Origin of the sequence: Paenibacillus vulneris (assembly GCF_039543185.1) — a bacterium.
Classification (GTDB): Bacteria; Bacillota; Bacilli; order Paenibacillales; family NBRC-103111; genus Paenibacillus_S; species Paenibacillus_S vulneris.
The window spans coordinates 1-57,671 of the sequence record NZ_BAABJG010000024.1 but is presented as its reverse complement, the minus strand read 5'-3'; the positions used below and the strand labels follow the sequence as shown (position 1 = coordinate 57,671).

49 protein-coding genes (1 of these 49 running past the window's edge) are annotated in these 57,671 nt (G+C 50.3%); 40 read left to right on the top strand and 9 right to left on the bottom strand.

The features are described 5' to 3' along the window. The 10 genes from ABEA66_RS21950 to ilvN form a co-directional block, all read left to right on the top strand. Nucleotides 1–818 carry the 3' portion of a HEAT repeat domain-containing protein gene (locus ABEA66_RS21950; RefSeq protein ID WP_345590785.1) on the top strand. It extends 598 nt beyond the left edge of the window, so 818 of the gene's 1,416 nt are visible here — the last part of the coding sequence; the start codon falls outside the window, past its left edge; it ends in the stop codon at nt 816–818. A 411-nt stretch (nt 819–1,229) separates the two neighbouring features. Continuing rightward, on the top strand, nt 1,230–3,320 hold the full coding sequence (locus ABEA66_RS21945) for a right-handed parallel beta-helix repeat-containing protein (protein ID WP_345590783.1): 2,091 nt from the start codon (nt 1,230–1,232) through the stop codon (nt 3,318–3,320). A 121-nt stretch (nt 3,321–3,441) separates the two neighbouring features. Beyond that, nucleotides 3,442–4,056, top strand: a complete 615-nt coding sequence (locus tag ABEA66_RS21940) for a nitroreductase family protein (protein WP_345590781.1) — start codon at nt 3,442–3,444, stop codon at nt 4,054–4,056. Nucleotides 4,057–4,251: 195 nt separating this feature from the next. Further along, nucleotides 4,252–5,286: a metallophosphoesterase family protein gene (locus tag ABEA66_RS21935; RefSeq protein ID WP_079908926.1), complete on the top strand. Its 1,035-nt coding sequence runs from the start codon at nt 4,252–4,254 to the stop codon at nt 5,284–5,286. Nucleotides 5,287–5,666: 380 nt separating this feature from the next. Further along, nucleotides 5,667–6,572 carry a carbohydrate ABC transporter permease gene (locus ABEA66_RS21930; protein WP_079908927.1) on the top strand — a complete coding sequence of 302 codons (906 nt, stop codon included), beginning with the start codon at nt 5,667–5,669 and terminating at the stop codon, nt 6,570–6,572. Further along, nucleotides 6,569–7,393: a carbohydrate ABC transporter permease gene (locus tag ABEA66_RS21925; RefSeq protein ID WP_079908928.1), complete on the top strand. Its 825-nt coding sequence runs from the start codon at nt 6,569–6,571 to the stop codon at nt 7,391–7,393. The genes ABEA66_RS21930 and ABEA66_RS21925 overlap by 4 nt, the downstream gene beginning before the upstream one ends. Before the next feature lie 76 nt (nt 7,394–7,469). Then, the gene (locus tag ABEA66_RS21920; RefSeq protein ID WP_345590778.1) at nt 7,470–8,831 is read left to right on the top strand and encodes an ABC transporter substrate-binding protein; all 1,362 of its coding nucleotides are present in this window, start codon (nt 7,470–7,472) and stop codon (nt 8,829–8,831) included. Nucleotides 8,832–9,059: 228 nt separating this feature from the next. After that, nucleotides 9,060–10,325, top strand: coding sequence for a M48 family metallopeptidase (locus ABEA66_RS21915; RefSeq protein WP_345590776.1), 1,266 nt, complete (start codon nt 9,060–9,062; stop codon nt 10,323–10,325). 1,261 nt (nt 10,326–11,586) lie between these two features. Beyond that, nucleotides 11,587–13,266, top strand: coding sequence for a biosynthetic-type acetolactate synthase large subunit (gene ilvB, locus ABEA66_RS21910; protein WP_345590896.1), 1,680 nt, complete (start codon nt 11,587–11,589; stop codon nt 13,264–13,266). Further along, nucleotides 13,263–13,745, top strand: a complete 483-nt coding sequence (gene ilvN, locus ABEA66_RS21905; RefSeq protein WP_079912870.1) for an acetolactate synthase small subunit — start codon at nt 13,263–13,265, stop codon at nt 13,743–13,745. Before ilvB ends, ilvN begins: the two co-directional genes overlap by 4 nt. Before the next feature lie 121 nt (nt 13,746–13,866). Here the strand turns inward: ilvN and ABEA66_RS21900 are convergent, their stop codons facing one another. Next, nucleotides 13,867–14,181, bottom strand: a complete 315-nt coding sequence (locus ABEA66_RS21900) for a metal-sulfur cluster assembly factor (RefSeq protein ID WP_079912871.1) — start codon at nt 14,179–14,181, stop codon at nt 13,867–13,869. 274 nt (nt 14,182–14,455) lie between these two features. On the opposite strand from ABEA66_RS21900, the gene ABEA66_RS21895 reads away from it, so the two are divergent. Further along, complete coding sequence (locus tag ABEA66_RS21895; RefSeq protein WP_345590773.1) at nt 14,456–15,751, top strand: stalk domain-containing protein; 1,296 nt, start codon at nt 14,456–14,458, stop codon at nt 15,749–15,751. 168 nt (nt 15,752–15,919) lie between these two features. Beyond that, on the top strand, nt 15,920–16,282 hold the full coding sequence (locus ABEA66_RS21890) for a DUF2500 domain-containing protein (protein WP_079912873.1): 363 nt from the start codon (nt 15,920–15,922) through the stop codon (nt 16,280–16,282). Between the two features lie 117 nt (nt 16,283–16,399). On the opposite strand, the gene ABEA66_RS21885 is transcribed toward ABEA66_RS21890, so the two are convergent. After that, nucleotides 16,400–18,265, bottom strand: coding sequence for a DUF2264 domain-containing protein (locus ABEA66_RS21885; RefSeq protein ID WP_345590769.1), 1,866 nt, complete (start codon nt 18,263–18,265; stop codon nt 16,400–16,402). 241 nt (nt 18,266–18,506) lie between these two features. Here ABEA66_RS21885 and ABEA66_RS21880 point away from each other — a divergent pair, with 241 nt between their 5' ends. The 8 genes from ABEA66_RS21880 (at nt 18,507) to yidC (ending at nt 27,912) form a co-directional block, all read left to right on the top strand. After that, nucleotides 18,507–19,544, top strand: coding sequence for a dienelactone hydrolase family protein (locus ABEA66_RS21880; RefSeq protein WP_345590767.1), 1,038 nt, complete (start codon nt 18,507–18,509; stop codon nt 19,542–19,544). Between the two features lie 139 nt (nt 19,545–19,683). Further along, nucleotides 19,684–21,102, top strand: a complete 1,419-nt coding sequence (locus ABEA66_RS21875; RefSeq protein WP_345590764.1) for an extracellular solute-binding protein — start codon at nt 19,684–19,686, stop codon at nt 21,100–21,102. Between the two features lie 302 nt (nt 21,103–21,404). After that, on the top strand, nt 21,405–22,727 hold the full coding sequence (locus ABEA66_RS21870; protein ID WP_345590762.1) for an ABC transporter substrate-binding protein: 1,323 nt from the start codon (nt 21,405–21,407) through the stop codon (nt 22,725–22,727). Between the two features lie 32 nt (nt 22,728–22,759). After that, nucleotides 22,760–23,818 (top strand): SGNH/GDSL hydrolase family protein, encoded by a 1,059-nt coding sequence (locus ABEA66_RS21865; protein ID WP_345590760.1) that lies wholly within the window; start codon nt 22,760–22,762, stop codon nt 23,816–23,818. Next, nucleotides 23,818–24,585 (top strand): SDR family NAD(P)-dependent oxidoreductase, encoded by a 768-nt coding sequence (locus ABEA66_RS21860; protein ID WP_345590893.1) that lies wholly within the window; start codon nt 23,818–23,820, stop codon nt 24,583–24,585. The genes ABEA66_RS21865 and ABEA66_RS21860 overlap by 1 nt, the downstream gene beginning before the upstream one ends. Beyond that, nucleotides 24,582–26,606 carry a heparinase II/III domain-containing protein gene (locus ABEA66_RS21855; RefSeq protein ID WP_345590758.1) on the top strand — a complete coding sequence of 675 codons (2,025 nt, stop codon included), beginning with the start codon at nt 24,582–24,584 and terminating at the stop codon, nt 26,604–26,606. Before ABEA66_RS21860 ends, ABEA66_RS21855 begins: the two co-directional genes overlap by 4 nt. 188 nt (nt 26,607–26,794) lie before the next feature. Then, a complete protein-coding gene (locus tag ABEA66_RS21850; RefSeq protein WP_345590756.1) occupies nt 26,795–27,160 on the top strand; it encodes a hypothetical protein in 366 nt (121 codons plus the stop codon). Beyond that, on the top strand, nt 27,097–27,912 hold the full coding sequence (gene yidC / locus ABEA66_RS21845; RefSeq protein WP_345590754.1) for a membrane protein insertase YidC: 816 nt from the start codon (nt 27,097–27,099) through the stop codon (nt 27,910–27,912). The genes ABEA66_RS21850 and yidC overlap by 64 nt, the downstream gene beginning before the upstream one ends. 113 nt (nt 27,913–28,025) lie before the next feature. Here yidC and ABEA66_RS21840 read toward each other — a convergent pair whose 3' ends face one another. Then, entirely contained in the window at nt 28,026–28,931 is a 906-nt protein-coding gene (locus tag ABEA66_RS21840; RefSeq protein ID WP_345590752.1) for an SDR family oxidoreductase, read from the bottom strand. Between the two features lie 405 nt (nt 28,932–29,336). On the opposite strand from ABEA66_RS21840, the gene ABEA66_RS21835 reads away from it, so the two are divergent. Further along, nucleotides 29,337–30,230 carry a DUF2167 domain-containing protein gene (locus tag ABEA66_RS21835; protein ID WP_079912882.1) on the top strand — a complete coding sequence of 298 codons (894 nt, stop codon included), beginning with the start codon at nt 29,337–29,339 and terminating at the stop codon, nt 30,228–30,230. Between the two features lie 36 nt (nt 30,231–30,266). Then, complete coding sequence (locus ABEA66_RS21830) at nt 30,267–30,806, top strand: hypothetical protein (RefSeq protein WP_345590746.1); 540 nt, start codon at nt 30,267–30,269, stop codon at nt 30,804–30,806. A gap of 162 nt (nt 30,807–30,968) precedes the next feature. Here the strand turns inward: ABEA66_RS21830 and aroC are convergent, their stop codons facing one another. Continuing rightward, on the bottom strand, nt 30,969–32,024 hold the full coding sequence (aroC, locus tag ABEA66_RS21825; protein WP_345590744.1) for a chorismate synthase: 1,056 nt from the start codon (nt 32,022–32,024) through the stop codon (nt 30,969–30,971). 412 nt (nt 32,025–32,436) lie between these two features. Between aroC and nirB the strand changes: the two genes are divergently transcribed. The 4 genes from nirB (at nt 32,437) to cobA (ending at nt 36,942) form a co-directional block, all read left to right on the top strand. Next, entirely contained in the window at nt 32,437–34,872 is a 2,436-nt protein-coding gene (nirB, locus tag ABEA66_RS21820; protein ID WP_345590742.1) for a nitrite reductase large subunit NirB, read from the top strand. 28 nt (nt 34,873–34,900) lie between these two features. Next, nucleotides 34,901–35,236 carry a nitrite reductase small subunit NirD gene (nirD, locus tag ABEA66_RS21815; RefSeq protein WP_345590740.1) on the top strand — a complete coding sequence of 112 codons (336 nt, stop codon included), beginning with the start codon at nt 34,901–34,903 and terminating at the stop codon, nt 35,234–35,236. 33 nt (nt 35,237–35,269) lie between these two features. Then, the gene (locus ABEA66_RS21810; protein ID WP_192700727.1) at nt 35,270–36,091 is read left to right on the top strand and encodes a formate/nitrite transporter family protein; all 822 of its coding nucleotides are present in this window, start codon (nt 35,270–35,272) and stop codon (nt 36,089–36,091) included. Nucleotides 36,092–36,183: 92 nt separating this feature from the next. Then, nucleotides 36,184–36,942, top strand: coding sequence for a uroporphyrinogen-III C-methyltransferase (gene cobA / locus ABEA66_RS21805; protein ID WP_345590891.1), 759 nt, complete (start codon nt 36,184–36,186; stop codon nt 36,940–36,942). Nucleotides 36,943–37,081: 139 nt separating this feature from the next. On the opposite strand, the gene ABEA66_RS21800 is transcribed toward cobA, so the two are convergent. Next, nucleotides 37,082–38,806: an ATP-binding cassette domain-containing protein gene (locus ABEA66_RS21800; protein WP_345590738.1), complete on the bottom strand. Its 1,725-nt coding sequence runs from the start codon at nt 38,804–38,806 to the stop codon at nt 37,082–37,084. Then, the gene (locus tag ABEA66_RS21795) at nt 38,803–39,624 is read right to left on the bottom strand and encodes an ATP-binding cassette domain-containing protein (protein ID WP_345590736.1); all 822 of its coding nucleotides are present in this window, start codon (nt 39,622–39,624) and stop codon (nt 38,803–38,805) included. The genes ABEA66_RS21800 and ABEA66_RS21795 overlap by 4 nt, the downstream gene beginning before the upstream one ends. Before the next feature lie 96 nt (nt 39,625–39,720). Between ABEA66_RS21795 and ABEA66_RS21790 the strand changes: the two genes are divergently transcribed. Continuing rightward, complete coding sequence (locus ABEA66_RS21790; RefSeq protein ID WP_079912891.1) at nt 39,721–40,311, top strand: biotin transporter BioY; 591 nt, start codon at nt 39,721–39,723, stop codon at nt 40,309–40,311. A 110-nt stretch (nt 40,312–40,421) separates the two neighbouring features. Here the strand turns inward: ABEA66_RS21790 and ABEA66_RS21785 are convergent, their stop codons facing one another. Next, complete coding sequence (locus ABEA66_RS21785) at nt 40,422–41,183, bottom strand: DeoR/GlpR family DNA-binding transcription regulator (RefSeq protein WP_079912892.1); 762 nt, start codon at nt 41,181–41,183, stop codon at nt 40,422–40,424. A gap of 424 nt (nt 41,184–41,607) precedes the next feature. Between ABEA66_RS21785 and ABEA66_RS21780 the strand changes: the two genes are divergently transcribed. From ABEA66_RS21780 to ABEA66_RS21755, 6 genes are all read left to right on the top strand, one after another. Then, nucleotides 41,608–42,951 (top strand): ABC transporter substrate-binding protein, encoded by a 1,344-nt coding sequence (locus ABEA66_RS21780; protein ID WP_345590734.1) that lies wholly within the window; start codon nt 41,608–41,610, stop codon nt 42,949–42,951. A gap of 329 nt (nt 42,952–43,280) precedes the next feature. Further along, nucleotides 43,281–43,916 carry a VC0807 family protein gene (locus tag ABEA66_RS21775; protein ID WP_345590732.1) on the top strand — a complete coding sequence of 212 codons (636 nt, stop codon included), beginning with the start codon at nt 43,281–43,283 and terminating at the stop codon, nt 43,914–43,916. 22 nt (nt 43,917–43,938) lie between these two features. Continuing rightward, a complete protein-coding gene (locus tag ABEA66_RS21770) occupies nt 43,939–44,478 on the top strand; it encodes a GNAT family N-acetyltransferase (RefSeq protein ID WP_079912895.1) in 540 nt (179 codons plus the stop codon). 179 nt (nt 44,479–44,657) lie between these two features. After that, nucleotides 44,658–45,374, top strand: coding sequence for a DUF2238 domain-containing protein (locus ABEA66_RS21765; protein WP_345590729.1), 717 nt, complete (start codon nt 44,658–44,660; stop codon nt 45,372–45,374). A gap of 173 nt (nt 45,375–45,547) precedes the next feature. Beyond that, complete coding sequence (locus ABEA66_RS21760; protein WP_345590727.1) at nt 45,548–47,755, top strand: alpha-galactosidase; 2,208 nt, start codon at nt 45,548–45,550, stop codon at nt 47,753–47,755. Between the two features lie 26 nt (nt 47,756–47,781). Continuing rightward, nucleotides 47,782–48,156, top strand: a complete 375-nt coding sequence (locus ABEA66_RS21755; protein ID WP_192700717.1) for a cupin domain-containing protein — start codon at nt 47,782–47,784, stop codon at nt 48,154–48,156. 85 nt (nt 48,157–48,241) lie between these two features. Here the strand turns inward: ABEA66_RS21755 and ABEA66_RS21750 are convergent, their stop codons facing one another. Next, a complete protein-coding gene (locus ABEA66_RS21750) occupies nt 48,242–48,709 on the bottom strand; it encodes a DinB family protein (RefSeq protein WP_345590724.1) in 468 nt (155 codons plus the stop codon). Between the two features lie 102 nt (nt 48,710–48,811). Next, nucleotides 48,812–49,699 carry an AraC family transcriptional regulator gene (locus tag ABEA66_RS21745; RefSeq protein WP_345590722.1) on the bottom strand — a complete coding sequence of 296 codons (888 nt, stop codon included), beginning with the start codon at nt 49,697–49,699 and terminating at the stop codon, nt 48,812–48,814. Nucleotides 49,700–49,953: 254 nt separating this feature from the next. Here ABEA66_RS21745 and ABEA66_RS21740 point away from each other — a divergent pair, with 254 nt between their 5' ends. From ABEA66_RS21740 to pckA, 7 genes are all read left to right on the top strand, one after another. Beyond that, complete coding sequence (locus ABEA66_RS21740; RefSeq protein WP_345590720.1) at nt 49,954–51,750, top strand: glycoside hydrolase family 36 protein; 1,797 nt, start codon at nt 49,954–49,956, stop codon at nt 51,748–51,750. An 80-nt stretch (nt 51,751–51,830) separates the two neighbouring features. Continuing rightward, complete coding sequence (locus ABEA66_RS21735) at nt 51,831–52,610, top strand: sugar phosphate isomerase/epimerase family protein (RefSeq protein ID WP_079913120.1); 780 nt, start codon at nt 51,831–51,833, stop codon at nt 52,608–52,610. Between the two features lie 150 nt (nt 52,611–52,760). Beyond that, entirely contained in the window at nt 52,761–53,219 is a 459-nt protein-coding gene (locus ABEA66_RS21730) for a MarR family winged helix-turn-helix transcriptional regulator (RefSeq protein WP_225947848.1), read from the top strand. Between the two features lie 47 nt (nt 53,220–53,266). Further along, the gene (locus ABEA66_RS21725) at nt 53,267–54,484 is read left to right on the top strand and encodes an MFS transporter (RefSeq protein ID WP_345590716.1); all 1,218 of its coding nucleotides are present in this window, start codon (nt 53,267–53,269) and stop codon (nt 54,482–54,484) included. Between the two features lie 217 nt (nt 54,485–54,701). Continuing rightward, nucleotides 54,702–55,742 (top strand): type I glyceraldehyde-3-phosphate dehydrogenase, encoded by a 1,041-nt coding sequence (gene gap, locus ABEA66_RS21720; protein WP_345590714.1) that lies wholly within the window; start codon nt 54,702–54,704, stop codon nt 55,740–55,742. Further along, nucleotides 55,715–55,900 carry a GapA-binding peptide SR1P gene (locus ABEA66_RS21715; protein WP_345590712.1) on the top strand — a complete coding sequence of 62 codons (186 nt, stop codon included), beginning with the start codon at nt 55,715–55,717 and terminating at the stop codon, nt 55,898–55,900. The genes gap and ABEA66_RS21715 overlap by 28 nt, the downstream gene beginning before the upstream one ends. A 36-nt stretch (nt 55,901–55,936) precedes the next feature. Continuing rightward, a complete protein-coding gene (pckA, locus tag ABEA66_RS21710; RefSeq protein WP_345590710.1) occupies nt 55,937–57,517 on the top strand; it encodes a phosphoenolpyruvate carboxykinase (ATP) in 1,581 nt (526 codons plus the stop codon). Nucleotides 57,518–57,671: the final 154 nt, after the last annotated feature.

Sequence of the window (57,671 nt, the reverse complement as noted above, 5' to 3'; positions counted from 1 at the left end):
AAGCCCCGACGTCTCCGAGCTGGGATTGCACGGACCGGGAATGGAGGAAGCCGGTGTCATTCAGCACCAGCATCGTAGAGCATGAAGAGATGTGGAGAGACACCTGGAACTGGCTCTCCGGTCAAGTAGGGAGTCTGGCCGACACCGTTCAGGCGGATGACGCTCAAGTTCAGGAGCTTGCAGCTCAGCTTGAGGATGCTTTCGAGCCTAATGCGATTAACGCCGCATACGGTCTGGCCGCTAGGGGAGCCAATGGAATCGAAGCGCTGCTTCAAGGGCTCCATCACAGCAGCGTTAAGGTGTCGCGGACAGCCGCCTACGGATTATCGGCAGCAGGTGCCGGAGCCGTGGCCGGGCTGGAGGCAGCTCTCTCTGCAGAGCGCACGGAGACCGTTGTTCATGCCGCCTTCGCTCTCGGTGAGCTGCGCGGGCTGGCTTCCTCTTCCGTTCCGAAGCTTCTGGCCTTGCTGGAGCCGTCCACCCCTGCTGTGATTCGCCAAACCGTTGCCGAGGCGATTGCCTTGATCGGTGAACCAACCGAACAGGTTGTGGACGGATTGATCCAATGTCTTCAAGATGAGGACGTCCAGGTCCGTTTCACAGCAGGTCTGTCGCTTTGCCGGATGGGAGCAGCGGCAGATAAAGCGGTTCCTGCGCTGGAGCAGGCATTGGAGGACGATAACCGGTACGTTCGCGGTCATGCGGCGGAAGCGCTGCATTACATCGGTACGGATACAGCCAAAAACGTGCTGATCGACTTTCTGCTGAAATCCCGCTGGTGTCCGACAACGACCCCGCAAAACACCTTTTATCCGTAAGCTTTAGCTTGAAGCATCCTTATCCTTTGCCCATGGCGAGGGATGAGGATGCTTTTTTGATCCTATATAAGTTCCGGGAGTTCCCCGCAAAGTATCTGATCCAGCTTTTGAACCCATGACTTCGCATTGCAGACTCTTCTCATGTCTTTAGACCCAGACCGCGGATAGTTCTATTGTCTTGTATTTTCATCCCCTCTTCTAACATACCTATGGGATAACGAGCATTAGCTTGATTTTGTGACTTTGGTCTTTCTTGAAACATATGCCATAGTATGACAAAATCTTCCTAGGGCTTAATAGAGAGACAAATACGGAAGGGGGAACCATATAGATTTGTACTAGCAGGGTATGACGGTCCATCTGGTTTTGAAAATAGAGGATAACCAATGCGGAGAGTGGTGGAGAAATGATATGAGGCTTATTTTACTTCTGGTTTTATTATTTTCCTTTCAATGGAGCGCAGCCGCGGCGGATTCAGCCGGGACAGCTGCCGATGCATCGGATAAGGTGTATCAATTGGTTCCCAAGGATTGGGGAATCTACGACGACGGCACGCATCCGGTAGAAACGACCAAGGGCTTTAATGATGCGTTAAAATGGGCGCATGAGAATGGAAAGACTACATTCAAGGTTCCGGCCGGAACGTATCTGATTAAAAAGCAGGATCCCAAATTATTTTTGGATACCTCGGCTCGGATCAATATGGTCCCCGATATGACCTTCGAGCTTGACGAGAAGGCGGTCATCCAGAAGGAAACGAACGGCTTCACAGGATATCAGACTTTGCACATCGGCTACGGGGCCAATAACGTGACCATCAAAGGAGGAACCTTTCGGGGAGATAAGGATAGCCATGATTACTCCGCAAGAGGAACCCACGAAGGCGGCTACGGGATCGTTACCGAAGGCGCTATTAACGTGACGATTGATGGGGTCAAATCGGTTAATTTTACCGGCGACGGTTTATTTATAGGCGGCAAAGGGACGATGATTCAGGATCTCTACGAAACGAGCTTTGTATCGGGTTCTATCGATGAGAAGGGCAACCCGATTGCAGATCCCGGCAAAATCCGTCTAAAGAGCCTGCTAAACTTTAATAATCCTATTTTTCAAACAGAGCGGGAATTCGAGCTGTCCAACCGGCAGAAGCTCCCGAATACATTCGATGTCTTTTTCTACAAGCAGGACGGCAGCTTTTTGACAAGCTTAAAGGATCAGCAGGTTCGTCAAATTATGAAAATCCCTGATGGAGCAGCCAGCTTCAATATCGTATTCAAGCAAGCGGGAAGCGTCGGGTCCTATGTGGAATTTTGGCAGCGTGCCGTATCCAAGGAGGTCGTGGTCAAAAATTCGGAGTTTGCGTTTAACCGCAGACAAGGGATAACGATTGCCGGGGGCGATCAAGTCACGATCACCAATAATGAGCTGCATGACATCAAGGGAACGGCTCCGCAGGCAGGGATTGATGTGGAAGCGGGATACGGCGAGAACGGCCATATGAACAGCAATATTTTTATTAAAGAGAACCGGTTCTATAACAATGCATCCTATGATGTGGTTCTGTATGATGGCCATAATGCAACGGTCGAGGGGAATCATCTGGCATCGAAAGGTGTCATTGGCTTGGCGGTGTCGCCTCCTTTTACGAACGCCTTGATCAAGGACAATCATTTTGACGGTACCAGCATTTATGCGTACCACGATGTGAAGTTCGAAGGGAATGAGATGAATAATTCCTATACATTCCTCGAGGGGCCGAATATTAGCATAGACGGTATGACATTCACGGATTCCAAGTTTGCGATCAGCAGCAAGCAGCCCTTCGGCGTTGAAGCTTCCAATGTAACGATGAACAACAATAAGAGCGGCGAGCTGTCCATCTGGGGAAGCCCGATACATTTAAGCAACATTGTCTTGAACGGGGGAGCAATGACCGGAGGCGTAGCTAAAGGGAGTATTTTTGATCGGATCAAAATTGTCAATGCTACCTCGATGAATTTACCCCTTGGTACGTACAATGATTGCGATCTGGAGTCATTAGGCGGTTCGATTAACGGGGGCATCATGCTGGATGATGCAGGAGCGTATGCGTTTAACGGGTGTACGATAAGAGTCAATCAAGGCATTCTGGTCAACAATGAGAAGGCTGAAGTGACTGTAACCGATTCTTCCTTTGAGCTAATTGATAAGCTGTATGCCTTTAAAGCGGTCAAAGCTGCAAAGGTCGTGTTCGAAAATAACGTGCTCGAAGCAAATCAATTTGCCAGACCGACGGATTACATGGTCATGATCGGAGATTATTGGACCCGGAATAATCCTTCTACCGTTAAAGAGGCTACCATCAGAGGCAATACGCTGACCTCTAACATTGAGTCCGAAGGGATATCAACCCGATACGCAGGTACGGGCAGCTCCAATTATACGGTTGAGAACAATATTCTGACGAATGCCAAGGTCAAGCTGCTGGAAACGGACAGGAAGGCTAATAATCTAGAGCAATGATTCAGGGAACGGACTGCGCAGGCAGTTCGTTTTTTCTTGCCTTCCCCATGGTATAGCCATCCATATTAAGGCAAATACTACGCCAGTTGCTAAAAATACTTGGATATTGGAGGGATAGACTATGGCAGGAACCGTTAGTACGGGCAAGGACTTTATGACGGCCGTACGCGAAAGACGTACGATTTATGGCCTCGGCAAGGAGTCGCCGATCCCCGATGACCGGATTGTTCAAATTATCGAAGAGTCGGTGAAGCATACACCATCCGCCTTTAATTCGCAAAGCGCAAGAGTGGTGGTTTTGTTCGGAGAGCAGCATAACAAGCTGTGGGATTTGACCAAAGAAACGCTGCGCGCCATCGTGAAGGGAGACTTCCAGTCAACGGAGCAAAAAATGAACGGGTTTCGGAGCGGCTACGGAACCATTTTGTATTTTGAAGACATGGCTGTCGTCGAAGGCTTGCAGGCCCAATTCGCCTCGTATAAGGAGCATTTCCCGAACTGGTCGATGCAATCGAACGGTATGCTTCAGATGGTCATTTGGACTGCTCTGGAAAGCGAAGGGCTTGGCGCCAATCTACAGCATTACAATCCGTTGATCGACGAGAAGGTGAGAGAAGCCTGGAAGCTGCCTGATACCTGGAAGCTGATTGCCCAAATGCCGTTTGGGAAGCCGACGGCTCCTCCCGGAGAGAAGCAGTTCAAACCGATAGAGGAACGGATGAAGGTATTTAAATAATCTGTAATAGTCGAGGCTGGGCGGACAGAGAGCTGCTCAGCTTCTTTATCTCCGCGCACTCTTTCCACCTAGTCTATCATTATAAATAGGTCTATCGTAGATTTGAAGATAACGAGGGTTATTGTTATGATAGGGTAAGGGCTCCAAGTCCTGGATTACATACCGATATTGTTGCGTAACAACGGAAGGGATCGTATGACTAGACGTGAATTTGTAAAAATGCTGCTTAGCATGAGTGTTGTAGTAGACGGATCGGTCAACGCTTTATTTAAAATGCTGTACCAATCTTTTACTTCGAGGACGGAGCAAGAAACCAAGACAGATACGGTCATAGAAGAAGTAAAGCCCGTGGCTTCGACAGAGCCGCTGTTGTCATTTTTTGTATTAAGCGACCTGCATGTTTCGATCTATGATAAAAATACGCCGCGTAAATTGAGAAACGCGCTGTACCAGATTCAGTATTTCAGCCATCCGGTAGATGCGCTGCTGTTAGGCGGGGATTTAACGGATTACGGCACGGAACTCGAGTACAAGTCGCTGCAATCGATATTGAGCAGCTACAAGCTGCCGCAGCTGTACGCCAATATGGGCAATCATGATTATTATAATATATGGATCGACAAGAGCGGCGCATTCAATACGGCCTCGATGCCGAACGGCAAGACCGATGCCGAGTCGAGGGAACGATTCCAGAAGATGTTCTGGTATACGAAGCCGTATAACGATTTTGATATCAAGGGCTACCATTTCATCCTCATGTCACAGGAATCCTATCTTCAGGAAATGCCGGAGGTAGGGGAAGGCGCCTGGTATTCCGACGCGCAGATGGCATGGTTGGAAGCCAAGCTGAAGGAGACTACGGACGGGAAGCCGATCTTCGTGCTCATTCATCAGCCTCTGCCTGCGATCGGGCAGGACGGAGGGTCGCATCGATTAATTCGGGCCAATCAATTCAGGGAAATCTTGAAGCCGTATCCGAATGTCTTCGTCATTTCCGGCCATACGCATCAGGATTTCGACAACGGCTCCAACCACTACACCAAAGAGACGTTCCATTGGTTCGTCAATGCTTCTGTAGGGCTTACGCGCAATCCGGAGCCTCTGACCAAATCGCAAGGCATGTACGTGCAGGTCTACGAGGATAAGGTAACCGTAAGGGGCTGGGAGTTCGCGAACAGCACCTGGATTCCGGAAGCAGACTGGACCATTCCACTGGAAAAAGTGAAATAATCTGATATTAAGGGCGGATGCGATACATCCGCCTGTTCTGTTTCCGGAACACAAGAAGTGGACGGCGGGACATAACCTTATTAGAATTAATAGACCGCAGGACAAATAAAAACGGAAAATAATGGTTGACAGTATGATTGATAGCGTTTACAATAAGTTCACAAGTTAATACATTGTGTAGGAGATCCGGAGAATATACACATAGGTTGCTTCGATTGATGAAGGCGATTTATGTGTTTTTGTTTGCCCATAGATCCCGAACATTGCGGAAAATACTAAGTTTCTTCTAATGGTGAAGCCGCAGGGAAGGGGTTATTTAGGCGACACGAGTAAGCGCTTTACCTTTTTGTCCAATTTTGAAAAGGAAAGGAGGCTCATCAATGTCTGCGTCTACGAATGCTTCTGCAAAAAAATCCCAAAAGAAAGAAGAGCTGCTGGGGTTCTTGTTCTTGGCTCCATCGCTGCTTGTGTTTATCTGCTTCCTGTTTTATCCGATGCTCCGCTCCGTCTATCTTAGCATGACTTTAACGGATCCGCGCGGGCGTGTAGCCGCCTTCGTCTGGCTGGATAACTATGTGGACCTGTTTTCCTCCGGTCAATTTTATTCCAATCTGAAGGTAACCCTGATGTTTATTGTGCTGACGGTGCCAACGACGATTGTATGGTCTCTCTTGCTGGCGGCGCTGACACATAACAAGCTGAGAGGAATGAAGGTATTTCAGTTCGTATTTTCGCTGCCGATTGTCATTTCCGTCGGTACAGGCTCGATCATTTGGCTGCTGCTGTTCCACCCTACGGCCGGGATGCTGAATTATTTTATCGGATTCCTGGGGATATCTCCTATCTCCTGGCTGGCCGATCCCTCTTGGGCGTTGCTATCGGTTTCGTTAATGACGGTCTGGATGAATATGGGCTTCGTCTATATTATCCTGTTGAGCGGCTTGCAGGGTGTGCCGGAGGAGCTGTACGAGAGCGCCAAAATCGACGGCTCCGGACCTGTCCGAACCTTCATCCAGATCGTGCTTCCTTTGTTGTCCCCGACTTTATTCTTTGTCCTCATCGTCTCGGTCATTTCCGCCTTTCAGGCCTTCGGCCAAATCAATATTTTGACCAAGGGCGGTCCGATTAACAGCACCAACGTCGTTGTTTTCTCCATCTATCAGGATGCATTTATCAATTTCCGCTTCGGCATAGGCAGTGCACAGGCCTTGATATTGTTCCTTATTATTTTGCTCCTGACAATCGTCCAGTTTAAAGTTCTGGAAAAGAAGGTGCATTACCAGTGATCCTACGAGGACTATTCCGAACGCTTCTGTATCTTCTGCTGGCCGCGCTCGCGTTGGCTGTGCTGTATCCGCTTTTGTTCACGATCCTTTCCTCGTTCATGACGGAAAAAGAGGTCGCGGTCTTCCCGCCGCCGTTATTCCCGCATCAGCTGTATCTCGGCAATTTTACTAAGGCTCTCCAGACTGTGCCAATTATCCGCTTTATCGTGAACAGCTTTGTCGTATCCTCAGCCATTACCGTCTGTCAAGTCGTTACTTCCAGCATGGCGGCCTTTGCATTTGCGTTCTTGACCTTCAGGTTTAAGAATGCGCTCTTCCTGTTATATTTGTCCACCATGATGATTCCTTGGGAGGTCACTGTCATTCCCAACTACTTGACTATCAAGTCGTTAGGGTGGATGGACAGCTATCAAGGGCTGATCGTTCCTTTCATGGCCGGCGCTTTCGGCGTATTCCTGCTGCGGCAATTTTTCCTGCAGCTTCCGAACGAGCTGTTCGATGCGGCCAAAATCGACGGCTGCGGACAGCTTCGCACCTTTTTCTCAATCGTTCTTCCATTGTCGCGTCCTGCAGTAGCTACCTTGTTCGTGTACGTGTTCATCAACCACTGGAACGCCTATTTATGGCCTCTGCTCATTACGAACAAACCGACGATGAGAACGGTTCAGATCGGGGTGTCCATGCTTCAGCATGAAGAGGTCATGTCCTGGAATTTAATATTGGCCGGTGTTTCCCTTGTATTGCTGCCATCCTTTATTATGCTGGCCTTCGGTGTCAAACAGCTGATCCGCGGCATTACAGCCGGTGCTATCAAGGGATAAGCGAGAGAATCAATCGGTTAGAGATACTTCGATATTGAAGTTTTCTATACATCAAACAGATTAGGGGCGTGAAACGATGAAGCTTAGGAGCAAAAAGGGGTTATGGAGTCTCGCGGTTGCAGCTATCATGCTGGCTACGACAGCCTGTGGAGGCAACACGGAAACAGGAGCTGGCGACAAGGGGGGAAGCTCGTCTTCAGGACAGAAAAAAGTGGTATTCTGGCATGCCATGGGCGGATCCAATACCAAAGTGGTCGATCAGCTTGTAGCGGATTTTAACGCATCCCAGGATAAGATCAAAGTAGAGGCGATTTTTCAAGGCACCTATGACGATTTGCTCAGCAAGCTGAAGGCGAGCATGGGCTCCAAGGACGGCCCGAGTCTTGTCCAGATGTACGAGATCGGAAGCCGCTTTATGATTGACTCCAAGACGATTACCCCTATGCAAAAATTCATCGACGAGGACAAATTCGATTTAACTCAGCTGGAGCCCAATATTACCGGCTACTACACTCTGAACGGGAAGCTGAATTCCATGCCGTTCAACACGTCCAACCCTATCCTTTATTACAATAAAGATCTGTTCAAAGCAGCGGGACTGGATCCGGAGAAGCCGCCCAAAACGTTCGAGGAGGTGCAAAAAGCGGCGGATGCGATTACGAAAACCGGGAAAGCGACAGGAGCGAACTTCGCCATATACGGTTGGTTCATGGAGCAGTTTTTTGCCAACCAGGGAGCCGAGTACGTGAATAACGGCAACGGAAGGACGTCGTTGGCAACGGAATCTATCGTGAACAGTGAAGCGGGTATCAAGACGCTGACCTGGTGGAAGGAAATGATCGATACGAAGGCGGCTAACAACCTCGGCCGCAAAACCGATGATTCCAAGAAGGCGTTCTCGGCCGGGCAGGTCGGGATGATTCTGGAATCGACGGCTTCCCTGAAAGGGCTGGTCGATAATGCGGAAGGGAAATTCCAGGTAGGAACAGGCTTCCTGCCGAAGCCGGCGAATGCCAAGGAAGGCGGTGTTGTCGTCGGCGGAGCCAGCTTATGGATAATGAATGACAAGTCGAACGACGAACAGAAGGCGGCCTGGGAATTCATCAAATTCCTGACTTCACCTAAGGAGCAGGCCTACTGGCATATTAATACCGGTTACTTCCCGATTACTAAGAAAGCTTATGACGAACAAAGCGTGAAAGACAATCTGAAGAAATTCCCGCAATTCCAGACAGCCATCGATCAGCTGCATCAAACGAAGCTGAATACAGCGACCCAAGGAGCTGTGATGGGCGTGTTCCCTGAAGCCAGACAGATCGTTGAGGGAGCCATTGAGGAGGTATTAAATAACAAAAAATCGCCGAAGGACGCACTCGACGCAGCCGCTAAGGAGATTACGTCCAAGATTCAGCAGTATAATAAAACGGTGAAGCAGTAACAGGCTTCGCACGTGTAGAGAACAAAGCCTTGGCATCAGCCAAGGTTTTTTGTTCTATCAATTTCGGGGCTCCTCGCAAAGTGACAGAATCCGCTTCGAAGCCAAGGCCTCACTTTACAGGGTTAAAGTTAAGACTTGCTCCTCCCTCGATGTGATAAATAGGAAAAGAATGGACTATAATGAGGAGATAGCCTGTTTGATCCGAGACATCCGAAGGGGAGGAGAATTATGAAACGAGGACTCATCGGCTTGGTCATTCTAATCGTTTACTGCGCTGCGGTAAGCTACTACTTCCTTCATCAGCCCGAGGCTTATGTACCGGAGGCGCTTCGCGGAGGTCCTGCCGATCCGGGAACCTTTATGACGGACGAGCAAATTCGAAGCATACACCGGCTGTCAACAATCGGCTATCTCTCTTACTTTATATCGACCCCGGTCATGTGGGGGATTCTATTTCTGCTGCTGACTTTGGGGATTTCAGCCTGGCTGCGACGGCGATCTGAAGGGCTCTTTCGATGGTCGCTATTGCAAATGGCCGTCTATCTGCTGATGCTGCAGCTTCTGCTGGAGCTGATCCAATTTCCGTTAAGCTATTATTTGCATCAATTAGACCGATCCTACGGATTGACCAATCAAAGCTTCGGAGCGTGGATGCTGGATCTTGGCAAAAGCTTCGGCGTGAATCTGATCGTCTCCATTCCGATGTACTGGCTTTTGTACTGGGTCATTAACAAAAGCCCGAGACGGTGGTGGCTAATAGGCTGGGCGGCCTCGATCCCGCTGACGTTGTTCTTTACCTTTATCCAGCCGGTGGTCATGGAGCCGATCTTTAATGATTTCAAGCCTTTACAGAATCAGGAGCTGAAGCAGCAAATATTGGACGAAGCCAGGCAGGCGAATATCCCTGCGGATCAGGTGTACCAGGTTGATAAATCCCGGCAGACGAATACCTTGAATGCCTATGTCAGCGGGATCGGAGCTACGACCCGAATCGTGCTCTGGGACACGACGCTGCAAAAGCTGAAGCCGGATGAAATCTTGTTCATTATGGCTCATGAGATGGGGCATTACGTGAAGAAGCATGTACTGTGGGGGACGTTATGGGGTATTGTAGAAAGCTTTATCGGGTTTTGGCTGGTATACCGCTTATGGAACTGGATTCATCAGCGATGGGGCCCCACCTTGCGACTCAGGGGTCTTTCGGATATTGCCGGTCTTCCCATCCTGCTGCTGGTGGTATCCGTGCTTACCTTTGCAGCATCTCCCATCGACAATGCGATTTCCAGAATGCAGGAGCACAGTGCCGATGAATATGCCATTCAGCTGAGAATGAACCCCGATGAGGGGATAAGGGCATATCAACACCTGGCTGCCAACAGCCTGTCGGATGTCAATCCTCCGCCGCTGGTGCAATTCTTCGTCGGCTCGCATCCGACCTTGGCCCAGCGCATCGACTTTGTACAGCATTATGCCGGGGAAGGCAAAGTAAAATGACTTCCCTGAATAGATCAGGAAAATAATGGACTCCATGGCCGCAGGGAGTAATACTTCTTAGGAATTGCTGCGGTGACCTTACCTTAAGCTTTTATTCAAAAGTAAAAGAATGGATGCTCGGGGTATTGAAAAATCAAGTTTGCATATGTTAATATAGTGACCAACAAGAATATCCAGTTTGCTATGAAGAGAAGAAAGCGCAGGGGCTCTTATGCCCAGAGAGCGGAGGGAAAGCTGAAACCTTCGCCATAATCCTTTGTGCGAAGTCGTCTCGGAGCCTTTGTCCCGAAAGCCGTACCTTTGTCCCTATGAAGGCAGGAAGCGGTGAGTAGTTTCAAACGGAATGGCACACGTTATCGTGCTGCAGGTAAGATGACCATCTTACCTCATGAGGCCGGAATTGCGAAATTCCGGTGAATCAGGGTGGTACCGCGGAAATTTAACCCCTTTCGTCCCTTGAGTATGGCATGACATGTGCCTGCTTGGGATGAAAGGGGTTTTTGGATTGAATAAACACATAGCGATGAAGAGAAAAAAGCGCAGGGGCTCTTATGCCCAGAGAGCGGAGGGAAAGCTGAAACCTTCGCCATAATCCTTTGTGCGAAGTCGTCTCGGAGCCTTTGTTCGAAAGCCGTGCCTCTATCCCTAGAGAGGCAGAAAGCGGCGAGTAGTCCCAAACGGAATGGCACACGTTATCGTGCCGCAGGTAAGATGACCATCTTACCTCATGAGGCCGGAATTGCGAGATTCCGGTAAATCAGGGTGGTACCGCGGAAAATGAACCCCTTTCGTCCCTTGAACATGGCACGACATGTGCCTGCTTGGGATGGGAGGGGTTTTTGGATTGAATAAACGCATAGCGATGAAGAGAAAAAAGCGCAAGGGCTCTTATGCCCAGAGAGCGGAGGGAAAGCTGAAACCTTCGCCATAATCCTTTGTGCGAAGTCGTCTCGGAGCCTTTGTTCGAAAGCCGTGCCTCTATCCCTAGAGAGGCAGAAAACGGCGAGTAGTCCCAAACGGAATGGCACACGTTATCGTGCTGCAGGTAAGATGACCATCTTACCTCATGAGGCCGGAATTGCGAGATTCCGGTAAATCAGGGTGGTACCGCGGAAATGAACCCCTTTCGTCCCTTGAGCCAGGCATATTTGTGCCGGCTCGGGACGGGAGGGGATTTTATATTTCAGGAGGGAATACCGTGGAACAAGTTCAAGATGCAAGCTTGGCACCCCAAGCAAAGAAGGCGGATTTGACCGATGAAATGGTCACAGGTTCGGAGATTTTACTGCGCGGCTTACTGCAGGAAGGGGTCGAATGTGTATTCGGGTATCCGGGCGGCAACGTGTTATACATCTATGACGCGATGGTGGGCAATCCGGAATTCAAGCATATTTTGACCCGGCACGAGCAAGGGGCTATCCATGCGGCCGACGGCTATGCGCGCTCAACAGGCAAAGTCGGAGTGTGTATCGCCACCTCCGGTCCGGGGGCGACCAACCTGGTAACGGGCATTGCCACAGCTTACATGGATTCGGTGCCGCTCGTCGTTATCACCGGGAATGTGCCTACTACGGTGATGGGGACGGATGCTTTTCAGGAGGCGGATATTGTCAGCATAACGATGCCCATTACGAAGCACAGCTACTTGGTCCGGGATGTAAGGGAGCTGCCGAGGATTATTCATGAAGCCTTCCATATTGCCAATACGGGGCGGAAAGGGCCTGTACTGATCGACATCCCCAAGGACGTGTCCAACCACAAGACCGTATACCGTCCTTATGAGCATAGACCGATTCGAGGCTACCGGGAGACGCCTAAGCTGGATTACGATCAGCTCGATAAACTGCTCCTTGCGATCAAGCAATCGGCTAGACCGGTAATTATTGCTGGCGGAGGAGTCGTGTACGCCGACGCCTCGGAAGAGCTGATCGCGTTCGCCGGCGCAGCTCGGATTCCGGTAACTCCAACGCTCCTTGGCTTGAGCGGCTTTCCAAGCTCTCACGAGCTGTGCATGGGCATGGCGGGCATGCATGGTACGTACACGGCGAACACGGCTATTCAAAACGCGGATCTGATTATTTCCATCGGTTCCCGGTTTGATGACCGCGTAACGATGCGCGTGGACGGATTTGCCCCGAGAGCACGTCAAATAGCGCATATCGATATCGATCCTGCGGAAATTGGCAAGAACATTAAGACCGATATTCCCTGCGTAGGCGACATCAAAATGGCGCTGCAATACTTAAACACGAAGGCAGCGGTGGCTTCAACAGGGGAATGGCTTGCAGAGATCAACCATAACAAACGGAAGCACCCGTTGCGATATAAGGACACCGATCATCAGCTGAAGCCTCAATTTGTCATTGAAATGCTCAGTGATACTACCGATGGGGAGGCCATCATAACGACGGATGTAGGCCAGCATCAGATGTGGGTCGGGCAGTTTTACCAATTTAAGCATCCCCGCTCACTGATTACTTCAGGGGGGCTAGGGACAATGGGATTCGGCTTCCCTTCTGCAATAGGCGCGCAAGCAGCGAATCCGAAGCGGCTTGTTATCTCAGTGAACGGGGACGGCGGCATGCAAATGTGCGCGCAAGAGATGGCGATATGTGCCATTCATCAAATCCCGGTCAAGATAGTCGTTATCAACAATCAGGTGCTTGGGATGGTAAAGCAGTGGCAGCAGCTGATTCACGATAACCGGTACAGCCATATCGATCTGGCGGGAAGCCCGGACTTTGTCAAGCTTGCGCAAGCATACGGCATCAAGGGGCTGAGGGCAACAACAAAAGCCGAGGCTATCCAGGCATGGCAGGAGGCCATGGACACGCCGGGACCCGTGCTTGTAGAGTTCGTGGTTCCGAAGGAAGAGAACGTGTTTCCGATGGTTGCGGCAGGAACAAGACTGGATCAAATGATAATGGGGGATTTCGAATGATGGGAAAGCATACGTTAGCCATTCTTGTGAACGATCAGCCCGGGGTGCTTCAGCGGGTATGCGGATTATTCGGCCGTCGGGGCTTTAATATTGACAGTATCAGCGTCGGAGGTACGGAAGAGCCTGGATTATCGCGAATGACCATTGTGACAAGCGGAGATGACCGGACTCTGGAGCAGGTACAGAAGCAGCTCTCCAAGCTGATAGATGTCATCAGCATTCGCAACATAAGCTCAAAGCCTATGGTGTCCCGGGAGCTTGCTTTGATCAAGATCGAGGCAGAGCCTTCCCGCCGTCCGGAAATATTAGGCGTCGTGGAAACGTTCCGGGCTTCCGTTATCGATGTAGGTCCGGGACATATGATTATTCAGGCGGTTGGCGATTTCGGTAAATTGGATGCGATGGTTGAGCTGATGCGGCCTTACGGCATTGTCGAGCTGTCCTATACTGGAGCAACGGCCATGAGCAGAGGAAACTGACGACCTGACACATAGCAGCAGCTCGCACAGCCAAGAGGCTGTTCCCGCAGGATCAATCCTTGCAGGGGACAGCCTCTTGGCTTGCAATGCAATAAACCGCCTGTCACTGGCAGTTAAAGAGCTAGACCAAGGTTTGGCGCGCTCTGATTTGCTCCTTTGCCAGATCGTTCATTTTGGAAGGGGTCCATTTGGGCTCCCAGACGAGCTGAACGTCCGCCTTGTTCACGCCTTCCACTTGTTCAACTGCCGCCTTGACATCGGAAACAATCTGATCAGCTAACGGACATTCGGGAATCGTCAAAGTCATCTTAATGGTCGCTGTTCCGCTTGCATTCACGGTTACATCGTAGACCAGACCGAGATCTACAATGTTCACGCCGACCTCAGGATCAAGCACTTCTTCCAGCGCGGTTAAAATGCGATCTTCGGTTTTCATAGTTCCACCTCTATACTCGATTTTGAACTACAAAGGAGCAACCCTATATTCAGCCACAGTGCCAAAAACTATTCATTACCCCGAATGGTAAAAAATACAATAAGAGTGGTTGAGTTTCTTGTTGTTCAAAAAATTGCCACAAAAAACAGGATCCCATCCCCGGAAAGGAAATTCCCATTTCGAAATATATGGGTATAAAAAATTCCTGTTTCACCCTGGAAAATGTGGGTAATGAAAGATGGGACATTGTAGAGAGAAAAGGAGAGTTGTAGGTATGAAGAAAGGGATCATAACCTGTGTAGCGGCTGCGATGGTGACTTTGGCCGCTATTCCTGCGGGGGTAACGACCAGCCCGCAAAAAGTGTTTGCATGCTCGAAGGGAGAGGTAACGTCTGCCGAAACCGATTACTCGTTGGCGAGCAACGTGCTTTACGGCTCGGTCACCAATGTGGAGAATGTATTTTATGACGGCAAGCCGTACCGGATGGCGACTTTTACGACATTTTCCAATTTAAAGGGCAGCTTTGTACGCACCATTTTGACGGCACCGGACAGCGATCAATGCGGGGTAACCTTTGAACTCGGGCACACTTACCTGGTGTACGCGAATAACCGTCTTGGCCGGCCGGCAGCAGGCGTGTTTGACGTGTTCGAAGGTCAAGAGGCCGAGAACAGGGTAAACCAGCTGCAAGAGCGGGGAATGGTTCGCTATCCCGATCCGGGACCGCAGCAAATCACTCTTTACCCGGGTTCGAATGTTACGGTTACTTTGGATGGAAGAACAATACCTGTCACGCCAGGGACTTTATTCTATAATAATTCTCTTTACGCGCCGATGACCTTTTTCAGAGACACGCTTGGGTACGTAACCGTATGGAATTCGGAAAGTAACCGCTTTGAAATATTGCTGCGCTCCGAATGGGCGGGAATTGCCGCGAAGGGAGACCCGTCTCAATCGGAATTCAAGGATACGGCCATTGGGATTCCGTTGGGAACCGAACCGTTTGTAGCCGCGGTCACTTATTCCGATGTCCTGGCAAGAGTAGACGGCAGAGTATACGCTCCTGAATTACATCCTTTTAATTATGGGGGAGTTGTCTATGTGCCGCTTCGGGATACTGCAGAAAAGCTCGGTCTCTTGGTCAACTGGGATCCGCAAACCTATACGGCCAGCATTAGGGATACCCGGCCTCTGGATCGTGATGAGCACCCGTCGCTGATTATGAAGCTGTCCTCGAATAAAGACGGAGTATCGGATCTTATCGTAGACCGGATTGAGAACGACCAGGCACTTTATCGGGTAGACCGGGTGCTACAGTACGGCGAAACCGTGGAGCAGCTTCAGGCCCCGTTCCTGGATTTAATCAAGGAGAACGATGGAGTAGCCGACAGAAGAATTCGTTTGTTCCAGCAAAAGGGAGATCGGGAGTATGAGCTGGTTATGACGGAGGAGCTTATGAATTCGCTGAAGACGAATCCGCTGGTCCGCAAATCGATCAGCTTGACGCTTGATCGTGAGTTTTACACCTGGCCGGAGAACGGCGTAATTAGACAATCCAACGTACATTAAAAAGAGAGAGCTGTCTCGCAGGGAATAGGGCCTGCAAGACAGCTCTTTTTCCAACAATTGAAACTTTTCCCTGGCTATTGGCGTCCATCTTAGAGAGGGTTATCCGGAACAAGTCTGCTGATCGGCAGACATGCATTTGAACGGATGATTACAAAAGGGGGAATTGCAATGCCGATTGGTTTCTCAGGTTCTCCGCCTATATTCGACGCCATGTTTGTCATAGTTCCCTTATTGATTATCGGAACTCTTGTATTTATTATTGTCAAAGGCTTGACGACGTGGGCAAGCAACAACGCGGCGGAAGTCGTTCATGTACCGGCTCGAGTCGTATCCAAACGCCTTGAGGTGTCGGGAGGCTCCGGGGACACAAGCTCTACAACGAGCTATTTCGTCACCTTCGAGTTCGAGGACGGAAGGCGGATCGAATTAAGGGTACGAGGCTCCATTCACGGGTTATTAGTCGAAGGGGATTATGGAAAGCTGAATTACCAAGGAACACGCTTTAACGATTTTCAAAGAGACATCGGGTAAAGCTTGATGAGATCCTGGAATGACGAGCAGCGTGTAACATTTAATCTTACTGTCATGAAAAAAATCGCCTTTCATCCTTGCTGCGGGCAAAGTGATGAGGGCGATTTTTTGTGTAGCCTAGTCAAGTATTTTCTTAAATTCCTGTTTGTCGCAGCCGGTAAATGTGATGGACAGCTCATTGCCTGCAATGCTTGCGGACGGCGAGCTATTCCAACGGTTTTCCTTGCCAGCGGCGGGTTCCCCATAGATTGCGGTAGCCAGCCAATGTGTTCCGGGCTGAATGCTCATTCTGACCGTCGGTATGACCGTCCGGGGATACATCAAATTCGTATTGGCGTTCGGCGTAATCAATTCGACCTTGCCTGTCCCATACAGCAGCTTAACTCCGACCGAACCCAGGTCGTTTGCGGCCTTAAGCGAAAGCTCCTCCTCGTGAACCTGCAGCGTGCCCAGCTTCCTTCGTCCATGGTCGATGCCTAAAGCAAACCCCCCGTCAGCCAGATTCAAAGCTCTGCCCGAGACGATCCGATGTACCCTGACATGCCACGGATTGCCGGGAATCAGCCAGGTCTCCACTTCGACATTAGACCACGGCTTCCAACGCGTATAAATGGATCCGTCCTCTGCAATGCGGCTTTCCGCCGCCGTCCGTTTCACCCTGTACAGGTTATCCTCCTCGCTTAATGCCAGCATCGAATCAAAGGCGCCTTGTGCCAAGCCCCACTCCGCCCGCGGAACGCTGAAGCCGAAGAAGGTAGAGTAGACGAACTTCTCATATTTGGCGGATGTATGCGTATGCTCGTTCGTTGCGATATGCCCGGTATTGAATGCAAGCACATGCGGGCTGGCCTCGTCACGGCAAATGACCAGGTGTGCAGGCTGCTGGACAGATAGCTTCGGAAGCGAAGGAAGCGGCAGCTCCTCGGCAGCCCAAAACGGATGTTGCTCATCCAGAGCCAGCGGCAAAAAGGTTTTTAGAGCCCAGTAGGGAGAGCCTGGAGAATTATAGTTCTCTGCCATGATCAAATTCGGATACGCATACCCGATAGATAAGGTACCGTCAGGTTGGAATATCGGCTGTTGAAACCACCAGCGCAAATGCCTAAGAATAAGCCCCTTCATGACTCCCATAGGGAAAGGCTCGACTCCGGCATACACCAGCGCGCTCCAAAAAGCAGCCTGGGAGAAACGATAAGTAAGGCTTCGTCCGTAAGGCAGGGCCGCTCCTTCTTCGTTGAACCAATGGATAAAGGAGTGAGCAAACTGTTCTGCTCTGCTCTTATATAACCTGGAGCGGTCCGGGTCGTCCGCCTCCATCAGCTTGGCATACAACAGCCCATAATAATGGAGGGCGAACGGAACATAGTAGTCGCTGTGCCCCTGAATGCCGTCCGCATACCAGCCCTCCGATAGGTAGAAGCGGTCCATATCCTGTAAGGTTTGCTCCAAAAGCTGTTGATCATAGGGCAACCCGGCCTTTTTGAAGCCCATCTGAACCAGCACGAGAAAGAACAGCCAGTTGCAGTCCCACAGCTTTTTGCTGCTGATTTGGTCCAGCCAGACGATGAGACGCTGCAGCTCCTCTTCATTGAAGGCTGCTTGTATTTTCTCCGGTACAAGTGCCAGTGCAAAACCGTAAGCGGCCATCTCCACAAGGCGCTGATCGTAATCAGCGACGTCCCCCCAATATTCCTCGTGCTGCGGGTTCGTTCCATTCTTGATTCCCCGAACATAGAGCTGCCATAATTCCGGTTCGTCCCCGCCGGCCAGCAGCGGCACAAGCCCCCAAAGAATTCTCGAAAAGCCTTCCATTCCTGCTATATCGTCGGTGTAGCTTGTTCCGGTATTCCCAAGGTACAGACGCGAGGCCCCTTCGCTGTAATAAGGCTTTAACGGATCGGTAAGCTGTATGAACGCCTGACGCAAGTCGTCTCTTGTCCGAAGCGGGTTATGGGTGATCGGTAAGTCCCATGTTTGTTTCATGCTGTAAGCCTCCTGTTTCAAAGCGAGTTGCCTACGATTATACATCGATTTGCCCGAAAAAAATGGGTTTTGCAGGAACAAGTCAATATATTCTCAAAGAAATCAAGATAACGTTATCGGAAAGAAAAATAGAGCAAGGTTTGCAAAGAACGTGTCCTCATTCTATGGTATGGTTAAACCAACAGCCAAGATCATCAGGGATAAAAAGTAAGCGCTGACAAAGGAATGGAGGTTGCTGGATATGCCGCAATTGGATTCTTTTCTTGACAGTATTTATGATGCATTACAGGAGCAACGCGGGAGCCAAATGGGGTCTCGGGAGCAGAAGCGGCTGGAGCTTAGAAGCAGGTTGATTGAATCGCTCGGAAGCTTTGATATGCCGCAGGGGGAGGATGCCGATTTTCGGCCGGTATTGCTGGAAAGCGTCGAGCTGGAGGACGTAATCCGCGAGAGGGTCGAGATATCGACCATGGGCGGGCTTCGTATGCCGGTATATATTATGAAGTCAAAGCAGCTGCAGGGCAAGAATCCGGCTGTTCTGCTATGGCACGGTCATGGCTACGGAAGCAGGTCCTTGGTCGGTTTGCAGGAGGATGGATCGCCGAAGCCCGAGACGGGCAAGAGAGGGGATAATATCGCTCTAGAGCTCGCACGCCGCGGACTTGTTGTCGTGGCTCCGGAGGTAGCAGGATTCGGTGACCGGAGGTTGGAGCGCGACCGATTGCAGGACCCCAGTCTAAAAAATTCATGCTATAACCTGTCGGTATCGTTAATGATGGCCGGTAAAACGACAGCAGGCCTTCGCGTATACGAGGCGCTTCGCGCATCCGAATATGCATCGACCCTGGAGGAGGTGGATGCCGGACGGATCGGGAATATGGGACATTCCGGGGGAGGAACGATCGCTTCTTTGTCCGCCGCTCTTGATCCTCGAATTCAAGCGTCCGTCGTCGGGATTTATCCGAACACCTACCGGGGCAGCATACTGGCCATGCGTCATTGCCTGTGTAATTATATCCCGGGCATACTGCTTCATGCCGAAATGCCGGATTTGCTCGGATTAATCGCTCCGAAGCCGCTGTTTATCGAAGCGGGGATGGATGATCCGATATTCCCTGTCGCAACGACCCGGGAAGCGATTCGTATATTGGAGAATATTTACGCAGACATGGGGCTCAGCTCGAATCTGGATTCCCATGTGTTCGAGGGCAGGCATGAGGTTAGCGGGGAGAGGTCCTTTGATTGGCTCGCGAATACTCTAACCAGGCTGAAGTCTTAATGGGAACAATTTCATTAACTATCCCACGTATAACGATTTTTCCGCTGCGTCGGCTAACGCGACTTGTCCTTCCCAGAGATTTTCAGTATGCTAAGAAAAGGAAAAGCTGAGTAATGCGAGGCAGATGTGGGGTAGATTCATGCAGAAACGAAACAGCCGCAAATATTTTCGGGCGCGTTTGGAAGAGATGATCGCGACGCTTCGCGAGGAGATTATTTCGGGAAAGCTTCCAATTGGGAGCTTCCTGCCCTCAGAGAATGATCTGGAGCTGCGATTTCAATTGAGCAACAACTCGGTCCGCAAGGGGCTCGAAACCCTCGTTGAGGAAGGCCTGATCGAGAAAATTGCCCGCGTCGGCAACAAGGTCATCCGCCCACCCGAGCCGAGCGGTACCGTCATCAAATTCGGTTACGTCCAGGCAACCGGAGAGCTTGCCATGCTGGACAGCTTGCTTGATAGCTTTCACCGGCAGTATCCTCATATCCGAGTGCAGCCGGTTGAGCTGTCGTCAATGAATTACAGCCGAACGCTGCTGGAATATTTGGATGCGGAAATGCTGGACGTCGCCATGATGAACAACAATAATTTTCAGGATTTTGCCGAGGCCGGACAAACTGGACTGCTGGAGCCTCTTGAAATCAATGATGAGCTGTATCCTTTTGCTACAGCTCCTTTTGTAAGCGGAGAAGTGACGCTCGTACAGCCCTTTATTCAATCGCCCGTTGTGCTATGCTACAATAAAGAGCATTTCCGCGAATCAAGAGTTCCCGAGCCGGACAGCAGCTGGACATGGCGGGACTTGTTCCGCTACGGGAAGCAGCTTGCGGTGAAGGGCCAACGGTTCGGCTTCTATTTCTATCTTCCTTCCCGCAACCGGTGGCCCATCTTCATGCTGCAAAGCGGCGGAAAGTTCGAATCTGACGCCAAAGGGGAGTATCATCTGACAGCCAGCAAAGCTGTGGACGGCTTAGGCATCTGCAGAGAGCTGCTGGAGATGACTGATGTTTTTCCAGTCCTGCTGTCGGAGAGCGATGCCGATGCGGAGGCACTGTTCTTGGAAGGGAAGGTATCCGTCATTATGACGACGTATTACTTCCTCAACCAGCTGAAGGATGCCGGCATTTCCTTTGATGTATCGCCCCTGCCCGGAATGGAAAACAACAAGACGCTGCTGATCGTCAACGGTCTGGCTGTCAACCGCCGTTCCCGGTCCAAAGAGGCGTCCAAATTGCTGGTGCAGTTCCTTACCTCCTACGAGACCCAGCTCAGGATTCGGCGTCAAACCTTGAATATTACGGCACACCGGTCGGCCATGGAATGGCAGGGTGAGGAAACGATATACCGCCCTTCGCGATTTTTCATGTACAGGGAGATTATTCCGACCTTCCGCCTCATCACGGAGATTGGGCTCAGCAACCATCAGCTCAAAGAAATGCAGCGGGAAACGATGCTTTTTTTATCCGGTCTGCAGGATCGGGACTCGTTATGCCGAAAGCTGGAGCAGCTGCTTCCCCAAGCGGATAGCGGGATCGCCGTGAGCCCTACGCTTAACGGATGAGATAAGAAAATATCCAAAGAATGAATCGGTGCAGGCTCTTAAGAGAGCCTGCTTTTTATATTTCGGGGCTCTACGAAAGCACCTGAGGCAGCCTCGAGGCCAAGATCCGCTTAGCGGGATTAGTTTGCCCATAGGAAATTGCAAATTGGAGAACTGCTTGTCTTTTGACTCATAATTGACTCATAATATTGACCGAATAGTATTGACGGAGTCCATAACCTAGTTTATATTTATTTTGTGAGTCAGATAAAGGTCATAAAAGGATGTGGAGGAAGCCAGCAAGGAAACAAGGAGGGGTACGAATGCGGATCAAATCAAAACGGCTGTCAGGATTGATTCTCTGTGCTATTGCCATGTCGTTGCCGGGCTGTGAACCATCAGGAACAGATGGGGAAGCGAAGACGGTGAAGGGAGAGGATCTGGTCAAGAAGGTTAGCGAGACGCCGACGGAGCTTGTCTTCTACGTTTGCGTCAATGGTTGGACGGAAGAGCAGTTTATGAGCACCTACGGAAACCAAATCAAGAAGAAGTTCCCGAACTACACGCTGAAGTTCATCCCGCAGAAGGACGCACAGACGCTGCCCAGCGTTATTACTTCGGGGCAAACCATCGATATTTTGATTACATCCATCGGACTAACCTCGAATTTTTTGCTGGCTTACGAAATGCAGGACGACATCAGCGGTCTCATCAAGAAGTACAACTATGATTTATCGCGGCTGGAGCCGTCCACGGTGGACATTCAAAGGCAGCTCGCCGGAGGCGGTATTTATGGATTACCTGTCAGCACGACCTCTGCAGCTCTGTTTTATAACAAAGCCCTTTTCGACAAGTTCGGGGTTCCTTATCCGAGGGATGGAATGACCTGGGACGAAATCTATGCTCTGGCCAAGACGATGACCCGAACCGATAATGGCCAGCAGATTAAAGGGATGACGATGTCCGTCCAGCATTTGATGCAGCTGAATCAGTTATCGGCCCCTCACATTGACTCCAAAACCTCCAAAGCGGCATTTACAGTGGACAGCTTCCGGCAAGCCTTTGGAAATTTAACGCGGTTTTACAGCATTCCGGGGAATGGACTCCTTAATAACCAATATAATCTGGTAAGCCAGCAGGAGCCGTTCTATAAAGACCAGAATGTCGCCATGTTCGCCGCCTTGAGCACAACGGCCAGGGTGTTCAAGGACGCTTTGGATTGGGATATCGTACAGCTCCCTGTTTATAAGGAGAAGCCTAATATAGGTCCGCAATCGTACCCTACCTACTTTTATTTATCCAAGGGAAGCAAGAACAAGGATGCCGCCTTCCAGGTCATGTCCTATGTTACCTCGGATGAATTTCAGGATTTTATTGTCAGGGACGGCTATTCCTCGATTTTGAAAAATCAAGCCTCAATTATGAATCATTTCGCATCCAACGACCCGGTGCTTGCACATAAGCATGTGAAGTCCTTGCTTCCCGAGAAATTCGCCGATCCGACGGAAAAGACCAAGTATCAGGCCATCGCCGATAAAGAGATGCTCGCCGCTCTAGTCGATATTGCATCGGGTAAGGACGAGAATACGGCATTGCGGGAAGCGGAGGAGCGGGCGAACAAAGCTATCGAAGCGACTAAGAAGTAAATAGGATGCAGTTGTCAGCTGGAGGGGAAATCATGGATTATCAAGGTATTCGTTTTCATAACGTGGTCGAGCTAGAGCGTAAGGAGCTGCTTCCCGGCCTGAGGCTTCAGCGATTTCCGAAGCAGGTCCGGCATGCGTTAAGCGAGAATGGAAGGACGAAAGCGGTGCAATCGAACGGATGTGAGCTTCGTTTTGTTACCGATGCGAAGCATGTGAGGGTTACCCTGGCTTCTCTGGAAACGAATGGACGCGTGCTTGTGTTCCGCGGCGATTTCTTTCACTCCTCACACACTCTCCAGGCAGGCATAGCGCATACGATTCATCTGGAAATTCCGGAGCGTTTTGCCGATGTGGAGCCGGACAGCCTGCATAACCGGGCTTTTTCATCCAAGGTATGGCGCGTTTTTTGTGAGCGCTTTAACGCTGTCTTTTATGAGGTAGATGCATTTGGCCATGAGGTTCGGCCGCCTGACCGGGATGAGGTTCCGAGATTGACCTATCTTGCCTATGGGTCCTCGATTACTCAAGGGGCGGGAGCGTTAAGTCATTATAACGGATATGTGCAGCAGGCTGCGAGAAGGCTGGAGGTGGATGTGCTCAATCTTGGCTTGAGCGGCTCGTGCCACTGTGAGCGGGAGGTGGCTGATCATATAGCGGAACGTTCGGACTGGGACTTCGCATTTCTTGAAATCGGCGTCAATATGATGTCCAGTGTTCCTGCAGAGGAATTCTCAAGGCGCGCTTCCTACTTGTTGGACGGCATCATTGCCAAGCATCCTGACAAACCGGTTTTCTTGACGACGATTTATCCGAACCGGGCCAGCTTTTACAAAGATCAGAGCCATGCAGCGGCAGACAATATGAGAAAATATAACGACATTCTGAGAGCGTATGCAGCATTCAAGAACCACAACCGGCTGTATCTGCTGGAAGGAAGCGATATTATGACCGATTTCACTTCCTTAACCAGCGATTTGACGCATCCATCCGACTACGGTCACATCACAATGGGAGAGCGTCTGGCTGAAAGTATGCGTTCCGTAGTGGAACGGCTGAGAGAAAATAAACAACACGAGGAGGCGTCAATATGATTTCTATTAACTTATCCGGACAAATCGCTTTAGTGACAGGAGGGAATGCAGGCATCGGATTTGCCATTGCCAGCAAGCTTGCCCAAGCCGGTGCACGGGTAGCGGTCAATTATTTAAGCAAGCAGGAGGCGGCGGAGCAGGCAGTGCAGGCTATTCGGAACAACGGCGGGGAAGCGCAATGCTTCCAGGCGGATGTAACGGACGTGCAGCAAATATCGTCCTTGATCGAAAAGGTGGAGCAAGCGTTCGGAGGCAGGATAGATATTCTGGTAAACAACGCGGGGCATATGATCCAGCGTATCCCTAACACCGAAATGACCGAAGAAGGATATCAGCGAATCATGGACGTAAATTTCAAGAGCACCGTATTCCTGAGCAAAGCCGTTCTGCCGGGCATGATGGAGAAGGGCAGAGGGAAAATCGTCAACATGGCGTCGCTTGCGGCGCACAATGGCGGCGGTCCCGGGGCTTCGGTCTATGCGGCCAGCAAAGCGGCGGTCATGGCTTATTCCAAGGGCTTGGCCAAGGAGGTCGCCCCTCACGGCATTCAGGTCAACGTCCTTTCGCCGGGCTTTATCGGGCAGACGGCCTTTCATTCGACGTTTACTTCCGACGCCGCACGCAAGGCGACGGTAAGCGGCATTCCGCTTGGCCGGGAAGGCCTACCGGAGGATGTGGCCAACAGCGCGCTGTTCCTCTCTTCGCCGCTGTCCGATTACTTGACGGGGGAAACCATCGAGATTAACGGTGGCATGTTTATGCGATGAACATTAGCGAGAAGGTTACGAAATATGGCTGGGCTGCTGAAGTGCTGGAACAGCTGCAGAAGGAACTCGACCTGGCTATGGCCTTGCCGCTGGATATTCCGGTCGAGCCTGGAGGCTGGTGGCATCAATATGTCTGCCCGAAGCATCATACGGAGCTGCTGTTCGATCCCATAGAGGCGGATGCCCGGGAATTTCACTGCCCAGAAGGCTGCACGCTGCAAGGGGAGCCTTATCGCGGAGCCTGGCTGGTGATGAAGCATCAATCCTATGCCCGGTATGCGCTTCAGGCAGCTGCCGTTTATGCCGGAACCGGACAGGAGCGTTATGCCCAGTGGAGTATGGATATTGTTTTGCGATACGCGGCGCAATTCCCAAGCTACCCCGTTCATCCTGAGGCGGAAGGCTGGATGCTCAAAGGCAGGGCATTTCATCAGGCCTTGACGGAGGCCATCTGGGCTACGACATTGCTGCGCGCGTATTTGCTTCTTGGCGACGCTGGAAGAGGAACCGCAGGGCAGGATGAGACTGATCAGCTGGAGCTGTTCTTCTCTATGCTGGAGGAAAGCATGACTCAGTCCAGAAAGCTGCTGGTCGAAGTGCAGAAGAAGCCGGAGAGCAATTATACGGCCTGGCTCAACGCTGCGCTTGCCTGCTTGTATGCTCGAAGGCAGGATATGGGGCGGATGAAGGAGCTTCTTGAAGGAGAGGGGGGACTCAGGCATCACTTATCCATCGGGATTTGTCCTGACCAGATGGAATACGAGGGGAGTACCTACTACCATGTATTCGTCCTGCGAGCTTATTTTATTGCAGCGGAAATGGCCGGTCGGCTAGGTATGGATTGGTATTCAATGACAGGAGAGCAGGGGCAATCGTTTGAAGGGATGCTGGACGTCATGGCAGCTTTGGCTAATGATCAAGGCGAGCTTATCGCGCTTCATGACGGCCCTTATCAGCGTATACCGTATGCCAGAGAAATCGCCGAAACGGTAGAGATCGGATTAACCCGGTATAAGAAAGGAAGGTATGTGCCGCTTCTCCGTGAGGCATACCGCCAGATGTACGGGAGGCCGGTGAGAGCCGGACTAGAAGCGCTTGTCTACGGCCAAGGAAGTTTGGAGGACTATCATGAGCCGGATCCTGGTCGGAATATCTCGAAGCTGCTCGAATCATCCGGTTTTGTCATTGGGCGAAGGCCAAGCGGACTGCTCTCGTTCTTTGCCGATTACGGGGAGCATGGAGGATCACACGGCCATTACGATAAGCTGCATTTGACACTGGCATCCAGGGATGGATGGCTCGCGCCTGAGCTCGGAATGGTGCCTTACGGCTCGGTCATGAGAAAGGAATGGTACGCTTGCACCGAGAGTCATAACACGGTTGTAATAGGTCAGCGGTCACAAGCCGCTCATACAGGGAAGCTTGTCCGTTATGAAGATAATCCGGAATGGACCTACGCTTGGCTAAGTTCATCGGAAGCGTATGAAGGCTGCCGAATGGACCGGCATCTGCTGCTAACAGGCAGCTGGCTGTTGGATTGGTTTGAGGTTGAGCTTGAGGAAGAAGCCGCTATAGATTGGTGGATGCACAGCCCTAAGTTATCTCCATTAAATAGCGAGCTATGGAAGCCAAAATCCGGTTTGCTGGATGAGGCGGGATCGTACCGTTATGTCCAACCGGCTTCGGAATGCATCGGGCAATCGGCCGAAGCGGATTGGGTCCAGCTAACCATGAGCGGAAGGAGCGGGGAAGGGATCCGAATGTCGGCTTGTCTGTCCCCGAGCTCCCGTATGGTACTTACAGAAACTCCGGGAACTGCAGACCGGCCTATCGATAGGATGCATGGCATCCTTCACCGGCAGTTTGGACGGAAGGCTGCTTTTATCACGGTATATGGTGACACTGGAAAAAATGGCAGCCTTAAGATGTCCCTTTTACCTAAGGATAGGAAGGCTGTTGAGCTGGGAAAATGGCGCGCTGTCTTAGATCCGGTACGCGGACTTGAATCCGAACGGTTATAAGGTCCGATTCAGCTACAAAATGGTTCTGGACTTCATGAGGAGAACAAAGTAACATTACAAGTGAAATGAAACATCTTCATAAGAAGAACGTAAAAGAAGTATGCCCGAATGGGATACGCATGTACGGGTGCAGAGCAATGTACTCTAAAAATCAAATAATGTGAGTAAACCAAAAGGAGGTGAATGCATTGTTTGAGGTTCAGGAAATGGTCATCCACGAATGGATTCCCTACTTGATTTCCATAAGCGTCATTTGTACGTTCACGTATGCTTATCTAGCCCATCTTCATGAAGGAACTACGGAAGGGCTGTTCCCGGTCCACCATGACTGGGTCCCTGTACTGCCCATGCCCATGCCTGATGGCCACCGGGTGGAGCAGCATCATTGGCTCACCAGAAAAGTAAAGCGAAAAGAAGCGCCTGATGGTGATTTGGAAGATTGTTATTCTTCGTTGGGAGTTAAGACTATTATCCAACGAGGAGGACCTTTATGGCCAACAATGCATTCACCTTTTTCAAAAAATACAGCTTATTCGCAGCTCTTGCAGCATTAGTTTTATTAAGCGGGTGCGGTGTCAGCGGTCCGAACGCAACGATCGATGCCAACACCCCGGGATTTTTTAATCATTATATTGTGTTTCCTTTTTCTTATTTAATTCAGCATTTTGCTTCGTTCTTTGACGGAAGCTATGGTATGGCGTTAATTCTGTTAACCTTGCTGGTCAGACTGGTGCTGCTTCCGCTTATGATGAGACAGTACCGCAGCCAGCACATGATGAAGCAGAAAATGAACCTCCTGCAGCCTGAATTGAAGGAGCTTCAGGAGAAATATAAAGACAAGAGCGATGCGGAGTCCAAAGCCAAGCTGCAGCAGGAAACGATGCAGCTTTATCAGAAGCATCAGGTCAATCCGCTTGCCGTAGGCTGCTTGCCGATGCTAATCCAGATTCCTATCCTGTCCGGTTTATATTATGCAATCAAGCTTACACCGGAATTGGCCGACCATTCCTTCCTGTGGTTTCAGCTGGGACGTCCCGATCCGGTTCTGCCGTTCATCGCGGCGATCATTTATTTCTTTCAATTCAAGGTTTCCCAGATGGGAACGGACCCGGCGCAGCAGAAGCAGTTTGCCCTGGTCGGTTATATATCGCCGATTATGATGGCTGTATTCTCATTCAGCGCTCCGGCAGCCGTTCCACTGTATTGGGTAGTGGGCGGAGTCTTCGTTCTGCTGCAGACCTTATGGGCCAAAAAAATCTATCATTCGAAGCCCGGCGAAGCTTTGAACCTCGAGAAGAATCATTAATGAAGAACCGGCAAGCCCTTAAGAAAACAGCTCAGGCAGTCGGTATAAAAAAACTAAGCGGCCTTCGTTCCGAATTCATCGGACGGAGGCCGTTTTATTTTGCCTTGGCTTACTTAAGAAGTGATAAACTGCCCGCCGTTAACATGCAGCGTTTCTCCCGTCACGAATCGGGAATCGTCGCTTGCGAGATAGACATAGGCTGGGGCCAGCTCGAAGGGCTGTCCGGCACGCTTCATAGGGGTATCAGACCCGAAAGTCGATACCTCCTCGGCCGAATAGCTCGAAACGATCAATGGCGTCCAAATTGGGCCAGGAGCTACGGAGTTCACCCGGATATTTTGGTCGACCAGCGACATAGCGAGAGACCGTGTGAAGGTGACGATAGCCCCTTTGGTAGAGGAATAATCGATGAGCTCTTTATTGCCTCTGTAGGCCGTAATGGAAGCGGTGTTGATGATAGAGCTTCCGGGCTTCAAATGCGGCAGCGCAGCCTGAGTCATAAAGAAAAACGAGAAAATATTGGTGGTGAACGTGTTGAGCAGCTGCTCCTCGTTAATATCGAGAATGCTTTGCTGCGGGAATTGAACCCCGATATTATTGACCAGAATATCAAGCTTGCCGAACGCTTGCAGCGTTTGCTCCACGACGGAGGCGCTTTGGGCCTTGTGCCGAAGATCGGCCTGAATAGCCAGACATCTTCCGCCGAGCTGCTCGATCCGACGCTTGGTTTCCTCGGCATCCGGTACTTCATATAAGTATACGATGACCACATTGGCCCCTTCCTTGGAAAAGGCTATAGCCGCTGCACGTCCGATACCGCTGTCGCCGCCGGTAATTATGGCAACCTTATTTTTCAATTTTCCACTTCCGGCATAGGATGGATTTTCGGAGATCGGGCGGGGATTCATTAAGTATTCAAGTCCAGGCTGCTGATCCTGATGCTGAGGGGGGAATGTGATTGGCTGTTCCTTGCACACCGTTTCTTTACTGTAATACGGGTAAACTGGATACGAATTCATGGGTACCTCCAAACAGACTAGGTATTTGTTCGGAGTTAGTGTATTCCTTAGCCTATCTGCAGGTTACTGGGCTTGCAAGATTTCTGCTCTCAGATAGCCTTTTTGGTATGTTCACAAAATGTTCACAACACAAAACCTAAACAATCAGCCGAATCAAGTCGAAATAATAAAAGTGCCTGAAAGTAAATGAAACCCAAAATTGTTAATTAATACACAAACCATATTAAAAAACAAGGATTTTAACAGCATAACCCAGCTCATGCTCTCTATGAAATGGGAATTAGGGCACAAATTTACGAAAGAATGGAGTAGGTCATTGGACAGGGTCGTATGAACACGACAGCTAGAATGAAGCAAGTGAAGCTTAATATCAAACTAGAAAAACAAATGTGGAGGATCAACAACATGAAAAAACGGTTTATCGGAATGACGCTAGCGTTAACTTTGCTGTGGGGATCGGCAGTATCTGCGGCGGAGAACAAATACAATTGGATCGATGGCGGAAAAAAGGTGGATTTGAAGCAAGTGGCGACGATTGATTTGGATCCGTCCTTTGTCTTTCTGGATGCGGCCAATACGATGAAGATGAGCAAGGATAATCACGATTCTCCCTCCGGCAAGGAACTAGGCAGTATTTATCCGAAGGATGAGAATCAGAACTGGGCCGTCATCTTCGAATACGAGGAATCGGGTCACATCAAAGACGATGAGAAGAAGAAGATTGATGCCAAAGCCATCTTGAAAAGCTATCAAAAAGGGACGGAAGAAGCCAATAAGGAAAAGCAGCCTGGTCAAAGGCTATACGTAACTGGCTGGGATGTTGAGCCTTTCTATGACGAAAAAACACATAACCTCACTTGGTCCATGCTGGCGGAGGACGATAACAAGGAGCAGCTGCTGAATTACAATGTGCGTATTTTAACGAGACAAGGGTACGTATCGGCCATTCTGATCTCCGACCCTGAGCATCGTGAAGCGGATAAGAAAGTGCTTACTGAGAAAATTTTGACCAAGCTGGAGATGAAGCAGGGGCAACGGTATGAGGATTTTGACGCATCCAAGGATAAGGTATCGGAATATGGTCTGAGCGCATTGATCCTTGGCGGCGCCGGATTGGCTGTTGCCAAGAAGGTCGGCTTGCTTGCCACAATCGGCCTGTTGGGTAAAAAATTCTTTATTGTCATTATCGCAGCGTTCGGCGTGATCATTGGCTTGATTAAGAAATTGTTCAGCAGGAAGAAGAAGGAGCCGGTGCAGACCTCACCGCAGGATCAGCAAGAAAACACGCCACCGGTGTAAGGAGTCCATATTCCAGGATGCAGGAGGGATACGGAAGTGAATCAGGTCTTTGCCAGATTTATTAACAAATATCTGCTGGGCTATGCATTTCAGCCTGCACGAAGAAATCGGCGGGGGGACATGGTGCTTGTCAAAGGGAAGCTGATCAACCGCGGCGTATACATAGGCTTTTTCATAGCGCTATGCGCGTTTGCTTTATTTTATTTGGACGAGGACGATTCCGAGGATTGGATTTATCATCTTATTTATTTGGGAGCGGCCGCGCTTTTTCTTGGTGTGTGCTCCATCATTCTCGCTTGCTCGAAGACGGTGGTTAGCGATCGGTACGTGACAAGATACCAGTGGTACGGGAGGAAAACGATTTATTTTGAAGATATTCACACCGTATCCTTTACGCGATTTTTTGGAGGCTGCTTTGTTCTTAAAGACGCCAGGAGGACAGTATGGGTGCCGATGGAAAATGTAGGCAGCGCCGAATTTGTTGAGCTTCTCTGCGAAAAGCTCGGCAAGGAACGCTGCGCTGCCGCGGTACAAGCGATCCATAATAGAAAAAATGAGCTGGCCAAGCTATTCTAGCGAGTGGCGTAGGAAAGATCGGTTCCTGTTACGGGACCGGTCTTTTTCGATTTACGGCGCCGGCCTCGAAATTTTATTAAGTCTGGCGTATAAAAAAACAAAAGCACTTCCTTTCCAAGGGAGTGCTTTCGGGGGTTCGTGCTGGGAGATTGATCCGAAAGGTCAATCATGCAAGGCGGCTTGCCGCTTGCAGTGGTCTTCTACAACGAGGCAGGCCATTGCCTCGATGACCGGTACGATTCTGGGGCAGATACACGGATCGTGTCTTCCCAAGGTTACGATGGTCTGTTCCTCCCCACGGACATTCACCGTTTGCTGCGGGACGGAGATGGAGGATGTCGGCTTGATGGCAACGCGGAATACGATCTCGTCTCCGGTGCTGATCCCGCCAATGATACCTCCGGAATGATTGCTCAAGAAGCCGGAGGCGTCCATCGCGTCGTTATGCTCGCTGCCCAGCATGGCAGCCGCGGTGAAGCCTGCGCCGAATTCGATACCTTTGACCGCGCCGATCGAGAGCATGGCTTTGGCCAGATCTGCGTCCAGCTTGTCGAATACGGGTTCGCCAATCCCGGCCTTCACTCCCCGGATTCTGCATTCCACAATGCCGCCGCAGCTGTCCCCGGCCGCGGCCAGTGCTTCAACCTTCTCAATCATCCGCTTTGCGGCTTCCGGATCGGCGGCCCGAACCGCATTGCGTTCGATTTCGCTTTCTATGAATTGGTTTCCTGAGATCCCGCCGATCTCTTTGGAATACGCGACCACAGAAATGCCGCGCTTCTCAAGCAATTTGCGAGCTACCGCTCCCGCCGCAACCCTTCCCGCCGTTTCCCTTCCAGAGGCTCTTCCGCTGCCTCGATGATCCCGAATCCCATACTTTTGCAAATAGGTGTAGTCGGCATGTCCGGGACGGAAGGCCAGCTTGATATCGTCGTATGCGGACGGTCTCATGTCCTTGTTATATAAAATGATGAATAACGGCGTGCCGATTGTTTTTCCTTCGAACATTCCAGACAATATATGGACCTGATCGTACTCCTTCCGGGGGGTTGTAACGGAAGATTGCCCCGGCTTCCTCCGGTCCATCTGCACTTGTATATAGGCCTCGTCAATCTCTACCCCTGGAGTCACCCCGTCGATTATGACTCCCACCGCTTCTCCGTGAGATTCTCCGAATGTGGTGATTTTAAATGTATCCCCGAATGAATTTCCTGCCATCGTTTGCCGCTCCTTTGTAATCGTCTTTTAGTGTGATGTTAAGGGTTATTATAAGGCTTACTTTGGAATAGATGAAATAGCAATAAATCGATAAAGCGATAGAACAGATCTATATCATGTTTAAGACATGTAATATATTATGACATGAAAACTAAAGCTCGTTAGGGAGAAATTACAAAAAACACGAACGATAAATCTGATTTTCCATTATAATGTACGTGTTATTAAAAAATATATTTAAAAAACATGGAATTATTATAAAAAAAGTATTGAAACATCCGTCTTCAGCAGTTAAATTAAATGTATGAGTAGTGTTATATAACATAACATCAACTTAAGAGAATGGTTATTTTTAGTGAGTGAATCGAATTTCACGTTAATTAACATTACACTAGATGAGGAGCGGATGGGTATGAGAAAGAAACTGGTATTAATCGGCAACGGGATGGCGGGTGTAAATGCCATCGAGCAGCTGCTAAAGCTTGCGCCTCATGATTATGAAATCACGGTATTCGGAAGCGAGCCTCATCCGAATTACAATCGTATATTGCTGTCCTCCGTCCTTGCCGGCGATGCAGATATACAGGATATCGTCATTAATGATTGGGATTGGTACAAGGATAATGGAATCACCCTACATGCCGGTCAGACCGTGAATCATATCGACACCCAGCGTAAAATCGTAAAAACATCTAGTGGTATGACGGCGGAATATGATGATCTGATTCTGGCAACGGGCTCACTTCCTTTTATGCTGCCGCTCCCCGGCGCAGATAAAGAGGGGGTTATTGCCTTCCGGGATATCAAGGATTGCCAAACGATGCTGGAAGCCTCCAAAACCTATAAGAAGGCGGTCGTCATAGGTGGCGGCTTGCTCGGATTGGAAGCGGCCCGGGGCCTGCGCAATTTGAACATGGATGTATCGGTTGTTCATATTTTTAAATATTTGATGGAGCGCCAATTGGATGAGACGGCATCGCGTATGCTGCAATCGGAATTGGAGGCTCAAGGGATGCGGTTTTTGCTTGAGAAAAATACGGACTCTATCTTGGGCAAGAAGCGAGTGACCGGCGTAAGGTTCAAGGACGGGAGTGAAGTGGAAGCCGATCTTGTCGTCATGGCTGTCGGTATTCGACCGAATGTCGCCTTGGCCAAGGAAAGCGGAGTTGAAGTCCATCGGGGCATCGTGGTCAATGACTACATGGAAACGAATATACCGAATGTATATGCCGTTGGCGAATGTGCGGAGCATCGCGGGGTAGCTTATGGGCTGGTAGCTCCTCTGTATGAGCAAGGGGCCGAATTGGCCAAAAGGCTGGCGGGAGTCGCTTCCCAGGGATATCAAGGCTCCGTCGTATCGACCAAGCTGAAAGTGTCGGGGGTTAACGTATTCTCCGCAGGGCAATTCTCGGATGAACCGGGTACCCGTTCGGTACGGGTGCAGGACGATTTTGAAGGGATTTATAAGAAAGTCGTCATCAAAGACGGTAAGGTTATCGGCTCCGTCCTATTCGGAGATACCAGCGACGGCTCGAAGCTTTTTGCCATGATCCGTAACGGCGAGGATGTAACAGGAAGAGAGAAGCAGGTACTGCTAGGAGACAGCGCCGGAGGCAACGGTAAATCAGGGACGGATTATGTCGCATCCCTGCCGGACAGTGAAATTATTTGCGGCTGTAATGGGGTGTCCAAGGGGACGATCATCAATGCCATTCAGGAGAAGGGCTGCAGCAGCGTCAATGAGATCAAGGCCTGCACCAAAGCTTCGGGCTCCTGCGGAGGCTGCAAGCCGCTGGTCGCCGACCTTCTGACTCTTACTTTAGGTGCAGACGGCGTCAAAACGATCAAGGAAGGCATATGCGGCTGTACGGAGCATTCGCGGGATGAAATCGTGGCAGCTATACGCAGCATGCATCTGATGACGACCAAAGAGGTTATGAATGTGCTGGAATGGAAAACGGAGGAAGGTTGCTCCAAGTGCCGCCCGGCGTTGAACTACTATTTAGGTATGATTTGGCCTGAAGAGCATGAAGATGAAAGAGAATCACGCTTTGTCAATGAGCGGAATCATGCCAATATCCAGAAGGATGGAACCTATTCGGTCGTGCCGAGAATATACGGAGGCGTAACCTCACCGCAGGAACTGAAACGAATCGCCGAGGTGGCTGAGAAGTACGAGGTGCCGATGGTTAAATTTACAGGCGGACAACGACTCGACCTGCTGGGTGTGAAAAAAGAAGATTTGCCGAAAGTATGGGCCGATCTAGATATGCCGTCCGGTTATGCGTATGGGAAAGCCTTAAGAACCGTGAAAACCTGCGTCGGATCTACCTTCTGCCGGTTTGGAACCCAGGATTCCATAGGAATGGGAATTAAGCTGGAAAAGAAATTCGAGCGCTTGAACACCCCTGCCAAGGTGAAACTTGCCGTTTCCGGCTGCCCTCGCAACTGCGCCGAGTCTTCTATTAAAGATTTCGGGGTCATAGCGATCGATGGGGGCTGGGAGCTGCATGTCGGGGGCAACGGAGGAGTGAAGGTGAGAGCGACAGATCTGCTCTGCAAAGTGAAGACGGAAGAGGAAGTGCTCGAATGGGCAGGGGCCTTCCTGCAATATTACCGCGAACAAGCCAAATGGAATGAGCGGACCAGCGAATGGGTGGAGCGTGTTGGCGTTGTTTCGATTGCTGCGGCTCTCGAGAAGAAGGAGGATCGCGAAGCTTTGGTGGCACGCATTGAGAAGACACTCAGCTTAACGACGGATCCATGGAAAGAAATCATTGAGAAGGATAAGCTGCGGGCTACTTTCGAAGAGCTCCAAGCAAAAGATATGACCGCGGTTCAACATTAATCAGGATTATCGAATTAGGAGGGGTCTTATGAAAAGAATAGTTGTAGCTAACGAATCGGACATTATGGAACGAAGAGCAAGAGTGATTCATGTGGATGGTGTGGAAATTGCGATTTTCAAACTTTCGGACGGCGGCTTCAGGGCCATTGAGAACCGCTGTCCTCATAAGAACGGGAAGCTGTCCGAAGGGATTGTGTGTGATCATCATGTGTTTTGTCCGCTGCATGATTGGAAAATCGATCTGAATGACGGCATCGTACAGGCGCCTGACGAAGGCTGTGTCACAGCATATCGCATAGAAATTGACGAGCAGACGAGAGATGTTGTTCTAGTCCTCGATAGCCCTGATAGTATTGCCTCATAATCATCTTGGAGGGTAGAAAAGGAGTTGGAAGGAATGGATTACGTCAAACCGGAGCAGGTTGTGGAACAGATGGTTCAAGCGGGCGTCAATAAGGCCCAGTTATCCATCAAAGATTTGCTGATTCGAGGATTTTTAGGCGGTGCCATATTGGCCTTTGCCACTACGCTCGCTTTTACCGCCTCTGCACAAACGAAGCTGGGGCTCGTCGGAGCCCTGGTGTTCCCGGTAGGCTTCGTCATGATCGTTCTGCTTGGCTTGGAGCTTGTAACGGGGAGCTTCGCTTTGATCCCGCTGGCGGTTCTTAATAAACGAGTATCGGTTCGAAGCATGCTGAACAATTTCTTATGGGTAATTATCGGGCATTTGGCAGGCTCGGTCGCCTATGCGGCTCTCTTCTATGCGGCTGTAACGAACTTCGGACATGTCAGCGATAACGCCGTTATCCAAACGATCATCAAGACGGCTGAAACGAAGACGAACGGCTATTCGGGCATAGGGTTCGATGGGATGGTAGCGGTGTTTGCCAAAGCCGTGCTGTGCAACTGGATGGTGACATTAGGTGCGGTTATGGCCATGACAAGTCAATCTACATTAGGAAAAATCGCAGCCATGTGGCTTCCGATTCTCACGTTTTTCGCACAAGGCTTCGAGCATGCTGTCGTCAATATGTTCGTCATTCCGGCCGGCATGATGTATGGCGCCAACGTCACCTTCGGAGGCTGGTGGCTGTGGAATCAAATTCCTGTTCTGCTCGGCAATTTTGTCGGAGGGGTCTTGTTTACCGGGCTGCTGCTCTACTTTACCCATATGCGCAAAGATGCGGGCGTTCCTTCCAAAAATTCCAAGGCAGCTTAACCGCCTAATCATGAAGTGCTTCCGCTATAAAAACGGAGGGCTCTATCATACTTTTTCTATAACATAGCTTAGTTGAGGTGCTGCTTATGATGATGAAGAAGGGGAAAGTATTTTTTGTTGGAGCAGGACCTGGCGATCCGGATTTAATAACAGTTAAAGGATTGCGATGTATTCAAACCTCCGATGTGATCGTGTATGACCGGTTAGCCAATCCGGAGCTGTTGAAATACGCTCAGCCGAACGCGGAGCTTATATTCTGCGGCAAGCATCCGACCCAGCATACGATGGAGCAGGGACAAATCAATGAGCTTATCGCCCGAAAAGCGATGGAGGGATATACGGTCACCCGCTTGAAAGGCGGGGATCCTTGCATATTCGGCCGCGTTGCGGAAGAAGCTGAGGTGCTTGCAGATCTCGGGATTGCCTATGAGATTGTCCCTGGTATTACTTCAGGCATAGCAGCTCCGGCTTATGCGGGCATCTCCGTTACGCAGCGCAAAGTAGCGACGACCTTCACGATGGTTACCGGGCATCTATGTCAGGAGGACACCCTGTCCCCGGAGAAATGGCATGCGCTTGCTAACGGAACGGATACGATAGCCTTCTACATGGGGATGGGGAACATTGCCTATCTGTGTGAAGAACTCATCCAGTATGGCCGGAACGCGGAGACTCCCGCTGCCGTCATCTCTTGGGGAACCCGCGCGGAGCAAAGAACGGTCACCGGGACTTTGGCTACTATTGCTGCAGTCGTTCAGCAGCATCAGCTCCCCAACCCAGCTATTATTCTTATTGGCGAAGTCGTCAGGATGAGAGATAAGCTGGCCTGGTTTGAAGAGAAAACAGGATGAAACGATAAGAATCGGCTGAAGCGAATGCTTCGTGCCGGTTCTTTTTCTATTTTCTGGACATTTTTTTATGATAATTAAAAGATCGCGAACCCTTTGCGGGTAAGCGATCTTTTTTTCATTCTCACTATAACAGCACAAATCAACCTAACAGCTTCTCTAATACAAACAACGCACCAAACAATACAAGCCCAATTCCTACAAGCAGCCAATCCTTCCGTGCAAACTGGATAGGAGCTTTAGTGGAGTTATTCAGCCTCCGCAGCTTATACCCTCGGGCCTCCAAAGCCATGGATAGGTCCTCCGCATGCTTCATCATGGCAAGAAGAAGAGGGATCATAAATACCGGAACATCGCGCAGACGAAGCGCCCCTTGCTTGGAGGTAGATTTCCCGCGCGCTTTGACGATGAAGGACATGCGCTCAATTTCCTTCCCGATAAGCGGGATGAACCGCAGCAGCAGGGAAGCGGAGAACGTAAATACAGAGACAGGAACCCGTAACCGTTCCAGGAACGATAGTCCCTGCTCCAGGCCGCGCTGCATCATGGTTATACTGGTGCTGGAGGCAAAAGCGACTCCGGTCAGCAGCACCAGGAAAAATACCGCTAGCTGACGGGTCGTACCAGATGCGGCTGTTATCGAAAAAGAAATGCTCTGGAAGTGCCACCAGGAATCTGCAGCGGAGATCTGCAAACCGGAAATGATACTGGAGATCATGATAAAGATTGCAAAGGCTTTTCCCGCTTTGTATAGAGTCTGCATGGATGCTCTGGCAGCCGCAACAATACCCGCCGTTAATAAGCATGAAGCCAGCACGCCGGGCCAATGGCTCTGAATCAAAATTCCTGACGATACCGCAACATAGAACAGCCATTTGGCAATAGGATGAAGCAGATGGACACCGCTAGCGGTTTGTTTGTCCTGTGCCAAATGGGGTCGCTGGTGATCCTCCCTTTCCAGAGCGTCGCCAGCCTTTACAGCCGGCTCACCTGCAGGAAGACCTCCCGCAGGCTTTATAGATTGCTCCCGCAAGCTTTCCCATAGGGCATCGGCGGTTTCCTCTGCACTAAATGGTCTTCGATCGCTGATTGAGATCCCCGCGGCCTCCAACTCTACGGCAAGCTGCATTGAGGTTGGCAGCCCGATATGAGCTTTAAGCAGGACGGATGGATCCGTATACAGATCCTTCGGCTCCAATACAGCTTCCTGCATCCCGCGGCGCATGATGACGACCTGATCGGCAATGGGCAGGAACGTATCCAGATCATGGCTGACTATGACGACTCCTCCGAGGCTTTGGTTCCGATGGTTGCGTATAGCTCTCAATAACGGTTCGATACTCGGTGGATCGATCCCTGCGGTCGGTTCATCCAGCAGCAGCCATCGGGGTCTCGCGGCTAAAGTGGCGGCCAAAGCCGCCTTTCGTTTCCAGCCGTCCGATAAGGAGAAGACGGACTCCTTCAGGATGGATTCAGGAAGAGTTAATTGCTCTAACACTTCGCTTATTCTGCTATTCTCCTCCTCTTTGGAAAGACGGAGATGCTTCAAAGAGTACGAGAATTCCTTCCTGACACTGTCGGCGAACAACTGACGCTCCGGATATTGGAATACAAGTCCCGTTTGAAGAAGGGACTCACGGTTCAATCGGTGCCCCCTCCAAAGCGGCTCGTCATCATACGATATGGAGCCAGATGTCAAAGGAATCAGCCCTGCCAGCGCATTCAGCAGGGTTGTTTTCCCCGAACCGGTTTGGCCTATGACAAGCGTGATGGTCCCAGGAAGAAATTGATGATTCATTCTTGAGAGTATCGGATGCCGGTCCTCCTTTGGCGACACAACAGTGACATTTTCGAGCCTGATGGTCATAATGCTCTCACCGCATTACTCAGTTCATCCGGAGTTAACGGCTTGGACTTTAGCCGACAGCCTCGATTTATCAATCGCCGGGCGACCTGAACGGTGAAAGGAGGAGCAAATCCCAATCGTTCGCAAGGACTCTGACCGCCGTCCGGCAAGCCATAAAAAAATTCGCGGCTAGGGCCGTCATATACGACACTTCCTTCCTCCAGGCCAATAACGCGATCTGAGCCCCTTAGCTCATCCAGCAGCTGCGTAATCCATATTATCGTGCTCCCCTCGGCGTGAAGCTGATGAGCCAGATCTAGAATGCTTTGCCTTGCTAACGGGTCAAGCATCGAAGTAGCCTCATCAAAAATATAGACGGAGGGGCTAACGGCCAAGCATCCCGCTATGGCCAGCAGCTGCTTCTGTCCCCCGGACAAGGAGGAAGAGGCTGCATGGGCGAGGGGGGCGAGCCCGACCTTATCAAGAGCCTTCATGGCCAGCTCCTCCAACGAAGGGCCGCTGACTCCAAAATTCGTCAAGCCGAAGCAAACATCTTCAAATACCGTTTCTCCGATGATGGCGGTATCTGGATTTTGAAAGACGAGCTGCGCTGCCGGGTTGCCAGAAATACATGCGGTGAAGGTGCCGCCGGCAACCGGATAAAGACCCGACAGCACTTTGGCCAATGTACTTTTGCCGCTGCCGTTTGTGCCGACGATAGTTACCCATTCTTTGGTGCGTATTTGCATATGGATATCCCGAAGGATTGTTTTCTCTGAATCTTGTTGGGAAACCGTGCATGAAACTTGCTCAAGAGATAGAATAATGGCTTCGTTCATTCATTTTACTCTTTTCTAACCGAAAGGTTTGTGCTAGAATGCAATTGTCAACTTAATCACTCGTACATAGGTTAACAAATAAAAGGAGCGTTTGCAATGAAAAATGGAATTACAACTAGAGGCATGGCTTTCAGCGCTTTGTTCGGAGCCCTGCTGGTCGTATCCAGCTATCTGAACATTCATCTGGGCTTCACACCGATTCCCATTTCCCTGGAGAATCTGGTTGTCATGCTGACCGGGGCTATTCTCGGACCGCTATACGGATTTATAAGCGTTGCGATGGTCGTCGTTTTGACGGCGTTAGGAATCCCTTTGCTGCATGGGAGCGGGGGCTTTGCCCTGCTGCTAGGTCCGACAGGAGGCTTTATCTGGGCGTATCCGTTTGCCGCATTGTTGATCGGATGGCTAGTGAAGCGGGTGAAAGGACGCGGACCTCTAACCTTTGTCATGACGTTTTTGATTCTGGAGCTGTGCGGTTCGCTGTTTCTATATCTCCTCGGGGTTCCGTGGCTCGCCCATAAAGCGGGAGTCTCCCTGCAAAAGGCGATGATTATGGGATGCTATCCTTATTTGCCCGGAGATGCTGTGAAGGCCGCATTAGCAGCGGTGATTCTCGTTCCGATACGTCAAGTTTTCCCGGCATCACGAATCGTTGGAGTGAGGCCAGGTGCTCATTCAGCGAAATAAAAAGGTTTTTACACCAATGGCAGCATTGTTCGAGTAAAAAACCAATGTCAAAAAACGGCCTTCGCAGCATTTGCGAAAGAGCCGTTTCTTTTTTTGGCTCGCGGATGCTATTAAACGGTAATCAGGTGAACCCCGGAGTCTTTAAACAGCTTCATCTGGGATTCGGAAGCCTCCGACCCGGTTATGAAGGTGTGCACGCTGTTGATCGGGGCTACCGTATGAAGAGAGACCTTGCCGATCTTCGTATCGTCGGCGACAACGATAATTTCCTGAGCCGATTGAATCATGCTCTGCTTGGTAGGAACAAGCTGTGCCTCCGGATGGGTCAAGCCGTGAACCGGATGGATGGCCGGCGTGCCGATGAATGCCTTTTGCACGTGGAGGCTCTTCAACAGCGCGTCCGTGTACATGCCGTTCAGCATGAAGCTGGAATGATAGAGCGTGCCGCCTGTCACGATAACGGTGATCCCTTGGGAGTCCCGGAGCTCGGCAGCCACGTTGATATCGTTGGTCACAACGGTGATGTTGTTTCGGTTAACCAGATGGCGGGCAATGTGAATCGTCGTCGTACCGGAATCGATAATCACATGATCCCCGTCTTCAATAAGGGATGCCGCCTTTTTCCCGATACGCGCTTTTTGATCCAATTGATCGCTAACCCGTTCTGAGAAGGAAGGCTCGATATTCGCTCCTTTGTCAACAATGACTCCTCCATGGGTTCTCTTCAGAAGCCCCTCCTGCTCAATCTCTGCCAAATCCCTGCGTATCGTGGCTTCATGCACCTGGAACTCTTTGGCCAGGTCGGATACGGTTGCGACATGCTGGTGCTTTACAAGCTCAACAATACGCATTTTACGTTCAGCTGCTAACAAGAATGACGCCTCCTTTCGTTCCATTTTCGAAAATGCTCATTTATCGGTCCTATACATCGTTTTAGAATGTTTACATGTTTTTAGATTATGGAGAAAAAGGGGCTGTGTCAAGAAAAACTTAACATTTCCCGCATTGACAACAAAAGAAGAACGTATATAAAATGAATTAAAACGAACACAATCAAACAAATATTGTTTGTATTCGCTCGTTATATGGAAAGGAGGCAGGGTAACCAGTTTTTTTACATAACAGCAATGAAATATTTCGGGGCTCCCCGTAAGGTACCAGAATCAGCTTCGAGGCCGCGGCATCACTTTGCAGGGGATTTTGGCAAGGCAGCCGGTCCAGACATACAGTTGCAGGATAGAACGAAATAAGTTGAAGCTTGCTTGATAACAACACTATTTTCGTGGAGGCGCTGATATGAGAAAACGAAAAGCTGTTTCACTACTAGCGATAACAGCGGTGGCAGGCGGCGTCCTGCTGACCGGCTGTAGTACCGGTAAGGAGGTCAAACCGAATTCAGAGACGGCCAATCAGGCCGTAGAAGAGCTGTACAATAATGAACCGGTGACATTGCGATTTTATTCCCATAATGCCGGGATCCTTAGTGATGCCGACCTGGAGGAGCTTATCAGCAAGCCGGTTCGTGCCAAATACCCGAACATTACTCTGGAGCTTATTAAAGGAACCAACCTCGATAAAATGCTAGCCGCAGGCGAGGTACCTGATATTATTGCCACAAGCAATTATTATTTGCACGATGTGCTGCAAATGGGCCTCGGCACGGATTTGAACGATTTCGTAAAAAGCCAGCGCATCGACATGGGCCGTTTTGAACCGGAAGCGGTCAACGTCATGAAAAGCTTCGGTAAAAAAGGCGAGCTGTACGGAATCCCCTATGCCATGAATTACGGTGTGCTTGCATATAACAAGGACATTTTCGATAAATACGGCGTTCCTTATCCCAAAGACGGGATGACGTGGAACCAAATCCTGGAGCTGGCCCGCAAGGTTACTCGTGCAGATCAAGGCAACCAATATATCGGCCTGGATATGGGAGATCCCCAGACCTTAACCCGCGCTTACTCACTTCCTGTAGTGGACGATAAGCAGGAGAAGGCGGTATTGACCTCCGACGGTTATAAAAAAGTGTTCGGCCTATACCAGCAGCTGTACGAAATTCCAGGCATTGTCGACTCCAAGAAAAAGTATACGTATGGTATCGATGCCTTCCTGAAGGAGCAGAAGGTGGCGATGTTTCCGTACTGGATTTCCGCATTGACCGCGCGATTGCCGCAGCTGAAGGAGCCGGGCAAGGATTTTAACTGGGATGTTGTCTCGTTCCCTTCCATGGATGACCGGCCTGGCTTAGGAAGAGAGATTGATTTCCATCTGGCGATGGTTCCTCCTAATACCCCGCACCCCAAAGCAGCCTATGCCGTAATCCAAAGCTTGATCAGCGATGCGGCCCAGACGGCCATGAACCGATCGGGCAGCCGATTATCCATATTGAAGGATCCGGCTATCCGTAATCAGTTTGCTGCAGATGCCAAGCTGTATGACGGCAAAAATCTGCTCGGTATTTTCGCTGTGAAGCCTGCGCCATTACCAGAAGCGACGGCTTATGACGTGAAATCCTACAGCTTCTTAAAGGAAGGGATCAAGTCGATGGTTAACGACGGCAAGGATATTAATACTGCATTAAGAGAAGCCAATGACAAGGCGGACAAATACATACAAGAAATGAAAGCCGCTGCCAAATAGCCATTCGTAACAGAGGACATCTCCTAAGTTGATTTACAGGGGAGGTCCTTTTTTCATTGTGCGGTTTAGCGATAATCATTGACATAATATTTTGCTAAAGTCGGGAAAAACCCATTGACATACCGACGGTAGGTATTTTATTATTAGTTTATAAACAAACCGACGGTCGGTAATGCAAAAGTCATTAGTACGATGGGTGCAATACCGATGGTGTACAGCAGAAGTAGGAGGACAGATTTACAAGAAGGAATGGAAGCTAGCATAGAATGTGTTATGCCAAAGCGAATACGATGAATGAATAGACGATTAGTATGGGAGGAAATGATCTTATGTCACGAGTTTTGAGAGGAATCTTAGTTACGCTGCTCATTAATGGTGCAGTTCCTTACGTATTGTATATTTGGCTGTCCAATACCATGTCGAGCTTCGCGGCATTATCCATTGCTACCGTAGTGCCAATGGCAGATAACCTGTTTCATTTGGCTAAGCATAAGAAGCTGGATGTGTTCGGCGGCATGATGCTGTTCACATTTTTGCTGGGGATCGGACTTATCGCGCTGGGCGGAAACGAGAAGCTGCTGCTCATTCGGGAATCCTTCATTACCGCTGCTGTAGGGCTTCTGTTCCTGGTATCCCTGTTGTTCAGAAAACCGTTAATCTATCACTTGGCAATGAGGTTCACCGTTCAAGACAGCACGCATGAGAAGTCGGCCTTTGCCGCGAATTGGGATTACTCGTACTTTCGCTTTGTCGTTCGGTTAATGACGGCTGTATGGGGCGGCATGCTGCTTGTTGAGGCAGGAGTGCGGATCCTTCTTGTGTATGAACTGACAACGGCTCAATTTTTGGCGGTATCGAATCTCGTCTTCTACGGCTTTATCGGAATCACAATCTTATGGACCGCTCTGTACCGGAAGCATTCCAAGGTCCGATTGCACGCGGTCAAAGCAGGTAAAGCAATTTAATCCATTGGAGGGGGAGAGAGGAATGAGGAACGGGCAAGACATGCAAATTGAGCAAATCGGAGATAACGAGCTGGATTCCATAACGGAATTATATAATGATGTAACCCGCCATATGCGGCAGCAAGGCATCGATCAGTGGGACCAATATTATCCGACCAAACCGGTGTTCCAGAACGATCTGCTCAACGGACATTTATATGGAATCCGGAAGGATGGGCAGTGGATTGGAGCTGTAGCAGTGAATGAGGAGCAGGACACGGCATTCGAGGGACTGCCTTGGCAGGATCCGTCCGGCAGCTGGATGGTGATTCACCGATTGGCGGTTCGTCCGGATTATCAAGGGAGAGGCATCGGCAAGAAGTTGCTCCTGTTTGCGGAAGCAGAAGCGGTGAAGAAGGGTTACACAAGCATTCGTCTGGACGCGTACTCGGCCAATCCGTCAGCCGTAGGAATGTATGAGAAGGCAGGCTATAACCGAATTGGAGAGGTGCGGTACCCGTTCCGGAAGCATCCGTTTCATGTATATGAGAAAATGATACCCTCAGAGCTTCGTCCTTACTAAGGCGGGGCTCTTTTTATTTAAAAGCATCGTAGATGCTTTTCACTTGGATAATAACTTGCCCGCGTATCGTCGGGCCGAGCGGATCGATTTGATTATTCGTCATTGGCATAAACAGGAACTCAGCCGGACAATCTAAGAGTAACAAAACAAACCAGCTGATGCCGGGAAGGAGCTCTTAGATGCCGCGTTCTTCTGAAGTATTGCCAAGATCGTCCATTTGGAAGAGTCATCAGATCCCGTTTGCCCAAAATTGGCCGCTGCATTTATTTATCACAGTATTTGTTCTGTACTGGATATGGATGGCGGTTCATCCGGTCGATATGACGGACTTTCTGCTTGAAAGCGCGCTTCCTCTTATAGTAACGGTGGTAATTGCCTTTATGTATAAGCACTTTACGTTTAGCAATATTTCGCACCTTCTTATAACGGTCTACCTGATGCTGCATCTGACAGGAGCCCATTACGCTTATAAATATGCTCCCCTTGATTTCTGGTACAAGAACACCTTTCATTCCGAGCACGGGGTCTCCGATTGGATCGTTCACTTTTCCTTCGGGCTTCTGATGGTCTATCCTTTGCAGGATATCCTGATTCGATTAGCTAAAACACGTTTGATCTGGATCCATGCTATTGCTTTTACTGTCATCATGGCGGTCAGTGCGATATTCGAGATCCTGGAGATGGTGGTAGGTTTTGTTGCCAATCCTCAGCTGGGGCAGCAGTACCTGGGGCTGCAGGGAGATGTGCTGGATACACAGAAGGATATGTTGATGGCGCTCATCGGATCCTTGATCGGCATCGGTTGGATGGTTGGTTACCGTTTCTTTCAACGTGAGGATGATGAGCTGGCGGATGATGGAGAACAGCACTCAGGAATGAGAGTAAAAGCAAGGTGACTAATATAGAAGGACTAGCGGGGATGATCCGGGCTTTATATAAGCCCGGTTTTTTGTCGTGCCGGAGTAGATATTAATAAACGAAATTTCTCCATATGAAAGTGGGTTTTGTCCATATTCGGGCTCATAGGCAAGTACTATAATGTTGGGTATATCTATCATTGGAGGTAGCCATGAGCATAAGCTTTGACACAACGACGCAAACCTTTCATCTGCAAGCCCGTAATGCAAGCTATCTAATACAGATCATCAAATCGAAATATATTGCACACGTCCATTGGGGCAGCAGGGTAAGAGGCACCAACATTGGCGGATTGCTGGCCAACCGCAAGCGCTGTTCCTTCTCCCCCTCTACGGACCCTAATGATCTTAGTCTTTCCCTCGATACTTTGCCGCAGGAGCTGCCGGGTTATGGAGGAAGCGATTTTCGGGTTCCGGCCTATCAGGTTCAGCTGGACAACGGGACGACAGTGAGCGAGCTCGTCTATGAATCCCATCGGATTTATCCGGGCAAGCCGCAGCTGGAAGGGCTTCCCGCGACTTACGTCGAACAGGACGATGAGGCGGAAAGTCTGGATATCGTATTGAAGGACAAGCTGATCGGGCTGAAAGCCGTCCTTAGCTATACGGTTTTTCGTGATTATAACGCCGTTGCCCGTACTGTCCGCTTTTACAATGAAGGCAGCGGTCAGCTCAGACTTCTCCGGGCGTTAAGCATGGGAATCGATCTGCCCCATCCGAATTTTGATATGCTCCATTTGTCGGGCTCCTGGGCTAGAGAGAGACATATAGAGCGGCGTCCTCTGACGAGTGGAGGGGCATCCATTGAAAGCCGCCGGGGGGCAAGCAGCCACTCGCTCAATCCGTTTATAGCCCTGCTCTCAAAGGATGCCACGGAGGATCACGGGGAAGCTTACGGCTTCAGTCTTGTGTACAGCGGCAGCTTCCTTGCCCAAGCGGAAATCGATCCCTATAGTACAACCCGGGTAGTGATGGGGATTAATCCGTTCGACTTTTCCTGGCTGCTGGAGCCGGGAGAATCATTCCAGACACCGGAAGCTGTGCTTGTCTACTCCGCCGACGGACTTGGGGGCATGTCAAGAACCTACCATAAGCTGTATCGCACGCGCCTGTGCCGGGGAGAATTCCGCGACAAGTCGAGACCCGTGCTCGTCAACAATTGGGAGGCTACCTATTTTAACTTCAATGCGGACAAAATCGAAGAAATCGCCAAGGCAGGACAAGAGCTGGGGTTGGAGCTGTTCGTGCTGGACGATGGATGGTTCGGCAAGCGGGATAACGACAAGAGCTCGCTCGGGGACTGGTTCGTCGACCTGAACAAGCTTCCTCAGGGACTTGAAGATCTGGCCGCCCGGGTCAACAAGCTCGGTCTGCAGTTCGGGCTCTGGTTCGAACCGGAGATGGTATCTCCGGACAGCGAGCTGTACCGCGCCCATCCGGACTGGTGTCTGCACGTTCCGGGACGCAGACGTACGGAGGCTCGCCAGCAGTTGATCCTGGATTTCTCACGCAAGGATGTGCGCGAGTACATTATCAAGGTCGTATCCGACATTTTGGCCAGCTGTCCGATTCATTATGTCAAGTGGGACATGAACCGCAACATGACGGAGATTGGCTCCGCCTTGCTGCCGGCCGAGCGGCAAAGAGAAACTGCCCACCGCTATATGCTGGGACTGTATGAAGTGCTGGAGCGAATCACTTCCGCCTTCCCGCACATTTTGTTCGAAAGCTGCTCCGGCGGCGGCGGCCGATTTGATCCGGGGATGCTGTTCTACATGCCCCAGACCTGGACGAGCGATAACACGGATGCCGTGGAGCGTCTGAAGATCCAGTACGGAACGAGCATCGTCTATCCGATCAGCTCCATGGGCTCCCATGTATCGGCGGTACCGAATCATCAGGTTCACCGGGTAACTCCGATTGAAATGCGCGGCCATGTAGCCATGTCAGGTAACTTCGGTTATGAGCTGGATCTGACCAAGTTCACCGAGCAGGACAAAGAGATGGTGAAGCAGCAGATTGCCTTGTACAAGGAGCTGCGGCCATTAATCCAGTTTGGCGATTTTTATCGGCTGTTAAATCCTTTTGAAGGAAACGAGACGGCGTGGATGTTTGTATCCGAGGATCAAGCTTCCGCTTTAGTCGCCTTCTTCCAGGTATTATCGAAGCCTAATGCGCCGCTAACGAAGCTGCGATTGAAGGGTCTCAATCCGAACTTGGACTATCTCGTCCAGGAGGACGGAACGCAGGAAGCGGATGGACTTCTGTTCGGCGGGGACGAGTTGCTGCATGTAGGGCTTAATCTGCCCCAGTGGAAAGGGGACTTCCGCAGCCGCCTGTATCGCTTGACGGCCAAATAAACCATTTATTCTTGGGAGGAATCGATATGAAAAAGTACCGTTTGACGGATCTGCAGGATACGAGGGAGGGACATTTTCTCCAAGGGATTTTACCGGGAGAATATTTATGTACGGGGGGCCTGGCCTTCGAGAAGCCCGGCCATCGCACACATACGAATGATGGTCCCGAAGGAAGAGACTATCATGTGCACAAGGATTGTGAAGTATTCATCATCGCACAGGGCAAGGGGCAGATGGAAGTCGATAAAGTAATGTACCCGGTGGTTACCGGTGACATTATTGTCATCGAGCCCGGCGAGGATCATCATCTGATTTCCAGCACGGAAGACCCTGTCGTGACCCTATGGGTTCATGCGGGGCCGACGCGGCATAAAAATCAATTGGAAGAACAACAGGCATAAACTAACCAGAGTAAAAAGTCCTCATCTCACATAGGAGAATGAGGACTTTTTGCGATCACGGGTTGTATCCGTTCGATCCAACAGGCTATGGCTTCCGATTCAATGCCTTCAGCAGCCCGCTTACCATGCCGGAATGAGTGCTTTCATGCATGACATGGAAGGCAAGGAGCTCGCCGATAGTTTCGGCCTTCATAAAGTTTTCCTTTGCAATGCCTTGGGACAGCTTGCCGGATAGAACTGCCTGGATGCGGTTTGGCTGCGCTTTCAACTGTTCCAGGATCGTTTCCCAGGCAGGCGGCGCTTCCGTCCAATCCGCGGGCTTCGTCCCGTTGCCGAAGAACGAGCGGTAAGTCGTCGGGCATTCGATGAGATATCCCGACATACCGAATACCAAGGCATCCGTTACGGTAAGGACATGACCCATCTGCCACAAAATACTGTTATTGAAGCCTTCGGGGATCGTCGAGCGCAGCTGCTCCGGACATTGCTCCGCCTGCTTTAGAAGCTTGTCTCTGGTACGGGTAATCAATGAAAAGACGAATTCTTCTCTCATGCTCAACCTCCAGTGGGATTTCTAATTCCTCCCTATTATACTATGTCCGAAGCGCCATGGTACAACCATGCGGATCATTAGAGCCGGCAAAGTGCAAGACATTTATTCAAACCCCCGAAACCGCTGACGGTATTGGGTAGCTGATTCCTGTACGTATTTACTGAATTGTCTCGCAAAATAATGAATGGAAGAGAAGCCGAGCAGGCTTGCAATTTCAGTAACCGGCATATTGGTCTCCCGCAAATACGCTTTGGCTTTGTCCAGCTTGCATTGGAGCAGGTAGCTCTGCGGACTGGTTCCGGTCTGCTTATGGAACAGCTCATACAAGTAAGCCGTGCTGATCCCAAGCCGCCGGGCCCACTCTCCGACGTTCGCACTGGTGGCGTCGGTTTCCCCGAGCCATTCGATCATTCTGGCAACCCTCGGATCGTAGAACGTGTTCTGCGGCTTCAAAGTGTGCTGAATATAACGGACAAGAAAAGACTCAAAGCAGGAACGCAGCAGCAGATCGCTGCCGACGGCCGCGTCGAAATAGGATTCGATAACGGTAAAAAAAGGCTCCATCCACGCAGGACGGTTAGATAGACGAGTGTGAACCGGCAAAGTAAAGCCTTCGATAAATTCCACTCTGTCGGCGCATAAGGAGAGGTCATACAGAGAGGCATTGTGCTCGTTAAGTTTTTTGTCTCCTTTTTGTTTGGGGGTGGAAGGAGAAAGAAGATCCACATAGACGGATGCATGAACCATCGGATCGTCTTGCTCCGCGATGAACAAATGAGCTTCACCGGGAGCGACATAGTACAAGTCTCCCGGTTCAGCCTGCCATGTTCTATCCCCGATCCGGACGCTTCCCCTGCCTGCCGTAATGCAGATGAAGATGTGGACGTACGGCAGCCGGGGGCCTACGATTTGTCCCGGTTTGAACGGGAAAAAATTGGCGCTGAGAATGCGCGAGCGGATTTCAGTCAATGCAGCGGTGCTGGTTTTCAATGGAGGCGCCTCCCGGTTCCGATTAAAGCCGTATGGTTATCGATTACCATCCGTTGTTAGGCTTAGGCTATCACGAGACCGCCCATTTGACAATATTTTATCCTACAATCGTGCAAATCATGGACTCCAGGATAAATATTATTTTTGCCTCTATTGCTATAATGTTTTCGATATCATTCCTGCCAGGCAGGGGAGGTTCGTATCGTCCGAAAGTCGAAAATAAAACAAATTAAAGCAATGGAGTGTTCATAGGTATGATTTCTGCTCAGACTACTGATTTTATTCAAAAAGCTTCCTCGTTCGTAAGAGAGGCGGACGGTCGTATTAGCGAGCAAACCCGCATCTTAACCGAATGGGACGGCCATGTCGCTAAGTTTCGTCTTGTCAATGAAGGTCTAACTCCCGTATCCGTAAAAGAAATGGTTTTATTTAAGGGTGGATGGCCATATACAGGCGACACCAAGTTTTACGGTGAAGGTTACAGCATGCTGTCACAGTACGGAGGGACGATCGCACAACCGGGGCTCATAGGCAAGTTTGACGACCGAAAGCATTATAAGCTTCCGGCGACAGAAGGGTTCTTTACCGCCTACAACTTTGTACTGCTGTCACCGTCCGCCTCAAGCCATGTGCTGATGGGCTTTACTTCCTGCAGCTGCTATACAGGTGAAATCCGGTTGGCAGACGGTCATTTCGAGGTGGTGCTGGACGGCGAGCAGCTGATTATCGAGCCGGGTCAGAGCTGGGAGCTTGAAAGCTTCGCCATCTTCGAAGGAACGGACAGGGAAACGCTTCTGGAACAATTCGGTCGGGAGCTGGAGGCCAATCATCCAAGATTGGAAACTCCGGGTGCTCCTAACGGATGGTGCTCCTGGTATTGCTTCGGCCCGCAGGTGACCGAACAAAATATATTTGATAACCTGCAGGCAATAAGTGAGCAGGCGCCTCAATTGAAATACATTCAAATCGATGACGGTTATCAAGCCTACATGGGAGATTGGCTTGTTCCCGGCAAATCGTTCAGCGATATGGAGAAGCTGTGCAAACAAATTAAGGACGAAGGCTTTGAGCCTGCCATCTGGGTCGCTCCGTTCATCGCCCAACAGGAATCGGCATTGTTTCAGAAGCATCCGGACTGGTTTATACAGGACGAGGACGGACAGCCGCTCGCTTCCAACAAGATTTCATTCGGAGGCTGGCGTCATGGTCCTTGGTATATGCTTGACGGTACGCATCCCGAGGCGCGGGAGTATTTGCGGCACGTATTCCGGACGATGCGTGAGGAGTGGGGCTGCCATTACTTTAAGCTGGACGCGAACATGTGGGGTGCACTCCCCGGCGGCCGCCGTTATATTCCCGAAGCAACGAAAGTGGAAGCGTACCGCATGGGGATGGAGGCTGTCCTGGAAGGGGCGGGACACGACAGCTTCCTGCTGGGCTGCAACGCTCCAATGTGGCCGTCGCTTGGAACCGTTCACGGAATGCGCGTAACCGGGGATATCGCCCGGAAATGGCCTGTCTTTGCGCTGCTCGCCGCCGAGGGCTTTTCCCGGAACTGGCAGCATAACCGCCTGTGGGTCAATGATCCGGATTGTCTGGTGCTTGAGAACCGCAATATCAAGCTTGTTGATCCCGATGGTACTGTACGCCATGGACTATCCACGATTACACCGGATGAGTTTAGTTTTCATGCGGCATACATTATTGCGTCTGGCGGTATGGTGCTGTCCGGGGATGATATGTCTACGATGTCCGCAAGCAATATGGATATCGTGAAAAAGGCACTGACCACACGCAACATTGCGGCCCGGTTCGATGATGACAGCTTCCGGATAGGCAGAGTTTACGAGCCGGACCGGCAGCTGCTCTGTCTGTTTAACTGGAGCGAAACGGCGACAACGCTGACGATCCGTCTTGATCAAGCAGGCAGGTTGGAGGATTTCTGGACAGGAGAGGAGCTCGGCTTGCACAGGGATCAGCTCACCTTAACCGACATGCCGGGTCATTCCGGGCGCGTACTTGTATTCTATCCTTCGAAAGCATCCGTTTAGGGAAGTTATGGTAGAACAATGTAAGCGGTTGTGGTAAATTGAAGTTGAACTAAAATGCCCTCATTATATAATGAATGGAGATGTCCCGATTGAGAATTGCAGCGCAGCTCTATACGTTAAGAGAGTTTCTGAAAACACCGGAAGATATCGCTTCAACCCTGAAGAAAGTAAAAGAGATCGGCTACAATGCCGTACAGGTTTCCGGAGTAGGACCCATCGATAATGAGGCCTTGAAGGAACTGGCGGACCGCGAGCAGCTGGCCATTTGCGCTACGCATATCGGTTATCAGGACTTGGCGAACAATCTGGACAGCGTCATCCAGAAGCATAAGCTGTGGGGCTGCCAATATGTTGGCTTAGGCGGCTTGCCGCAGGAATACCGGACAAGCGCTCAAGGCTATGCGGAATTTGCAAAAATAGCCTCTGAAATCGGCAGAAAGCTCAAGGCGGCTGGGTTAACCTTCATCTATCATAATCATAGCTTTGAATTTGCCAAATTCGACGGACGGACCGGCATGGATATTTTATTTGAAGAGTCGGACCCTTCAGCATTTGATTTCGAATTGGATGTCTATTGGGTACAAGCAGGCGGAGCGGACCCGGTAGAGTGGATTCGCAAGGTCAATGGCCGAATGAAGGTTGTTCATTTGAAGGATATGGCCGTTATGGGCGACCGCGAACAGCGCTTTGCCGAGGTTGGCGAAGGCAATATGAATTTCAAGAGCATTTTGACCGCTTGCAATGAAATTGGAGTCGAATGGGGCGCTGTAGAGCAGGATCAGTGCTACGGCCGCAATCCGTTCGAGAGCCTGGCCATCAGCTTTAATAATTTGCAAAAGACAGGTCTTATCAACGTGTAATAGATTGTACCAAAAGCCCCCGTACGCTTCATTGAAGCAGGCGGGGGTTTGATTTTGCCTCGGGTTAACAATAATCGAATTGCGGAGATTAGTTGTTTTTGATATTATTGTTATAACAATTAAAATATAAGGAAGAAAGGAGGAACCGAGTTGCCATTTTATGATTTGGACGCGTCGTTCGGATTTTTGCTTGGTAAAGCCTACCGGAGAATGTCTCAGCTGCTGCTGCTGAGATTCAAGCCCTATAACATAACGCCGGAGCAATGGACCATCCTGTGCCGGCTGCAGGGCAATGACGGAATCAGTCAGAAGGAGCTTGCTGCCCGGGCTGATAAAGATCCGCCTACAACAACCCGGATTCTCGATGTTTTGGAGCGAAAAGGATATGTTCGCAGAGAGATGAATGCCGAAGACCGCAGATCCTTTTGCGTCTATTCGACCCCTCTTGGCAAAGAGCTTGCGGAGAAGCTCGTTCCTATTGAGATACAGGCGCTTCAAGACGCTGCGGGAGACATTCCGTACGCCCAGCTGGAGCTGTTAAAGCAGCTGCTCCTTCAGATCGGCAGGACTGCTGAACAGCTTCATGACTCACAAGTTCAAGACAAATAATCAGCACGATACAACAATGGAACGACAGGAAGGGAACATACAACTACATGAACACAACACAATCATCGTCGTCCAGACTTTGGACGATGAATTTTATTTTTCTGGCATTATGTAACTTATGCGTTTATCTAAATATCCAGATGATTACCCCGTCGCTTCCGGCTCATGTATCAAGCAAATTCGGGAGCAGCGGGACCACGATCAGCTTTGTGATCAGCCTGTTCGCCATATCGGCTATCGTTATGCGGTTGTTTGCAGCCAAATTGTTTGCGATGTTTGGAGAAAAGCGTCTGATGTTTATCGGACTTATCATATTTGCAGTTTCTACCGCAGGATATGCCTTTATGCATGTTTTGGGTGCGCTGCTGGTTCTCCGCGTCATATACGGCATCGGCTTTGCTCTTGCGGGTACAGCCTTCGGGACATTAGTATCGGAGATTATTCCTAAACATCGGATGGGAGAGGGCATGGGCTATTTCGGCTTATCGACAAGCTTATCGATGTCCATAGCTCCGGTTATAGGCTTGTGGCTGCTGAATGCTTACGGCTTCAATACGCTAATCAGCGTAACCTCCGTACTAGCTCTGGTCGTCTTTCCGCTGGCGGCTTTTATCCGGTTTCCGGCGAAGCAGACGGACAGAGGTCAAGCCTCTGCAGGAAATACCTCTTCAGGACAAGCTCAAACAAAGAACGGGGTTTGGGAAAGCGGCGCCTTGTTCCCCTGCGGCTTGAATCTTCTATTATCCGTCACGTACGGGGGACTTATCACCTTTCTTGCTTTGTTCGGGAAAGAGGTCTCCCTGGGAAATGTCGGTTGGTTTTTCCTGTTTAACGCAGTGATGGTTCTTGTTGTCCGTCCTTTTTCAGGCAAGCTGTTCGACCGGAAAGGTCATGCTGCCGTCCTGCCTCCCGGAGCGTTATTTACGGCAATCGGCCTACTCTTGTTGTCTTATACTTCCGGTATGACGCTTTTGGTTATTTCGGCGTTTTGCTATGGGATCGGCTATGGCATGCTGCAGCCGTCGCTGCAAGCGTGGACTATTCAGCGCAGTGCACCGGAAAGACGCGCGGCGGCAACCGGTATGTTCTATAATTCTATCGATCTGGGCATTGCCCTCGGCTCGGTCTGCCTGGGCTTTGTCGCTGCCGGAACAGGGTATGCCGGGATGTATCGAGTCTCAGCGGTCAGTATGCTTCTGTTCCTGATTTTTTATGCCGCGCATGTGATTGGCTCCAAGAGGAGACAGACGGTTTCCAAGCTATAACCAAGCTATAAAATATAGAAGCAAATTGCAGCAGCACCCTGACTTTCCTTTGACAAAAGCAGATGGAAAGAATTAGGGTGTTTTTTTGCTGCTATTATGACGCTATAAATAAAATTTATCGTGATTATAATACAATTTATCGATTATATATTGCGTCATAATTTCAAATGTGATATACCATATATAGAAGTAATGCTCATTAACAAGGAGGCAGAACATGGCAGCAGGTGTAGGCATTAGCGGCATGGGAAGAATCGGCAGACTATTGGTGAGAAGAATTTGCTCCAGCCCCGTACCATCCATCGAACTGAAAGCGATTAACAGCATTTATCCGGTGGAAACGGTTGCACATCTATTGAAGTACGACACGGTCCATGGAACATGGGAGGCGCAAATTTCGATTCAAAACGGAGCTTTGGTGATCAACGGGCATACGATTCAGGTAGTGTATGAACGGGATCCGGAGCAAATTCCATGGGCAAAGCTAGGCGTTCAGCTTGTTGTCGATGCTACCGGTAAATTCAATGATTGCGAAGGCGCTCACAAGCATTTGAGAGCAGGTGCCTCTTCCGTGGTCATTACGGCGCCCGGCAAGCAAATGGATCTGACGGTTGTTATGGGAGTCAACGATCATTTATATGATCCTGCCAAGCATACTGTTGTATCCGCTGCATCCTGCACGACCAATTGTGTGGCACCGGTACTGGCCATACTCGATAAGGCATTCCAAGTGAAGAGCGGGTGGCTGACAACGATTCACTCTTCCACATCCGATCAGAACCATTTGGATAATCCACACAAGGATTTAAGAAGAGCCAGGGCATGCACCCAGTCGATCGTTCCGACGACAACAGGCGTTGGGAAGGCGCTGGTCGACGTACTTCCGCATTTGGCACCTCATATCGAAGGGCTATCCGTTCGCGTTCCTACGCAGGATGTATCATTAATCGATCTCACGGTGCAAGTAACCCATCCCGCTGAGCTGGAAAAGGTAAGAGAGGTGCTGCGTACTGCTGCAAACGGCGATTTTGCCCATTATGTCGGGTATTCGGAGGAGCCTCTTGTATCGGTCGACTTTGTCGGATGCTCTAAATCCGCAGTCATCGACGGCCTGTCTGTCATGGCATCCGGGGATCAAATCAAAGTGTTGGCATGGTATGACAATGAGTGGGCTTATGCCTGCCGTGTTATAGAATTAACTCAAACTGTAGGCGAAAGGGTGGAAGAAGCATGCGAAACATCTATGGCCGTTCTTTAGAGTTGGGAGTTATTATTTGCAAGCATTGCGGAGAAATTATTGATACCGTCGATACCGAAAACGTCGTGACTTATTATAGCCAATGCGATCATTCACAATGCAAGGAAAAGGAACAGCTGCCGGTCGGAATACCGCCTGAGAAAGCTGTTTCCCTATAAACGATCATATTCACCTAAGAGAGGATCCATGACCCTATGAAAATAAATGAACTTATTCCAGAATCGGCCCCTTTGACCAAGGGAACTATGCATAGAAATGCTTCAGCCGATGCGTTGATTGAACACGCGCTTCTTCGCAAGGAAGGTCAGCTTGCCTCAACCGGGGCATTCGCAGTAACAACAGGCAAATATACCGGACGTTCTCCCAAAGATAAATTTATTGTGGAAGAATCGTCGGTTATGGAACATATTGCGTGGGGAGCCGTCAATCAGCCAATGTCACAGGTTCATTTTGAGAAGCTGTACGCCAAGGCAATGGAGTATATGAAAGATCGCGAGCTATTCGTCTTTGACGGCTTCGCAGGGGCAGACGAAGAGTATCGTCTTCCGATCCGGGTGATTAACGAACGTGCTTGGCACAATCTGTTTGTCCGTCAGCTGTTCATTCGTCCGACGGAGGAGGAGCTGGCAGCCCATAAGCCTGAATTTACCGTTATCGCTATGCCGGGACTTAAAGCAGAGCCGGAGTTGGATGGAACGAATTCGGAGACATTCATCGTCATATCCTTCGAGCGCCGGGTCATCCTGATCGGTGGAACCGAGTATGCGGGAGAAATGAAGAAATCGATCTTCAGCGTATTGAATTATTTGCTTCCTTTCCAAGGCGTCTTCCCTATGCATTGCTCCGCCAATGTTGGGGAAAACGGGGATGTTGCTTTGTTCTTCGGGCTCTCGGGTACCGGCAAAACGACCTTGTCCGCCGACCCTGACCGCCGCTTGATCGGCGACGATGAGCACGGCTGGTCCAGCCGCGGCGTCTTCAATTTCGAAGGAGGCTGCTATGCTAAATGTATTGGTCTTACCAAGGAAAAAGAGCCGCAAATTTGGGCAGCCATCCAAAAAGGAACGGTGCTTGAAAATGTAGTTCTGGATGCCGAGACCGGTGAGGCCGATTACTCGGACAATTCGTTAACGGAAAACACGCGGGCGGCATATCCGGTTGACTTCATCGAAAATGCGCTTATCCCCGGAACAGCGGGCCATCCCGGAGTCATTATCTTCCTGACCGCAGATGCGTTCGGGGTGCTGCCTCCGATCTCCAAGCTGACGAAGGAGCAGGCTATGTATCATTTCCTGTCCGGATATACTTCGAAGCTTGCAGGTACGGAAAGAGGAGTCACCGAACCGGAGGCTACGTTCTCCTCATGCTTCGGTGCGCCGTTCTTGCCGCTTCGTCCAAGCGCTTATGCAGAGATGCTCGGCAATAAAATCGATGAGCATCAAGCGAAGGTTTATCTTGTCAATACAGGATGGTCCGGAGGAAGCTATGGCGTTGGTCAAAGAATGAAGCTGAGCTATACGAGAGCCATGGTAACGGCCGCTTTAAACGGTAGCCTGGAGCAGGCTCAGTTTACACCGGATCCGATCTTCGGAGTCGGTATTCCCGACCGTGTTGAGGGAGTGCCAAGCGAAGTGCTGCAGCCGCGTACAACCTGGGCCGATGCTGAGGCCTATGATGCCAAGGCACGCGAGCTTGCATCCCGTTTCATCCGCAACTTCGAGAAATTTGCCGATGCCTCGGAAGCGATTCGCGGCGCAGGACCTAAGCCGGAGTAATCACATTACTTAAATATTCGTTAGGCATTCTTTTCATCTAGTAAGCACGTAATGCTTTAATAACCAAAAAAACCGGTCTATGCTGGTCATACCCCTGTCAAGTAGACAGATGAAAAAAAGCTACGCTGCTAGCGCGCATCGATATTCAATCGGT

Excerpts from the sequence above, each read along its gene's own strand:
- ABEA66_RS21945 (WP_345590783.1), top strand. The coding sequence starts at position 1,230 with ATGAGGCTTATTTTACTTCTGGTTTTATTATTTTCCTTTCAATGGAGC.
- ABEA66_RS21940 (WP_345590781.1), top strand. The coding sequence starts at position 3,442 with ATGGCAGGAACCGTTAGTACGGGCAAGGACTTTATGACGGCCGTACGC.
- ABEA66_RS21935 (WP_079908926.1), top strand. The coding sequence starts at position 4,252 with ATGACTAGACGTGAATTTGTAAAAATGCTGCTTAGCATGAGTGTTGTA.
- ABEA66_RS21930 (WP_079908927.1), top strand. The coding sequence starts at position 5,667 with ATGTCTGCGTCTACGAATGCTTCTGCAAAAAAATCCCAAAAGAAAGAA.
- ABEA66_RS21920 (WP_345590778.1), top strand. The coding sequence starts at position 7,470 with ATGAAGCTTAGGAGCAAAAAGGGGTTATGGAGTCTCGCGGTTGCAGCT.
- ABEA66_RS21915 (WP_345590776.1), top strand. The coding sequence starts at position 9,060 with ATGAAACGAGGACTCATCGGCTTGGTCATTCTAATCGTTTACTGCGCT.
- ilvB (WP_345590896.1), top strand. The coding sequence starts at position 11,587 with ATGGTCACAGGTTCGGAGATTTTACTGCGCGGCTTACTGCAGGAAGGG.
- ilvN (WP_079912870.1), top strand. The coding sequence starts at position 13,263 with ATGATGGGAAAGCATACGTTAGCCATTCTTGTGAACGATCAGCCCGGG.
- ABEA66_RS21900 (WP_079912871.1), bottom strand. The coding sequence starts at position 14,181 with ATGAAAACCGAAGATCGCATTTTAACCGCGCTGGAAGAAGTGCTTGAT.
- ABEA66_RS21895 (WP_345590773.1), top strand. The coding sequence starts at position 14,456 with ATGAAGAAAGGGATCATAACCTGTGTAGCGGCTGCGATGGTGACTTTG.
- ABEA66_RS21890 (WP_079912873.1), top strand. The coding sequence starts at position 15,920 with ATGCCGATTGGTTTCTCAGGTTCTCCGCCTATATTCGACGCCATGTTT.
- ABEA66_RS21885 (WP_345590769.1), bottom strand. The coding sequence starts at position 18,265 with ATGAAACAAACATGGGACTTACCGATCACCCATAACCCGCTTCGGACA.
- ABEA66_RS21880 (WP_345590767.1), top strand. The coding sequence starts at position 18,507 with ATGCCGCAATTGGATTCTTTTCTTGACAGTATTTATGATGCATTACAG.
- ABEA66_RS21875 (WP_345590764.1), top strand. The coding sequence starts at position 19,684 with ATGCAGAAACGAAACAGCCGCAAATATTTTCGGGCGCGTTTGGAAGAG.
- ABEA66_RS21870 (WP_345590762.1), top strand. The coding sequence starts at position 21,405 with ATGCGGATCAAATCAAAACGGCTGTCAGGATTGATTCTCTGTGCTATT.
- ABEA66_RS21865 (WP_345590760.1), top strand. The coding sequence starts at position 22,760 with ATGGATTATCAAGGTATTCGTTTTCATAACGTGGTCGAGCTAGAGCGT.
- ABEA66_RS21855 (WP_345590758.1), top strand. The coding sequence starts at position 24,582 with ATGAACATTAGCGAGAAGGTTACGAAATATGGCTGGGCTGCTGAAGTG.
- yidC (WP_345590754.1), top strand. The coding sequence starts at position 27,097 with ATGGCCAACAATGCATTCACCTTTTTCAAAAAATACAGCTTATTCGCA.
- ABEA66_RS21840 (WP_345590752.1), bottom strand. The coding sequence starts at position 28,931 with ATGAATTCGTATCCAGTTTACCCGTATTACAGTAAAGAAACGGTGTGC.
- ABEA66_RS21835 (WP_079912882.1), top strand. The coding sequence starts at position 29,337 with ATGAAAAAACGGTTTATCGGAATGACGCTAGCGTTAACTTTGCTGTGG.
- aroC (WP_345590744.1), bottom strand. The coding sequence starts at position 32,024 with ATGGCAGGAAATTCATTCGGGGATACATTTAAAATCACCACATTCGGA.
- nirB (WP_345590742.1), top strand. The coding sequence starts at position 32,437 with ATGAGAAAGAAACTGGTATTAATCGGCAACGGGATGGCGGGTGTAAAT.
- nirD (WP_345590740.1), top strand. The coding sequence starts at position 34,901 with ATGAAAAGAATAGTTGTAGCTAACGAATCGGACATTATGGAACGAAGA.
- ABEA66_RS21810 (WP_192700727.1), top strand. The coding sequence starts at position 35,270 with ATGGATTACGTCAAACCGGAGCAGGTTGTGGAACAGATGGTTCAAGCG.
- cobA (WP_345590891.1), top strand. The coding sequence starts at position 36,184 with ATGAAGAAGGGGAAAGTATTTTTTGTTGGAGCAGGACCTGGCGATCCG.
- ABEA66_RS21800 (WP_345590738.1), bottom strand. The coding sequence starts at position 38,806 with ATGACCATCAGGCTCGAAAATGTCACTGTTGTGTCGCCAAAGGAGGAC.
- ABEA66_RS21795 (WP_345590736.1), bottom strand. The coding sequence starts at position 39,624 with ATGAACGAAGCCATTATTCTATCTCTTGAGCAAGTTTCATGCACGGTT.
- ABEA66_RS21790 (WP_079912891.1), top strand. The coding sequence starts at position 39,721 with ATGAAAAATGGAATTACAACTAGAGGCATGGCTTTCAGCGCTTTGTTC.
- ABEA66_RS21780 (WP_345590734.1), top strand. The coding sequence starts at position 41,608 with ATGAGAAAACGAAAAGCTGTTTCACTACTAGCGATAACAGCGGTGGCA.
- ABEA66_RS21775 (WP_345590732.1), top strand. The coding sequence starts at position 43,281 with ATGTCACGAGTTTTGAGAGGAATCTTAGTTACGCTGCTCATTAATGGT.
- ABEA66_RS21770 (WP_079912895.1), top strand. The coding sequence starts at position 43,939 with ATGAGGAACGGGCAAGACATGCAAATTGAGCAAATCGGAGATAACGAG.
- ABEA66_RS21765 (WP_345590729.1), top strand. The coding sequence starts at position 44,658 with ATGCCGCGTTCTTCTGAAGTATTGCCAAGATCGTCCATTTGGAAGAGT.
- ABEA66_RS21760 (WP_345590727.1), top strand. The coding sequence starts at position 45,548 with ATGAGCATAAGCTTTGACACAACGACGCAAACCTTTCATCTGCAAGCC.
- ABEA66_RS21755 (WP_192700717.1), top strand. The coding sequence starts at position 47,782 with ATGAAAAAGTACCGTTTGACGGATCTGCAGGATACGAGGGAGGGACAT.
- ABEA66_RS21750 (WP_345590724.1), bottom strand. The coding sequence starts at position 48,709 with ATGAGAGAAGAATTCGTCTTTTCATTGATTACCCGTACCAGAGACAAG.
- ABEA66_RS21740 (WP_345590720.1), top strand. The coding sequence starts at position 49,954 with ATGATTTCTGCTCAGACTACTGATTTTATTCAAAAAGCTTCCTCGTTC.
- ABEA66_RS21735 (WP_079913120.1), top strand. The coding sequence starts at position 51,831 with ATGTCCCGATTGAGAATTGCAGCGCAGCTCTATACGTTAAGAGAGTTT.
- ABEA66_RS21725 (WP_345590716.1), top strand. The coding sequence starts at position 53,267 with ATGAACACAACACAATCATCGTCGTCCAGACTTTGGACGATGAATTTT.
- gap (WP_345590714.1), top strand. The coding sequence starts at position 54,702 with ATGGCAGCAGGTGTAGGCATTAGCGGCATGGGAAGAATCGGCAGACTA.
- ABEA66_RS21715 (WP_345590712.1), top strand. The coding sequence starts at position 55,715 with ATGCGAAACATCTATGGCCGTTCTTTAGAGTTGGGAGTTATTATTTGC.
- pckA (WP_345590710.1), top strand. The coding sequence starts at position 55,937 with ATGAAAATAAATGAACTTATTCCAGAATCGGCCCCTTTGACCAAGGGA.